This window comes from Embleya sp. NBC_00896, assembly GCF_045207785.1.
Lineage (GTDB): Bacteria > Actinomycetota > Actinomycetes > Streptomycetales > Streptomycetaceae > Embleya.
The window spans coordinates 6,585,787-6,643,457 of sequence record NZ_CP108776.1; the positions used below are offsets into that span (position 1 = coordinate 6,585,787).

Annotated in this window: 25 protein-coding genes (1 of these 25 running past the window's edge); 23 read left to right on the plus strand and 2 right to left on the minus strand. The window is 70.7% G+C overall.

From position 1 onward, the window contains the following. From OG928_RS29515 to OG928_RS29585, 15 genes are all read left to right on the plus strand, one after another. On the plus strand, nucleotides 1-7,271 hold the 3' portion of the coding sequence (locus tag OG928_RS29515; RefSeq protein WP_406289322.1) for an amino acid adenylation domain-containing protein. Its footprint begins 511 nt before the window's first position; only the last 7,271 of its 7,782 coding nucleotides appear in the window; its start codon lies beyond the left edge, outside the window; its stop codon occupies nucleotides 7,269-7,271. Beyond that, nucleotides 7,268-16,261 carry an amino acid adenylation domain-containing protein gene (locus tag OG928_RS29520; RefSeq protein ID WP_406289324.1) on the plus strand — a complete coding sequence of 2,998 codons (8,994 nt, stop codon included), beginning with the start codon at nucleotides 7,268-7,270 and terminating at the stop codon, nucleotides 16,259-16,261. Before OG928_RS29515 ends, OG928_RS29520 begins: the two co-directional genes overlap by 4 nt. A gap of 4 nt (nucleotides 16,262-16,265) precedes the next feature. Beyond that, nucleotides 16,266-20,081: a non-ribosomal peptide synthetase gene (locus tag OG928_RS29525; protein ID WP_406289326.1), complete on the plus strand. Its 3,816-nt coding sequence runs from the start codon at nucleotides 16,266-16,268 to the stop codon at nucleotides 20,079-20,081. A 64-nt stretch (nucleotides 20,082-20,145) separates the two neighbouring features. Next, complete coding sequence (locus OG928_RS29530; protein WP_406289329.1) at nucleotides 20,146-20,880, plus strand: thioesterase II family protein; 735 nt, start codon at nucleotides 20,146-20,148, stop codon at nucleotides 20,878-20,880. Nucleotides 20,881-20,997: 117 nt separating this feature from the next. Continuing rightward, complete coding sequence (locus tag OG928_RS29535; RefSeq protein WP_406289331.1) at nucleotides 20,998-21,936, plus strand: ATP-binding cassette domain-containing protein; 939 nt, start codon at nucleotides 20,998-21,000, stop codon at nucleotides 21,934-21,936. After that, on the plus strand, nucleotides 21,933-22,694 hold the full coding sequence (locus OG928_RS29540; protein WP_406289333.1) for an ABC transporter permease: 762 nt from the start codon (nucleotides 21,933-21,935) through the stop codon (nucleotides 22,692-22,694). The genes OG928_RS29535 and OG928_RS29540 overlap by 4 nt, the downstream gene beginning before the upstream one ends. Nucleotides 22,695-23,443: 749 nt before the next feature. After that, nucleotides 23,444-23,665, plus strand: coding sequence for a phosphopantetheine-binding protein (locus OG928_RS29545; protein ID WP_406289335.1), 222 nt, complete (start codon nucleotides 23,444-23,446; stop codon nucleotides 23,663-23,665). Next, nucleotides 23,662-24,915, plus strand: a complete 1,254-nt coding sequence (locus tag OG928_RS29550; protein ID WP_406289337.1) for a cytochrome P450 — start codon at nucleotides 23,662-23,664, stop codon at nucleotides 24,913-24,915. Before OG928_RS29545 ends, OG928_RS29550 begins: the two co-directional genes overlap by 4 nt. Further along, nucleotides 24,912-25,649, plus strand: a complete 738-nt coding sequence (locus tag OG928_RS29555) for a thioesterase II family protein (RefSeq protein ID WP_406289340.1) — start codon at nucleotides 24,912-24,914, stop codon at nucleotides 25,647-25,649. Before OG928_RS29550 ends, OG928_RS29555 begins: the two co-directional genes overlap by 4 nt. Before the next feature lie 52 nt (nucleotides 25,650-25,701). Continuing rightward, complete coding sequence (locus OG928_RS29560; protein ID WP_406289342.1) at nucleotides 25,702-28,821, plus strand: type I polyketide synthase; 3,120 nt, start codon at nucleotides 25,702-25,704, stop codon at nucleotides 28,819-28,821. Between the two features lie 40 nt (nucleotides 28,822-28,861). After that, on the plus strand, nucleotides 28,862-34,507 hold the full coding sequence (locus OG928_RS29565) for an SDR family NAD(P)-dependent oxidoreductase (protein WP_406289344.1): 5,646 nt from the start codon (nucleotides 28,862-28,864) through the stop codon (nucleotides 34,505-34,507). Between the two features lie 9 nt (nucleotides 34,508-34,516). Further along, entirely contained in the window at nucleotides 34,517-41,098 is a 6,582-nt protein-coding gene (locus tag OG928_RS29570; protein WP_406289346.1) for a type I polyketide synthase, read from the plus strand. A 2-nt stretch (nucleotides 41,099-41,100) separates the two neighbouring features. After that, nucleotides 41,101-44,223 carry a type I polyketide synthase gene (locus tag OG928_RS29575; protein ID WP_406289348.1) on the plus strand — a complete coding sequence of 1,041 codons (3,123 nt, stop codon included), beginning with the start codon at nucleotides 41,101-41,103 and terminating at the stop codon, nucleotides 44,221-44,223. Nucleotides 44,224-44,362: 139 nt separating this feature from the next. Beyond that, complete coding sequence (locus OG928_RS29580) at nucleotides 44,363-47,662, plus strand: non-ribosomal peptide synthetase (RefSeq protein ID WP_406289350.1); 3,300 nt, start codon at nucleotides 44,363-44,365, stop codon at nucleotides 47,660-47,662. A 37-nt stretch (nucleotides 47,663-47,699) separates the two neighbouring features. Then, nucleotides 47,700-48,470: a thioesterase II family protein gene (locus tag OG928_RS29585; RefSeq protein ID WP_406289353.1), complete on the plus strand. Its 771-nt coding sequence runs from the start codon at nucleotides 47,700-47,702 to the stop codon at nucleotides 48,468-48,470. A gap of 46 nt (nucleotides 48,471-48,516) precedes the next feature. On the opposite strand, the gene OG928_RS29590 is transcribed toward OG928_RS29585, so the two are convergent. Continuing rightward, nucleotides 48,517-49,089 carry an O-methyltransferase gene (locus tag OG928_RS29590; RefSeq protein WP_406289355.1) on the minus strand — a complete coding sequence of 191 codons (573 nt, stop codon included), beginning with the start codon at nucleotides 49,087-49,089 and terminating at the stop codon, nucleotides 48,517-48,519. A 212-nt stretch (nucleotides 49,090-49,301) separates the two neighbouring features. On the opposite strand from OG928_RS29590, the gene OG928_RS29595 reads away from it, so the two are divergent. Further along, complete coding sequence (locus OG928_RS29595) at nucleotides 49,302-50,147, plus strand: DUF4097 family beta strand repeat-containing protein (protein ID WP_406289357.1); 846 nt, start codon at nucleotides 49,302-49,304, stop codon at nucleotides 50,145-50,147. 81 nt (nucleotides 50,148-50,228) lie between these two features. On the opposite strand, the gene OG928_RS29600 is transcribed toward OG928_RS29595, so the two are convergent. Further along, nucleotides 50,229-50,741: a hypothetical protein gene (locus tag OG928_RS29600; protein ID WP_406289360.1), complete on the minus strand. Its 513-nt coding sequence runs from the start codon at nucleotides 50,739-50,741 to the stop codon at nucleotides 50,229-50,231. A 627-nt stretch (nucleotides 50,742-51,368) separates the two neighbouring features. Between OG928_RS29600 and OG928_RS29605 the strand changes: the two genes are divergently transcribed. The 7 genes from OG928_RS29605 to OG928_RS29635 all read left to right on the plus strand — a co-directional run bounded on the left by OG928_RS29605 (nucleotide 51,369) and on the right by OG928_RS29635 (nucleotide 57,148). Next, nucleotides 51,369-51,629: a hypothetical protein gene (locus OG928_RS29605; protein ID WP_406289364.1), complete on the plus strand. Its 261-nt coding sequence runs from the start codon at nucleotides 51,369-51,371 to the stop codon at nucleotides 51,627-51,629. Between the two features lie 647 nt (nucleotides 51,630-52,276). Further along, nucleotides 52,277-53,269 carry an ATP-binding cassette domain-containing protein gene (locus OG928_RS29610; protein WP_406289366.1) on the plus strand — a complete coding sequence of 331 codons (993 nt, stop codon included), beginning with the start codon at nucleotides 52,277-52,279 and terminating at the stop codon, nucleotides 53,267-53,269. Then, nucleotides 53,266-54,057: an ABC transporter permease gene (locus tag OG928_RS29615; RefSeq protein WP_406289367.1), complete on the plus strand. Its 792-nt coding sequence runs from the start codon at nucleotides 53,266-53,268 to the stop codon at nucleotides 54,055-54,057. Before OG928_RS29610 ends, OG928_RS29615 begins: the two co-directional genes overlap by 4 nt. 184 nt (nucleotides 54,058-54,241) lie before the next feature. Next, nucleotides 54,242-54,643, plus strand: coding sequence for a VOC family protein (locus OG928_RS29620; RefSeq protein WP_406289368.1), 402 nt, complete (start codon nucleotides 54,242-54,244; stop codon nucleotides 54,641-54,643). A gap of 451 nt (nucleotides 54,644-55,094) precedes the next feature. Then, a complete protein-coding gene (locus tag OG928_RS29625; protein WP_406289371.1) occupies nucleotides 55,095-55,856 on the plus strand; it encodes a hypothetical protein in 762 nt (253 codons plus the stop codon). Nucleotides 55,857-55,865: 9 nt separating this feature from the next. Continuing rightward, nucleotides 55,866-56,234, plus strand: coding sequence for an STAS domain-containing protein (locus tag OG928_RS29630; RefSeq protein WP_406289372.1), 369 nt, complete (start codon nucleotides 55,866-55,868; stop codon nucleotides 56,232-56,234). Continuing rightward, a complete protein-coding gene (locus tag OG928_RS29635; RefSeq protein ID WP_406289374.1) occupies nucleotides 56,231-57,148 on the plus strand; it encodes an anti-sigma factor RsbA family regulatory protein in 918 nt (305 codons plus the stop codon). Before OG928_RS29630 ends, OG928_RS29635 begins: the two co-directional genes overlap by 4 nt. The last annotated feature ends 523 nt before the right edge of the window (nucleotides 57,149-57,671 follow it).

Below are 57,671 nucleotides of genomic sequence, written 5' to 3' on the forward strand. Positions count from 1 at the left end.
ACTACACGCTGTGGCAGCGGGACGTGCTCGGTGACGAGTCCGATCCGGACAGCCTGGCAGCCAGGCAACTGGCGTACTGGCGCGAGACCTTGGCCGATCTGGCCCAGCCGCTGGCCATCCCCACCGATCGCCCGCGCCCGAAGGCGATGAGCCACTGCGGCGATCGGGTCCGGTTCTCGATCGACCCCGACCTGCTTCGGTCCGTGGAGAAGCTGGCGGCGCAAGCGGACACCACGGTCTCCATGGTCATGCACTCCGCGCTGTCGGTCCTCCTGCACCACCTCGGCTGCGGTGACGACGTGCCCATCGGCGCACCGATCGCGGGTCGCACCGACGAGGAACTGCGGGACCTCGTCGGGTTCTTCGTCAACACCTGGGTGCTGCGCGTCGACCTCTCCGGGAACCCGACCTTCCGCGGCCTGCTCCAGCGGGTGCGGGACCGGGCGCTCGCCGCGTACGACAACCAGGACATGCCGTTCGAGCGGTTGGTGGAGCTGCTGAACCCGGACCGGTCCACCGCCTACAACCCGTTCTTCCAGGTGATGCTCTCCTGGCAGCCGCCCGTGCCGGACATGAGACTCCCCGGCCTCGACGTCCGGGCCGAGCGGCTCGAGACCGGAACAGCCAAGTTCGACCTGTTCTTCGACATGCTCCCGAACGGCTCGGGCGGCGCGGACTGCCGTCTGGAGTACGTCACCGACCTGTTCGACCGGGACACGGTCGAGGGCATCGCGAACCGGTTCGTCCGCGTGCTGGGCCGGCTCGTGGCCGACTCGGAGCGCCGGATCGGCGGCATCGACGTGCTCGACGCAGCCGAGCGGGACCGGTTGCTCACCCGGTTCAACGACACCGCCACGGCGGTGTCCGAGCTGACGATCCCGGAGCTGTTCGAAAGCCAGGTGGCCAGGACGCCGGACGCCCCGGCGATCGTGTGCGACGACCGGACGCTGACCTACCGGGAGCTCGACGACCGGGCGAACAGCGTCGCGTGGCAGCTGGTCCGCCGTGGTGCCGGCCCGGAAGACCTGGTGGTGCTGGCCTTGCCGCGCACGGAGGACCTGGTCGTCGGCCTGCTCGGGATCCTCAAGTCCGGTGCCGGGTACCTGCCGATGGACCCGCAGTACCTCGGCGGACGAGCGGCGAGTGTGCTGTCCGAGGCGGCTCCGCGTTTCGCGGTCACCGACACCGAGACGTGGCGGGACCTGCCGAGGAACGACATCTCGACCGTCAACCTCGACCACCGCGCCGCATGGGACTCGCCCGAGGGGGCGCCGGACGACGCGGGCCGGATCTCGCCGTTGGGCCCGGACAACCTGGCGTACGTCATGTACACCTCCGGCTCCACGGGCACGCCGAAGGGTGCGGCGATCACCCACCGCAACGTCGTCAACGGGGTGCGGGAGCTGGTGCGCGTACTGGACGCGCCGCCCGGGTGGCGGATGCTGGCCGGCACCTCGGTGAACTTCGACGTCTCGGTCTTCGAGCTGCTGTCCACCCTGTCCACCGGCGGCACGGCCGAGGTGGTGCCGAACGCGCTGGCGCTCGGCGAGCGGGACACCTGGGACGGCCACGTGATCAGCGCGGTCCCCTCGGTGCTCGGGGAACTGGTCGGCCACCTGGAGAAGACGACCGGTGTGCGCACGGTCGTCTTCGCGGGTGACATGCTCCCGGCCCGACTGGTGCGGCAGGTGCGCGAGGCGCTGCCCGGCGTGCAGGTCGTGAACTCCTACGGGCAGAGCGAGAGCTTCTACGCCACCACGTTCTCCCTCGCGGCGTCCGAGGAATGGGCGGAGAGCGAGGTCGCGCCGATCGGTACCCCGCTGGGGAACATGCGCGCCTACGTGCTGGGCCCGGGACTCGCCCCGGTGCCGCAGGGCGTGATCGGTGAGCTGTACGTGGTCGGTACCTGCCTCGGCCGCGGCTACCACGGCCGCCCGGGCCTGACCGCCGAGCGGTTCGTGGCGAACCCGTTCGGCCCCGCGGGCGAGCGGATGTACCGCACGGGCGACCTGGCCCGCTGGAACGCGCGTGGTCGACTGGAGTGCGTCGGCAGGGCCGACGGCCAGGTGAAGGTGCGCGGCTTCCGCATCGAAACCGCCGAGGTCGAAGCGGCGTGCGCGCTGCACCCCGGGATCAGCCAGGCGGTGGTGATCAGCCGCGAGGTGCCCTCGGGCGGGCGGCGGCTCGTCGCGTACGTGGTGCACACCGGCGAGGGAGCCGTCGGCGACGACGGCGCCGGTGGGATCGGCGACGTGGACGTGCAGGCCGGTGCTTCGGCCGCCGAGCTGCGCAAGTTCGTCGCGGCACGGCTGCCCGACTACATGGTGCCGTCGGCCTTCGTGGTCCTCGGCCGGATGCCGCTCGGGCCGACCGGCAAGCTGGACCGCTCGGCGCTGCCCGAACCGGAGTTCCTGGGCGAGGCCTACCGGGAGCCGCGCACCGAGGCCGAGAAGATCATCACCGCGGCGTACGCGGACGTGCTCGGTGTGGAGCGGGTCGGTATCGACGACGACTTCTTCGCGGTGGGCGGGGACAGCCTGCGGTCGATCCAGGTGGTGGCCCGGGCCCGGACCCGGGGCCTGGAGGTCACCACACGGGAGATCTTCGAGTGCCGCACGGCGGCCCACCTCGCCGAGGTGGCCTCCACCCGCCGGGACCGGTTGCCCGCGCTCGCGGAGGACGAGGGCGGCGGCGTCGGCCCGATGCCGTTGCAGCCGGTGGCACGGCACGTGTTCGAGCACGGCGGCGGGATGAACCGCTTCGCCATGTCGATGGTGCTCGAACTGCCCGCGGGCATCGACGAGAGCGGGTTGGCCGCGACGCTGGACGCCGTGCTCGACCGGCACGATCTCCTGCGCGCGCAACTGGTGCGCGGCGACGAGTTCTCCCTCGTCGCGCATCCGCAGGGCTCCGTGCGGGCGGTGGACCTGATCCGCCGGGTTCCCTGCGACGGCCGGTGGGAGGAGCCGTCCTCGCTGAAGGCGGCGGCGACGGAGCTGGACGACGCGGTCGCACGACTCGACCCAGAGGCCGGGATCATGGCGGCCTTCGTCTGGTTCGCCGCGGAGGCGGGCGCGGGCCGGCTGCTGGTGGTGCTGCACCACCTGGTGGTGGACGGTGTCTCCTGGCGGATCCTCATGTCGGACCTCGCCGAGGCGTGGCAGCAGGTCCGGTCCGGCCGGACGCCCGAGTTGCCCGCGGTCGGGACGTCGGCCCGCCGCTGGGCGTCGGCGCTGCAGAGCGAGGCGCTCGCCCCCGAGCGGGAAGCGGAACTGGCGTACTGGCGGGACCTGCTCGCCGCGCCGAACCCACCGCTGGGCACGCGGGCGTTCGACCCGGCGGTGGATGTGATGTCCACGGTCGACAGTGTGCGGGTGCACCTGCCCGCCGAGGTCACCGAGGCGGTACTGACCACGCTTCCCGCGGCGTTCAAGGGCACCGGGACCGACGTGCTGCTCGCCGCGCTCGCCCTGGCGATCAACCGATGGCGCGGTGCGGACCGCTCGACCCTGGTCCGGTTGGAGGGGCACGGCCGGGAGGAGGACGTCGTCCCCGGGGCCGACCTCTCCCGGACCGTCGGGTGGTTCACCAGCATGCACCCGGCCCGGGTCGACGTGCGCGGGGTGGACCTGGCCGACGTGCTGGCCGGCGGCCCCGCGGCCGGGCAGGCGATCAAGCTGGTCAAGGAGCAGCTGCGCGGGATCCCGGACAAGGGCATGGGGTTCGGACTGCTGCGCTACCTGAACCCGGAGACCGCCGAGCAGCTCGCCGACCACCCGGTGCCGCAGGTCGGATTCAACTACCTCGGCCGGATCTCCGACGCCGACGTGCCCGAGCACCTGCGCTCGGACGGATGGGGACCGGCGCCCTGGTCCGCCGAGCTGATCCCGGCGCCCGACCCGGACCTGCCCGCGCTGTCCGCGCTGGAGGTCAACGCGGTCGCCACGGACACCGCCGACGGCACCCGGTTGCAGGCGGCCTTCATGTTCCCCACCGGGGTGCTGTCCCGCGAGCGGACCGCCGAACTGGCCGAGCTGTGGGTCGAGGTGCTGCGTGGCATGGCCGCGCACGCCGCACGCCCGGAGATCGGCGGGCTGACGCCCTCGGACACCCCGCTGGTCCCGGTGCGGCAGGACGAGATCGAGGCATGGGAGGCGCGCTACGGACGGCTGGCCGAGGTGTGGCCGATGCCCCCGGCGCAGTCCGGGATCCTGTTCCAGGCCGCGCTCGCCGACGGCTCCTTCGACGTCTACCACATGCAGTTCGTGCTGCACCTGTCCGGGCACGTGGATCCGGCGCGCATGCGGGCCGCCGGGCAGGCACTGCTGGAGCGGTACCCGAACCTGCGCTCGGCGTTCGTCACCGGAGCGGGCGGCGATCCGGTACAGGTCGTGGCGGAACACGTCGCCATGCCATGGCGGCACATCGATCTGACCGGTCACGGCGAAGCCGAGCAGGACGCGGCGCTCGACACATTCCTCGCCGAGGACCGGGCCGACCAACTCGATCCCACCCGGCCGCCGTTGATCCGCCTGGCTCTGCTCACCGTCGGGCCGCAGCGGGCGAAACTCGTCATCACGGCGCATCACGCCCTGTTCGACGGCTGGTCGTCGCCGTCGGTGATCACGGATCTGATCCGGCTGTACTCCGGGACCGGCGAGCTTGCCCCTGCCCGACGCTACGGTGACTATCTGGCCTGGCTGTCCGCGCAGGATCGAGAGGCGTCGGCCACCCGGTGGGCCGCCGAGCTCGCCGGATTCGACCAGCCCACCCTCGTGGCCCCGAGCACTCCCCTCAAGGAGGCGGCGTCCGCCCTCGGGCGCGTCGAGGTTCCGCTGTCGATCGACAAGGGACGTGAACTCGCCCGGCGCGCCGCGGAACTCGGGGTCACGCTGAACACGCTCCTGCAGGGCGCGTGGGCGATCCTGCTCTCGAAGCTGACCGGGCAGCAGGACGTGGTGTTCGGGGCCGCCGTCAACGGTCGCCCGCCGGACCTGCTCGGCTCGGACGAGATGGTCGGCCTGTTCATCAACACCCTGCCGATCAGGGTGTTCTGCCGACCGGACCACAGCGTGGCCGACGTCATCACCGCGCTGCAGCAGCGGCAGACCGCGCTGCTCGACCACAACTACTACGGGCTGGCCGACATCCAACGCGGCGTCGGGCTGCCCGCCCTGTTCGACACGATCGTCGTGTTCCAGTCCTACCCGATCGACCGCGAGGGCATGATCGACGCGAACACCTCGGCGGGGTTCACGATCGACGCCATCCGGCCGTTCGCGGGCTCGCACTACCCGCTCACCCTCAACGCCTCCGACCCCTACCTGCGGCTCTCCCTCGACTACCAGAACAACCTCTACGACCGCGACGCGGCGCAGGTGATCGCCGCCCGGCTCGTCCGGGTGCTGGAGCAGGTGCTCGACGACCCCACGGCGCCGGTCGGCACCTTCGAGGTGCTGTCGGCGCAGGAGCGGGACCGGTTGGTGCGAGGGGTGAACGACACCGGGCACCCGGTGGCCGCCGGCACCCTGCCCGACGCGTTCGAGGCGCAGGTGGAGCGCGACCCCGATCGTGTGGCACTGATCGGCGAGCAGGAGACGCTGACCTACCGGGAGTTCAACCGGCGTGCCAATCAGCTGGCGCATTGGCTGGTCCTCCAGGGTGCGGGCCCCGAACAGCCGGTCGCGGTGCGGATCCCGCGTTCCGTGGATCTGATGGTGGCGATCTACGCGGTGGTCAAGGCGGGCGCGGCGTATCTGCCGGTGGACACCGACCTGCCCGAGGATCGGGTGCGGCATGTGCTGGACAGTGCCGAGCCGCTGCTGGTGCTCGATGAGGCGCTTCCGGATGTGTCCGGGTACCCGGTGGTGAATCCGGAGCGGGCGCTGTCGCCGGACAACGCCGCGTACGTCATCTACACCTCCGGCTCCACCGGCGGTCCCAAGGGCGTGCAGGTGTCGCACCGGTCGATCATGAACCGGCTGGCCTGGGGCCTGGCGCACTTCGACGTCGGCGTCGAGGACCGGGTGCTGCTCAGCACGTCGGCGAGCTTCGACGTGTCGGTGCCGGAGCTGTTCGCGCCGCTGCAGGTCGGTGCGGCCGTGGTGATCGCGCGTCCGGACGGGCGCCGGGATCCGGCCTACCTGGCCGAGTCGATCCGCAGACACGGGGTGACCGGCGCGGACTTCGTGCCCTCCCTGCTGGAGGCGTTCGTCGCCGAGCCCTCGGCCAAGGAGTGCACGAGTCTGCGCTGGATCGAGGTCGCGGGCGAGGCGTTCCCGGCCGCGCTGGCCAACAAGGTCGTCGACCTGCTGCCCGACTGCGGGGTGCACAACCTCTACGGGCCCACCGAGGCGGCGGTGGAGGTCACCGCGTGGCAGCACGTACCGGGTGCGGACCGGGTGCCGATCGGCGCGCCGGTCTGGAACACCCAGGTGTACGTGCTGGACGCGACGCTGCGCCCGGTCGCGCCCGGGGTCGCCGGTGAGCTGTACCTGGCCGGCGCCGGGCTCGCCCGGGGCTATCTCGGGCAACCGGACCTGACCGCGCACCGATTTGTCGCCTGCCCCTACGGCGCACCGGGGACCCGGATGTACCGAACCGGGGACATGGTGCGGTGGAACCGGGACGGCCAGGTCGAATACATCGGCCGAACCGACTTCCAGGTCAAGGTCCGCGGCTTCCGCATCGAGCTGGGTGAGATCGAGTCGGCGCTGACCGCGCACCCGGATGTCGACGGCGCGGTGGTCGTGGTGCGCGAGGACCACGCCGACGACCAGCGGCTGGTCGCGTACGTGGTGCCGGGCGGCACGGCGGATACGACCGGGCCGGCCGTCGAGGCCCTGATGGATCTGGTGCGGGAGCGTCTGCCGGAGTACATGGTTCCTTCGGCGATCGTGCCGCTCGCCGAGTTCCCCACGACGCCGAGCGGGAAACTCGACCGCAACGCGCTCCCCGCGCCCGACCACGCCGAAGCCGCGGCCGGACGAGGGCCGCGCGACCACACCGAGGAAGTGCTCTGCCGGCTGTTCGCCGAGCTGCTCGGTGTGCAGGAGGTCGGCATCGACATCGGCTTCTTCGAGCACGGTGGGCATTCGCTGCTGGCCACCCGGCTGATCGGCCGCATCCGCAGCGAGCTCAACGTCGACGTGAAGGTCACGACGGTGTTCCGCAATCCGACCGTCGCTCAGCTGGCGGAGCAGATCGAGAAGCTGGCCACGTCGAAACGTCCTCAGCTGCGGCAGATGACCATAGAGGAGAAGCGTCGATGATCCCGTTGTCCTTTGCCCAGCGTCGGATGTGGTTTCTCCACCGCCTGGAAGGCCCGTCCGCGACCTACAACGTCCCGTTCGCGCTGCGCCTGGAAGGGCCGCTGGACACGGCGGCCATGGCCGCGGCGGTGACGGATGTGGCCACCCGGCACGAGAGCCTGCGCACCCTGGTCGGCGAGGACGCGGACGGCACGCCGGAGCAGCGGATCCTGCCTCCGGAGGCGGCGGCCCACCCCTTCCGGGTGGTCGACGTGGCCGCGGACGCGGTGGACGCCGCGCTGCACGAGGTCGCGTGCGAGACGTTCGACCTGGTCACGGAGCTTCCCCTGCGGACGACCGTGCTCCGGATCGCTCCGCGGGAACACGTCCTGGTGTTCGTGTTCCACCACATAGCCGCGGACGGGGCGTCGATCGCGCCGTTCCTGCGGGATCTGATGTCGGCGTATGCGGCTCGCCACCAGGGGAGGTCGCCGGAGTGGACGCCGCTCGCGGTGCAGTACAAGGACTACACGCTGTGGCAGCGGCAGCTGCTGGGCGACGAAGCCGACCCGGAGAGCGTCGCTGCGGCGCAACTCGCCTACTGGCGAGACGAGTTGGCTGCGGTGCCGCAGCCGCTGCAACTCCCGCTGGACAGGGCGCGGCCGACGGTGGCCGGCTACCGCGGCGGCGCCGTCTCCTTCGAGCTGGCACCCGAGCTGATGTCCGGGCTGCAGAAGCTGGCGGTGGACCGCGGCGCCACGGCACCGATGGTGGCCCAGGCCGCGCTGGCGGTGCTGCTGCACAAGCTGGGCGCGGGGGAGGACGTGACGATCGGCAGTCCGGTCGAGGGGCGCGCCGATGAGCAACTCGATGATCTGATCGGGTTCTTCGTCAATACCTGGGTGCTGCGCGCCGATCTGTCGCGGAACCCGTCGTTCGGCGATCTGCTGGAGCAGGTGCGGGACAAAGCCCTCGCCGCGTACGACAACCAGGACATACCGTTCGAGCGGCTGGTGGAGCTGCTCAACCCGGACCGCTCCACCGCGTACCAGCCGTTGTTCCAGACGGCGTTGGGCTGGCAGTTCGTGTGGCCGGAGATCGAGATGCCGGGCCTGCGGGTCACCTCCGTCCCGGCGGGCACCGGCACCGCGAAGTTCGACCTGTTCTTCAACGTCATCCCGAACGCGTCCGGGGGCGCGTACGGGCTGCTGGAGTACGCGACGGACCTGTTCGACCACACCACGGCCGTGCACATCGTCGACCGGTTCGTGCGCATCCTGGAGCAGGTGCTCGAGGACCCGACGGTGCCGGTCGGTGCCATCGAGGTGCTGTCGGCGCAGGAGCGGGACTGGTTGGTGCGGGGGGTCAACGACACGGCGGTGGCGGTGCCGGAGGGGACCGTCCACGCCCTCTTCGCCGAGCGGGCCGCGGCGACACCGGATGCGGTGGCGGTGGTGTGTGGGGATGTGGCGCTGACCTACCGGGAGGTGGAGGAGCGGGCGAATCGGCTGGCCCGGGTGTTGATCGAGCGGGGTGTGGCGCCGGAGTCGGTGGTGGCGGTCGCGGTGTCCCGCTCGGTGGAGTGGGTCGTGGCGATCCTGGCGGTGTTGAAGGCGGGCGGGGCGTATCTGCCGGTGGATCCAAGCTATCCGGCGGAGCGCGTGGCGTTCATGGTGGCGGATTCCGGGGCGGTGTCGGTGCTCGCGGACGCGGTCTCGGCGGGGCAGCTGCCGGAGCTGTCCGCGCCCGTGCTCCGCCTGGATGATCCGGACCTGGCCGCGGCGCGGGCCGACGCCGACCCGGGCCCCGTGACCGACGCCGACCGGCGCGGCCCGGTGGCGGTGGCGAATACGGCGTACGTGATCTACACCTCGGGTTCGACCGGGACGCCGAAGGGGGTGGCGGTCACCCACGTGGGGGTGGCCGCCATGGTCGCGTCGCAGGTGGAGCGGCTCGAAGTGACGCCGGCCAGCCGGGTGTTGCAGTTCGCCTCGCCGAGCTTCGACGCCTCGGTGTGGGAGTCGTGCATGGCGCTGTTGACCGGGGCGAGGCTGGTGCTGGCCGGCACGGACGAGCTGGCCGCGGGCGAGCCGCTCGCCGAGACGATCGCCGCGCATGGGGTGACGCATGCGACGTTGCCGCCGGCGGTGCTGCCGGCGATGCCGGCGGGGTCGTTGCCGAGCGTGGAGTCGTTGGTGGTCGCCGGTGAGGCCACCTCGCCCGAGTTGGTGGCGCAGTGGTCGGCCGGGCGGCGGATGATCAACGCCTACGGCCCGACCGAGACCACGGTGTGCGCCACCATGAGCACGGCCCTGGTGGGTGACGGCCGTACTCCGCCGATCGGGCGGCCGATCGCCAACGCCCAGGTGTACGTGCTGGACGCGGCGCTGCGCCCGGTCCCGCCCGGGGTCGCCGGCGAGCTGTACCTGGCCGGCGCCGGGCTCGCCCGGGGCTACCTCGGGCGGATGGGCCTGACCGCGAACCGGTTCGTCGCCTGCCCCCATGGCGCGCCGGGAACCCGGATGTACCGCACCGGGGACCTGGCGCGGTGGAACCGGGACGGCCAGGTCGAGTACCTCGGGCGAACCGACTTCCAGATCAAGATCCGGGGTTTCCGGATCGAGCTGGGTGAGATCGAGCACGCGCTGGCGGGGCATTCCGGTGTCGCGCAGGCGGCGGTCGTGGTGCGGGCGGATCAGCAGGGCGAAAAACGCCTTGTGGGGTATGTGGTGCCCAGGCCGGATGCCGCGGTGGCCGAGGCCGACGCTCAGGTGGACGAGTGGCGCCACCTCTACGACGACAGTTATGTCGCGCACGGCGACGAGGTGTTGGGCGAGGACTTCGAAGGCTGGAACTCCAGCTACACCGGTGAGCCGATCCCGCGTGAGCAGATGCTGGAGTGGCGGGACGCGGCGGTGGCGCAGGTGTTGCGGTTCGCGCCGCGGCGGGTGCTGGAGATCGGCGTGGGGTCCGGTCTGCTCCTGGCGAAGATCGTCGGCGAGGTCGAGGAGTACTGGGGCACCGACATCTCGGCCACGGTGGTGGACCGGGTCCGGGCGCAGGCCGAACAGGCCGGATACGGTGACCGGGTCCGGTTGAGCGCCCAAGCGGCCGACGACGTCTCCGGGCTCCCTCGTGGCCGGTTCGACACCGTGGTGCTCAACTCGGTGGCGCAGTACTTCCCGAGCGTCGAGTACCTGGACCAGGTGCTGCGCCAGGTGATGGAACTCCTCGTGCCGGACGGCCGGCTGATCCTCGGTGACGTGCGCAACGCCACCACGCTCCGGATCCTGCTCACCGCGGTGCAGCGCGCGGCGCACCCGCATGCGTCGCACGAGGAACTGCGGTCGCTCGTGGAGCGGGAACTGCTCGCCGAGCGGGAGTTGGCGGTCGCCCCGCAGTGGTTCACCGAGTGGGCGGCGGACCGCGCCGTCAGCGTCGACGTCCGGCTGAAGCCGGGGCGGGCGCACAACGAGCTGACCCGGCACCGCTACGAGGTGGTCCTGCACAAGGAGCCCACCGACGTGCTCGACCTCACCGACGTGCCGACGGTGTCGTGGGGTGGGCAGTTGTCCGACCCGGCCGACCTGAGCGGTCTCGACGACCGGGTGGGACACGACCCGGTGCGGGTGACCGGAATACCCAACGCGCGGCTGGTCAAGGAGGCTGCCGTCGCCGTTGCGGCGGGTCTTCTCGCCCCGACACCCCTGCCCGGCAAAGCGGTCGATCCGCAGGAACTGCTCGGGTGGGCGCGCGAGAACGGTCGGGACGCGGTCCTCACCTTGTCGGGCGAGGACGCGCGCTGCTTCGACGCGGTGCTGCTGCCCGAGCGGCGGACCCGGCAGCGGAACGTCGCGGGCTCGTTTGTTGCCGGCGGTGTGGGCGGGCGGGTCCTGGCGAACACCCCCGCGCTGGCCAGGTCGATCGGTGCGTTGCTCGTCGAGCTGCCCGAGTACCTGCGTGGGCGGCTACCCGACTACATGGTCCCTCCGGCGATCGTGCCGCTGTCGGAGCTGCCGCTGACTCCGAACGGGAAACTGAACCACCGGGCGCTGCCCGCGCCGGACTTCGCGCAGGCATCGACCGGTCGGGCACCGCGCAATCGGCACGAGGAGACCTTCAGCGCGCTGTTCGCCGAAGTGCTCGGCGTGGAGAGAGTCGGCATCGATACCGACTTTTTCGCCGGCGGCGGGGACAGCATTCGCTCCATCCAGGTCGTCGCGCGGGCCAGGACGCGTGGCATCGCGGTCAGCACCCGGGAGATCTTCGAGCACCGCACGGTCGCCCGGCTCGCGGAACTGGTCGAAGGACGCGAAGAGGAACGCCTCACCCTGGCGGAGCTGCCGGGTGGCGGCGTGGGCTGGGCTCCGCTGCTGCCGACGGCGGAGCACGTGCTCGCGCTCGGTGGCGGCATCGGCCGGCTCTGCATGTCCGGGATGCTGACCCTGCCCGAGGGCATCGACCGTGCGGGGCTGGTGGCGACGGTGCAGGCCGTGCTGGATCGGCACGATGTGTTGCGTTCCCGGCTCGATCGGGCGCAGCCGGGCTTGAGGATCGAGCCGCCCGGCAGCGTGGACGCCGGCACGCTGCTGCGGGAGGTGGCCGGCGGCGACACCGATCCGGACGCTGCCGTGGACCCGGTTCTCGCCGAGTTGGACGCGGCGGCGGGTCGGCTGGATCCGGACGCGGGTGTGATGGCGCAGTTCGTGTGGTTCACCCCGCACACGGATGCGGATGCGGATGCGGGCGCGGGCCGGTTGTTGATCGTGCTGCACCACCTGGTCGTCGACGGGGTGTCGTGGCGGATCCTGGTTCCGGACCTGGTCTCGGCCTGGCAGCGGGTCCGCGACGGCCGCCCCCGGGAACTCGCAGAGGCGGGTACCTCGTTGCGCCGGTGGGCGCACGCCCTGGTCGACGAGGCGGCCGACCCGGAGCGGGTGGCGGAACTGCCCGTGTGGCAGCAGATCCTGCGCGAGGACGAGCCGGTACTCGGAGCACGGGAGCTGGACCCGGCGCGGGATGTCGCCGCCACCGTGGACACGGTGCGCGTCCAGGTGCCGGCAGACGTCACCGAGACCGTGCTGACCACGCTGCCCGCCGTCTTCCGGGGCGGTGTCGACGACGGGCTGCTGGCCGCCCTGGCGCTGGCGCTGGCCCGTTGGCGGCAGACGCGGGGCGTGCCCGCCTCCTCGGCGCTGGTCCGGTTGGAAGGGCACGGCCGGGAAGAGCAGGTGGTGCCCGGCGCGGATCTGTCGCGCACGATCGGGTGGTTCACCGCGATGTTTCCGGTGCGGCTGGACCTGGCCGGGGTCGACGTGGCGGACGCGTTCGCCGGTGGTCCGGCCGCCGGCCGGGCGATCAAGGCGGTCAAGGAGCAGCTGCGGGCGGTTCCGGACAACGGCGTGGGCTACGGCCTGCTGCGCCATCTCAACCCGGAGACCGCCGCCGCGCTGGCCCGGGAGCGGGAACCGCAGATCGGGTTCAACTACCTCGGCCGGACTTCCGGCGCGGACATCCCCGAGGAGCTGCGTGGCCTGGGCTGGACACCGGACGCCACCCAGCGGGACCTGATCGCCGCGCCGGACGCGGACATGCCGGTGATGTCGGCGCTGGAGATCAACGCGGTGGCCGCCGGCACCCCCGGCGGTGACGAACTGACCGCCTGGTTCGCCTTCCCGACCGGTGTGCTCGCCCACCAGGAGGTGACCGAGCTGGCCGGGCTGTGGGTCGAGGCGCTGACCGCCCTGGCCCGGCACGCCGCGACACCCGACGCCGGCGGCATGACCCCGACGGACGCGCCCCTGGTCGACGTGGGCCAGGAGGAGATCGACGCCTGGGAGGCCCGGTTCGGCCGGCTGGCCGAGGTGTGGCCGGTGACCCCGGCGCAGTCCGGGATCCTCTTCCATTCGATGCTGGCCGATTCCTCGTTCGACCCCTACCTCGTGCAGCTGGCGTTCCACCTCTCCGGTGAGGTGGACCCGGAGCGGATGCGCCGGGCCGGACAGGCGCTGCTGGAGCGCCACGCGAGCCTCCGTGCGGCGTTCGTCAACCGGGCCGACGGCGACTTCGTGCAGGTGGTGCCGGCGGAGGGGGTGACCCTGCCGTGGCAGCACCTCGACCTGACCGGGCATGGCGAGGCGGAGCGAACCGAGACGTTCGAGCGGTTCCTCACCCAGGACCGGGCCGTCCGCTTCGACATGGACACCCCGCCACTGATGCGGCTGGCGCTCGTGGTTCCCGAGCCCGGTCGGGCCGAACTCGTGCTGACCGTCCACCACGTACTCGCCGACGGCTGGTCCACGCCCTTGCTGATGCGGGACCTGCTGCTGCTCTACGCATCCCACGGCGACGGGGCCGGTCTGGCCGGCACGCGGAGCTATGGTGAGTTCCTGGCCTGGCGGGCAAGGCAGGACCACGACGAGGCGGCACGGGCGTGGGCGGCCGAACTCGACGGGGTCGAGGAGCCGACCCTCCTGGCTCCGGGATCATCCGCGGGCGACGACGGCCTCGACCAGATCGAGGTCACCCTGCCGCTCGACGTGGCCGGCGAACTCAACCGGCGCGCATCCGAGTTGGGCGTCACCATCAACACCCTGGTCCAGGGCGCCTGGGCGCTGCTGCTCGGCCGGCTCACCGGCCGCCAGGACCTGGTGTTCGGCGCCACCGTATCCGGGCGCCCGCCCGAGGTGACGGGCGTCGAGTCGATGGTCGGGATGTTCATCAACACCCTGCCCGTACGCGTGGAGTACGCGCCCGGCGACACCCTCGCCGAGGTCGTCACCCGGCTTCAGCACCGCCAGACCGGCCTTCTGGAGCACCACCACCACAGCCTTACGCAGATCCAGCAGTCCGTCGGACTGCAGACCCTCTTCGACACGCTGGTCGTCTTCGAGTCCTACCCGGTCGACGAGGAGGGCATCGGCGCCGCCACCGAGGCCGCGGACGGAATCGCCTTCACCGGCCTGCGCCCGTCCAACGGCACCCACTACCCACTGGCGCTGATGGCGGCGGCCGAGCCGAACCTGGAGTTCCTCCTCCAGTACGCCCACGGTGTCTTCGACCGGGACACGGTGGAGGCGTACGCGGCCCGATTCGTGCGCGTCCTGGAACAGTTGGCGGCCACCCCCGAACTCAAGGTCGCGCAGCTCGATGTCCTGGAGCGGGCCGAACGCGACCGACTCCTCGTCGAGTTCAACGACACGGCCGTCCCGACCCCGGACGTCACGATCACCGGGCTCGTCGAGGCACAGGCGGCGCGGACCCCGGACGAGGTGGCCGTGGTCGCCGAGGGCGAGTCGCTCACGTACCGCGAGGTGAACGCCCGGGCCGACCGCCTGGCGCGCGAACTGGCCGGCCGTGGCGTGGGCCCGGAGTCGGTGGTCGCGGTGTCGCTGCCGCGGTCGGCGGACCTGGTGGTCGCACTGCTCGCGGTGCTGAAGGCGGGCGGCGCGTATCTGCCGGTCGACCCCAGGTACCCCAGCCACCGCCTCGAGGCCATCTTCGAGGAGGCGCGGCCGCGCCTGGTCCTGACGGACTCCGCGACGGTCGCGGTGCTGCCGGAGCACGACGCCCCGGATCTCTTCCTCGACGCGCTCGACCTGTCCGGCGACGATACCGGTTTTGAACTGCCGCTCCAGGCACAGCAGTTGGCGTACGTGATGTACACCTCCGGCTCCACGGGCAAGCCCAAGGGCGTCGCCATCACCCACGCGAACGTGGTCAACGGCGTGCTGCGGCTCGCCTCCCGCGTGGGCATGGAGTCGGGCAAGCGGCTCCTCGCGGGCACGTCGATCAACTTCGACGTCTCGGCGTTCGAGATCTTCACGACCCTCGCCACCGGCGGCGTCGTCGAAGTCGTCCAGGACGTCCTGGCCCTGGCCGACCGGAAGGGCTGGAGCGGCAGCGTCATCTCCACCGTGCCGTCCGCCTTCGCCGAACTCGTCGACGAGATCTCCGACCGCACCAGCGTGGAGACGGTCGTCTTCGCCGGCGAGGCCCTGCCCTCGTCCCTCGTCGACAAGACGCGGGACGCCTTCCCGGGGGTCCGGGTCGTCAACGCCTACGGGCAGAGCGAGTCCTTCTACGCCACCACCTTCACCGTCGACGGCGATACGCGGAGCCGGACGGGGAGCGCGCCCGTCGGTACCCCGCTCGGCAACATGCGGACCTACGTCCTGGGCCCCGACCTGACCCCGGTGCCGCCGGGCGCGGTCGGCGAGCTGTACGTCGGCGGGAACGTGGGCCGCGGCTACCACAGCCGCGCCGCACTGACCGCCGAGCGCTTCGTCGCCGACCCGTTCGGCCCGCCCGGCGCACGCGTGTACCGCACCGGTGACCTGGTCCGCGTCAACGGCGAGGGCCAACTGGAGTACGTGGGCCGCGGGGACACGCAGGTCAAGGTGCGCGGCTTCCGCATCGAGCCCGCCGAGGTCGAGGCCGCGCTCACCGCGCACCCCGACGTCGCGCAGGCCGCCGTCATCGCCCGCGACGCGCGCGGCGGCAGCACCGGCAGGCAACTGGTCGCGTATGTCGTGCCGGCCGCAACCGGCGACGGCACGACGACCGACGGTCCCTCCGGCCCGGAGACGAAGGAGCTGCACGCTTTCGTCTCGGCGCGGCTGCCGGACTTCATGGTGCCGTCCGCCTTCGTGGTCCTCGACCGGCTGCCACTTGCCCCGAACGGCAAGCTGGACCGGGCCGCGCTGCCCGAGCCGGAGTACACCGGCGCCGCCTACCGGGCCCCCCGCACCGCCCGCGAGGAGACCCTGGCCAAGCTGTTCGCCGAGGTGCTCGGCGTGGACCGGGTCGGCATCGACGACGGCTTCTTCGAGCTCGGCGGGCACTCGCTGCTCGCCACCCGGCTGATCGGCCGCGCTCGCGCCGAGATGGGGATAGAGATACCCATCCGCAAGATCTTCGACCTGCCGACAGTGGCCGCGCTCGCCGCATGGGCGGAGAAATCGGCTGCTCCGCGTCGCCCCAGTCTGCGCCGGATGACCGTAGAGGAGTGAGACTGTGATTCCGCTGTCATTTGCACAACGTCGTATGTGGTTTCTGCACCAGTTGGGGGGTGGGTCGGATACCTGGAACATTCCGGGGTCGTTCCGGCTGACAGGCCCCCTCGACCAGGCCGCCCTCGTCGCGGCGATCCGCGACGTGGTCGACCGGCACGAGATCCTGCGCACCACGTACATGACGGACGATGACGGTGAGCTCTACTCGCGGATCCTGCCGATGACGGAGGCGTTGCTGCAGGTGCCGGTGGTCGAGGTGGCGCCCGAAGACGTGTCCGGCGCAATCGACGAGGCCGTCGCGTACCGGTTCGATCTGGCGGCTGAAATCCCCTTGCGGGCGACCCTGTTGCGCTGCTCGGCCCAGGAACACGTCCTGGTCCTGGTCACCCACCACATCGCCACGGACGGCAGCTCGGGCGCGCCGCTGATACGGGACCTGATCGACGCCTACACCGCCCGCCGGGACGGCCGGGCTCCGCAGTGGGAGCCGCTGCCCGTGCAGTACAAGGACTACACGCTGTGGCAGCGCGAGGTGCTCGGCGACGTGGACGACCCGGACAGTCTCGCCGCGGCGCAGGTCGAGTACTGGCGCGAGGAACTGGCCGGGGTACCGCAGCCGCTGAACCTGCCGCTCGACCGGCCGCGGTCCGTGGAAGCGAGTTCGCGCGGCGACACGGTCGGCTTCGTTGTGGAACCGGAGGTGGCGGCCGGGCTGGAGAAGCTGGCCGCCGAGAGCGGAACGACCATGTCGATGGTCATGCACGCCGCGGTGGCGGTGCTGCTGCGCAAGCTCGGCAGTGGGGACGATGTGACGATCGGTACCCCGATCGCCGGGCGGACCGACGAAGCGCTGGCCGATCTGATCGGGCTCTTCGCCAACACCCTGGTGGTGCGCGTGGACCTCTCCGGCGACCCGTCGTTCACCGACGTGCTCAGGCAGGTGCGGAACAAGGCGCTGGCGGCCTACGAGCACCAGGACGTGCCGTTCGAGCTGCTGGTCGAGTTGATCAACCCCGACCGCTCCACGGCTTACCAGCCGCTGTTCCAGATGTTGTCCGCCTGGCAGAACTTCGAGAGGCAGACCCTCGAGCTGCCCGGGCTCGAGGTGGAGTTCCAGCAGGCGCTCACCTCGACCACCCAGGTCGACCTGTACTTCAGCATGATCACGGACGGCTCGGGGACGGTGCAGGGCGACATCCAGTACGCGACCCACCTGTTCGACCGGGACACGATCGAGGCCATGGCCGTTCGGTTCGCGAGCGTTCTGGAGCAGCTGGTCGCCGATCCGGGTGTGTGCGTCGGGGATGTCGACGTGCTGAGGGCGGGGGAGCGGGAGCGGCTGGTCGGGGAGGTGAACGACACTGTCGAGCCGACCCTGGAGCCGGGGCTGGAGGAGGCGCTGCGCAGGCAGGTGCAGGCGACACCGGAGGCACTCGCCCTCATCGGCGAGGAGGAGTCGCTCACCTACCAGGAGTTGGACGCGCGGTCGAACCGGCTGGCGCACTGGCTCGTCGACCGCGGTGTGCGGGCGGAGTCGCTGGTCGCCGTGTGCCTGCCCCGCTCCGTGGAGCTGGTGGTGGCGCTGCTGGCGGTACTGAAGGCCGGCGGGGCCTACGTTCCGGTTGATCCGGACTATCCGCGTTCCCGGATCGACTATGTCCTCGAGCATTCGGACCCGGTGCTGGTGCTCGACGCCGATGTGCTGGCCGGCGCGGACTGTTCGGGGTATCCGGGTTCGGCACCGGAGGTGGTCGTCCGGCCTGAGAATGCCGCGTACGTGATCTACACGTCGGGGTCGACGGGGACCCCGAAGGGGGTGGCGGTCCCGCGCGGCGCGTTGGCGAACTACCTGGCCACGACGCAGCGGCGGCTCCGGTTGTCGTCCGCGGATCGGATGCTGTTCAACACGACGGTGTCGTTCGACATCGCGGGCACCGAGTTGTACCTGCCGCTGATCTCCGGAGCGGCCATGGTCGTGGCGGGGAAGGACACCGTCACCGATCCGTCGGCTGTGGCGGCGTTGATGCGCCGCCACGAGGTCACCGTGGTGCAGGCCACGCCTGCGTTCTGGCAGATGCTGCTGACGAGCCGGCCGAACGCCGCGGAGGGCCTGCGGATCATGGTCGGCGGGGAGGCTCTGCCGGTACGGCTGGCCGAGATGCTGGCGGATCAGGCCGCCGAAGTGAGCAACTGGTACGGCCCGACCGAGACGACGATCTGGTCGACCATGGCGCCGGTGAAGGCTGGGGCGGGTGTGCCGGTGATCGGGACGCCGATCGGCAACACCCAGGTGTACGTGCTCGACTCGCGGTTGTGCCCGGTTCCGCGCGGGGTGCAGGGCGAGCTGTACATCGCCGGTGACGGGGTGGCCCGCGGGTACCAGAGCCGGCCGGAGCTGACCGCGGAGCGGTTCGTGGCGTGCCCGTTCGGCCCTGCCGGTGCGCGGATGTACCGCACCGGGGACTTGGTGCGGTGGGACAGGAACGGTCGGCTGGAGTACATCGCGCGAAGCGACTTCCAGGTGAAGATCCGGGGTTTCCGGATCGAGCTGGGCGAGATCGAGCATGCGCTGGCCGAGCATCCCGGTGTGGCACAGGCGGTGGTCGTGGTGCGCGAAGACCAGGAGGGCGAGAAGCGCATCCTGGGTTATGTGGTGCCTGCGGCCGATGCCGCGGTGGCCGACGAGTCGACCGGTCCGCTGCTCGCCGAGCTTTCCGAGTACCTGCGTGGGCGTCTCCCGGACTACATGGTGCCTTCCGCGGTGATACCGCTTTCGGAGATTCCGCTGACCCCGAACGGGAAGCTCGACCGACGAGCGCTGCCATCGGAGCACAGGAACACCGTGGGCAGCCGAGAGCCGCGCAACTCCCACGAAGAGAAGCTGTGTTCCCTCTTCGGCAAGTTGCTCGGCCTGGAGAGGGTCGGTATCGACGACAACTTCTTCGAACTCGGCGGGCACTCGCTCATGGCCACCCGGCTCAGCGCCGCCATCCGCAAGCAGTTCGACGTCGGGATGCCCATGACCACGATCATCAAGTACCCCACGGTGGCCGAACTGGCCGCGCTGGTACTCATCGGCGGCATTCCCGACGACGACGCCACCGACTCGTACGCGGTGGTGCTGCCGTTGCACAGCGATCCCGGTACGGGGAAGCCGCCGATGTGGTTCTTCCACGGCGGCGGCGGGCTGGGCTGGTCGTACTTCAGCTTCGCCCCCTACGTGCGTGACCGCCCGGCCTACGCCCTGCAGTCCCGCGGCTCCGACGGCACGGGTGCGCTGGCGGCGTCGGTGGAGGAGATGGTCGACGACTACGTCACCCAGATGCTCGAGATCCAGCCGGAAGGGCCCTTCCACCTGATCGGCTGGTCCTACGGCGGCCCGGTCGCACACGCCGTCGCGGCGGCGCTCGACGGGCGTGGGCACGAGGTCGACCTTGTGGCGATCCTGGACGGCCAACCGGGGAGCGGGTTCAAGCAACTGGCCGGCTGGAAGCAGGAGGCATACCGGGCGGAGGTCGAGGAACTCTTCGGCCAGTACCTGAACACCCGCAACATGGACCACTTCCTGGACAACATGTCGAGGGTGGGGGCCAACAACATGTGCGTCATGGCGGAGTTCGAATCGCCGGTCTACCGCGGTGATGTGCTGTTCTTCAACGCTGCGTTGGACGAGGACGAGTCGTGGGCGCCCCTGTGGCAGCCGCACGTCCTCGGTGCCATCGAGACGTACGACGTGCGCGCCACGCACAACGACTTCCACATGCCCGCACCCGTGGCCGAAATCTTTGAGGTCATCAACCGCAAGCTGGCGCAATGACCGGACATCGATTTCCCGGAGCCGGCTCAACGAACCGTCGATTGGATGATTGGGGTTGGTCGGGGTGACAGAACCCGGCATATCCGCAGAACACGGGGACCAGACCACGCTGCTGTGTGTGCCGTTCGCGGGAGCGGGTCCTTCGTTCTTCCACCCGTGGCGGGAGCTGTCCGCCGGTCGGTGGCGACTGGCCTCGGTCGAACTGCCCGGCAGGGAGCGGCGGATCCTGGAGACGCCGTACCGGAACGTGGTCGAAGCGGCCAAGAACGAGGTCGACGACATTGTCGCCGAGCTCGGAGCAGGAGCGCGGACCGTGCTGTTCGGGCACAGCCTGGGCGCGGTGCTCGCGTACGAGCTGGTGCATCTGCTGAGCACGCGCGATGTGCACGTCGAGCTGCTGGTCGTCAGTGGTTCGCCGGGGCCGTGGACACAACGGGAGAGGCGGGCGACGGGGCTCCCGGACGAGGAATTCCTGGCCCGGGTCGAGGAGTTCGCGGGGTTCAGGCACGAGGCCCTCGATCACCCGGAGATGCGTGAACTGATTCTCCCCGTACTGCAGGCCGACTGCGAGATGCACGAGAACTACGTTCCGAGCACCGACGAACCGGTGTCGGTGCCGATCTGCTCGCTGCGGGGCAGCTCCGACGGCCTGGTCACCGCGGAAGAGGCTCGGCAGTGGCGGGACGCGACCACGAGTGAATTCAGCTATGCGGAGTTCCCGGGCGATCACATGTACCTGGTCGATCTCGGCCGGGAGGTGCTGGACGCGATCGAGGCGGAAACCGCCGGCGGTCGCTAGCGCGGTGGCGGGCGGTCGCCCGCGCGCCGTGCGGCGCTCCGGCCGCGAGCGACGCGCCGGAACGCCGTGTCAGAGATGCGACAGACGGGTGACAGGCCCGGTGGAGACGGTGGGGGCATGAAGAGTTCGGCGATCGAAGTTTCAGGGCTGCGCAAGTCATATGGCGACAAGGTCGTGCTCGACGGCATCGACTTCGATGTTGCCGCGGGATCGGTTTTCTCCATGCTCGGCCCCAACGGCGCGGGCAAGACGACGACGGTGAACGTCCTGGCGACGTTGCTGAAAGCCGACGCCGGGACGGTGCGCGTCGCCGGGCACGACGTGGCGACCGCGACCAAAGCGGTGCGCGCGGCCATCGGCGTGACCGGTCAGTTCGCCGCGGTGGACGAACTGCTGTCGGGCCGGGAGAACCTGCAGCTGATGGCGGACCTGAAGCGTGTGCGCTCGGGTGACCGGGTGGTCACGCAGTTGCTGGAGCGGTTCGACCTGGTGGAGTCGGCGGACAAGAGGGCATCGACCTACTCCGGCGGTATGAGCCGGAAGCTGGACCTGGCGATGACGCTGGTCGGCAACCCGCGGATCATCTTCCTGGACGAGCCGACGACGGGCCTCGACCCGCGCAGCAGGCGCACGATGTGGGGAATCGTCCGCGAGTTGGTGGCCGACGGCACCACCATCTTCCTCACCACCCAATACCTCGAGGAGGCCGACCAACTCGCCGACCGGATCGTGGTGCTCGACCAGGGCCACCTGGTTGCCCAGGGCACCCCCGAGGAGCTCAAGCGCCAGGCCCCCGGTACCCACGTCCGGCTCCGGTTCGCCGACCTCGACGAACTCGACGCGGCGGCGCGGGTCCTGCCCGGGGCCACGAGGGACGACCAGGAGCTGACCCTGCGGGTGCCCAGCGACGGCGAGTCGAAGTCGCTGCGGGCCCTGTTGGACCGGCTCGACGAACACACGATCAGCGCCAGGGAGTTCTCCGTGCACACACCGGACCTCGACGACGTCTTCCTCGCCCTGACCGGGCGCACGAGCGCGGAGGCGATCGCACAGTGAGCAGTGTCTCGACGGCGTTGGCCGACTCGGCGATCATGTTGCGCCGCAACCTGAAGCACACCCTGCGGAACCCGCTCGTGCTGTTCAACGCGATCCTGTTCCCGATTGTGCTCCTGCTCATGTTCGTCAAGGTGCTCGGTGGCGGCTTCAGTGTCGGGGAGAACTACATCGACTACGCGACGCCGGGCATGCTCGTGATGGCCGTCAGCTACGGGTTGGGGTCCACCGCGACGGCCGTGAACGACGACATGACGAAGGGCATCATCAACCGGTTCAAGGCCATGGACATTTCCCGCGGCGCCGTGCTGACCGGGCAGGTCGTCGTCACCACGGCGCGCTGCCTGGTGGCCTGCACGGCCGTCATCGGGGTGGCCTTCGCGATGGGGTTCGACCCGGACGCGAGCCCCCTCGACTGGCTCGGCGTGCTGGGTCTCGTCGTGCTGCTCACCTTCGGGGCCAGTTGGCTCACCGTCGCCCTGGGGTTGGCCGCGAAAACCGCGGAGTCGGCGGGCTTGGCCACCGTGCCGCTGATCATGCTGCCGTTCCTGAGCAGCGCGATCGTGCCCGCGGACACGATGGGGGCCGGCATGCGGCAGTTCGCGGAGTACCAGCCCTTCACCCCGATCATCGAGACGCTGCGCGGGTTGCTGGCCGGCGACCCGTCGGGCGGCGACGCGCTCGCGGCCGTCGCCTGGTGCCTCGGGCTCGCCCTCCTCGGGTACGTGTGGGCGGTCTCCACGTTCAAAAAGCGAGCGTGACCGCGTCCAGCCGGTGAGGGCCAACGGCCGGTTTTGCCAGGACGGCAGGGCGCGCGCGGCGTGAAAGGGGAAATCCTGCCGGGGGCCAAGAGTTTCGCAGGCCGGTCGCACGTTTCGGGGAATACAGAGAGCGCAGGCATCCGCATTACTGTCCTGTCGGCAGGACAGTCGGTGCCTGGCATGGTCTCCGCACTGTCATCTCTTGCACTGGGTTTCCCCGGCCATTTACCGTGGCGTCGCGATGGCCCAGCTCCTGGGTGCACTGTCAGGCAGCCCGCCTTCGGCTGACAGCGCAATATGCCGCCGTCGACGACCACGCAGGTGTCCTTCCCGTACCTGGAGTGGTTGGCCTTCCGCCGGTTGTGGGCGGGACACGGCTGCTTTCCACCTCGGGATCGATGACACCGCGGCACGAGCCGACCGCCGGACGACAAGCACAGAGCGCTTGCGGGTGGCGTCGGCATGCAGACTCGCCGGCTCGCTCTCAACGCCGCCCGGCCGGCGAGTGCCGGACACCGCCGGCACGGTGTGAGCAGAAAAGAATCACGAGACACTCGTTCCGCCATTCAAAAAAGGATTTGTCTCGCCGGCGGGACAGCGGAAAGGGCTTCAGTGGCCGTGATGGCGGTGACGGTCCGGGAATGGGGCCGGCAATGGCGTGGGCGGGCATTCCCGTTCGGCGGAGAAAGGGAAGGCTGGCGATGGAGTCAGAATCACAAACCGCGCCTACGGGTGCGCCGGAGTCACTCGTGCAGGAGATCTCCGCGGTGTGGGGGGAATACCTGAACGGTCGCGAAGTCGGGCCGGACGACGACTTCTTCGCGATCGGTGGCAATTCGCTGATCGGGATCAAGATCATCGACCGGGTGACCCAGGACTACGGCGTCGAGCTGTCCGTGCGCGCCTTCTACCTGGCGCAGACCCCGGCCCGGGTCGCCGAGCTGATCGAGCAGGGGAGGGCACGGTCGTGAGGTTGACGCCGGGTGCCGGGCGCGACCTCGACCTCGACCTCGACCGCGTCGACCTGTTCGACTTGGACCTCTACACCTCGGGCGATCCGCACACCATCTGGGACGTGATGCGGGCGAAGGCGCCCCTGCACCACCAAGTGCTGCCGGACGGGCGGGAGTTCTGGTCGGTGACCCGCTACGACGACGTCTGCCGCGTGCTCGGCGACCACCGGGAATTCACCTCGGAGCGCGGCACGGTGGTCACCCATCTCGGGGAGGACGACGTCGCTGCGGGCAAGCTGATGACGTCCACCGACCCGCCGCGGCACACCCAGGTCCGCAGAGCGATCGGCGCCAAGCTCACCGCGCGGGCGGTGGCGTCCTGGCAGGACCGGATCCGGCAGTCGATCGTGCGCTTCCTCGAACCGGCGCTCGACGGCGGCACCTTCGACCTGGCCGAGAAGGCGCACCGCCTCCCGATGATCGTCGCCGGCCCGCTGCTTGGGATCCCGGAGCGGGACTGGGACGAACTCGTGCAGCTGACCGCGATGGTGACGGCCCCCTCGGATCCGCACTTCCAACACGGCAGCCAAGCCGCGACGCTGGCCATCTCCCACCACGAACTCGTCACCTACGTCACCGACTGGGTCAAACGGCGGCGGTCGGCCGGCGGCGAGGACGGGAGCCTGCTCGACCACCTGATGAGCGTCCACGCGGGAGACGCGCCGCTGACCGACGAGGAGATCGCCCTCGACGGCTACAGCATCCTGCTGGGTGCCAACGTGACGACGCCGCACACCGTCTCGGGCACCGTGCTCGCGCTCATCGAGCGGCCCGAGCAGTTCGCGAAGGCGCAGGCCGACCCGTCGCTGATCCCGTCCCTGGTCGAGGAGGGGCTGCGCTGGACATCGGCCGCGTGCAACTTCATGCGGTACGCGGTGCGCGACACCGAGATCGGCGGGGGCACGGTTCCGGCCGGCGGCGCGGTCGTCGCGTGGATCGGGTCGGCCAACCGGGACGAGTCCCGGTTCACCGATCCCCACGAGTTCGACATCACGCGGCGCGAGAACCGCCAGGTCGCGTTCGGCTTCGGGCCGCACTACTGCATCGGGGCACCGCTGGCCCGGATGACCCTGCGCATCTTCTTCGAAGAACTGCTCCAGCGGTTCGCATCGATCGAGCTCGACGGCGAACCGCAGCACCTGCGGTCGTACTTCATCGCCGGGATGACCCACCTCCCCATCGTCGCCCAGAAACGAATGACGCCATGACATCCGGCTCCACCACCGCCACGTCGCCATGGTTCGTCCGGCCGCAGTCCACCGACCACCCCGCCCGGATCTTCTGCTTCCCCTACTCCGGGACCGGGGCGTCGGCCTTCAGCGCCTGGCCGGCCGCGATCGACGACGTCGAGGTCTGCCCGCTGCAGTTCCCCGGCCGCGAGAACCGGTTGGCCGAACCCCACTACGGCACCTACGAGAACCTCGCCGCCGGCCTGATCGAACCACTCGTGCCGCGACTCGATCGGCCGTTCGCCTTCTTCGGGCACTGCGCGGGCGCGCTGCCCGCGTTCGAGACCGTGGTACGGCTCGCCGAACGGGGTCTGCCCGGGCCGGACTGCTTCTTCGTGTCCGGCCAGCCGGCACCGCACGACGCCTCGCGTGACCGGATGCTCACCATGACCGAGTCCGAACTGCGCGCCGAGGTGGAGTCGTTCGTCCGCGGCCGGGGGATCGAGCCGCGGCCGGACATGATCGACATGGGCTTGGCCGTGCTGCTCCAGGACCACGGCGCCGCGCGCGAGTATCGACGGGCGGAGCCGGTCACGGTCCGATGCCCCATCGTCGTACTGCACTGGCGGGACGACCCCGACGTGAGCCTCGACCAGCTCGAAGGGTGGCGTCGGTACTCGGATTCGGTCGACATCCGCGTTGTCGACGGCGGCCACTACGACTTCATGCACGCGCCGGACGAGCTGCGGAAGTTGTTGACCTCTTGGCGGTGAAGGCAGGGCAGCCCGCGAGAGCCGTACGCCGAGGGAACCGGAAGGGATTCGTATGAGTGGCGCAGCCACCGGTATTGCCGTCATCGGGATGTCGTGCCGCTTTCCCGGCGTGCACAACCCGGGGGAGTTCTGGCGCCTGCTGGTCGACGGCGAGTCGACCGTCGGAACGTTTCCCGAGCAGCGGGCGGTCGCCTCGAAGCACCCGCCCCACCCGGACGCCGCCACCCTGAACTCGGGTTCGTTCTTCGACTCCATCGAGGGGTTCGACGCGCGGTTCTTCGGTACGGGTTCCGCGGAGGCGGCCGCCATGGACCCCGTGCAGCGGCTGGGATTGGAACTCGCCTGGGAAGCCGTCGAAGACGCCCGTGTCCCGGCGACCGCGCTCGCGGGCCGCGAGATCGATGTCCTGGTCGGCGCCGCGCCCTCCGGGTACGAGCTGCTGCGCAGGCTGTCCGGCAGCGACCGGGACGACCACTACGCCGCGCTCGGGTCGAGCGGTGCGTTGATCGCGAACCGGATCTCGAACCTGTTCGACGTCCGCGGCATGAGTTTCTGCGCGGACTCGGGCCAATCCTCCTCCCTCGTGTCGTTGGCGCTGGCGTGCGACCGAATACGCGGCGGCGCGGTCGACATGTCGATCGTGGGCGGCGTGAACCTGATCGCCGACCCGGAAGCGGGACTCGGCCTGGCGAATCTGGGCGCCTTGTCGCCCGACGGCCGCTGCTTCACCTTCGACGAACGGGCCGGCGGATTCGTCCGGGGAGAGGGCGGGGCGTTCGTCCTGCTGAAGCGGCTCGACCTCGCCGTCGCCGATGGCGATCACATCTATGCGGTGGTGCGCGGCTGGGGCGTCGGCAGCGGTGGCGCGTCCTCCCGGATGCCCGATCCCAGCCCCGGTGCGCAGGCGGCAGCCGTGCTGTCCGCCCTCGAACGCTCGGGTGTCGCGTTCGACGCTGTCGACTACGTCGAGGCCCACGGCACCGGTACCCGAGTCGGCGATCCGGCCGAGATATCCGGTCTGCGCGAGGTGTTCCGGGAGACCGGGCGGAGCCGCCCCCTGGTGATCGGCTCGGTGAAGACGAATGTCGGGCACCTGGAGCCGGCCGCGGGAATCGTCGGCTTCGTGAAGGCGGCGTTGTGCGTGGATCGTGCTCACCTGGTTCCGCACCTGAACTTCCGATCTCCGAACCCCGCCATCCCGGACTTCCGGAAGGACTTCGACGTCCTCCGGACCGCGCGGCCCTGGCCGAGCGCGCCCGGTCGGCCGCGGCGGGCCGGGGTGTCGGCGTTCGGCCTGGGCGGCACGAACGCGCATGTGATCCTCGAACAGGCACCCGAGGAGCAGACGGAACCCCACGCCGCGGGTGAGGACTCGGCCGCCGCCGGCGTTTCCGGGGTGGTGCCGTGGGTGCTGTCGGCGCGGACGGAGCCGGCACTGCGGGAGCAGGCAGCGCGGTTGCGGGATCTCGTGGCCGCGGACGCGTCGCTGTCGGCGGCCGACGTGGGGCATTCGCTGGTGTCGACGCGGTCGTCGTTCGAGCACCGGGCGGTGGTGCTGAGCGCCGGCCGCGAGGAGGCGCTGGCCGGTCTCGACCTGGTGGCGGCGGGCGGTGATTCGGCGCGGGCGGTTCGCGGGGTGGCCGCGGGACCGGTGGGCCCGGTCGTCTTCGTGTTTCCCGGCCAGGGGTCGCAGTGGCCGGCCATGGGGCGGCGGCTGTACGCGGAGTCGGAGGTCTTCGCGCGCGGGATCGACGAGTGCGCGCGCGCCCTGGCGCCGTGGCTGGACTGGTCACTGGTGGACGTGGTGACCGGTGCGGAGTCGGCGGCGTCGCTGGAGCGCGGGGACGACGTGGTTCAGCCGGCGTTGTTCGCGATGATGGTGTCCCTGGCGCGGGTGTGGCGGTCGCTGGGAGTGGTCCCCGAGGCGGTGGTGGGGCACTCGCAGGGAGAGATCGCCGCGGCGTGCGTGTCGGGTGCGCTCTCCCTCGAGGACGCGGCGCGGGTTGTCGCCCTGCGCAGCAGGGCATTGACCGATCTGGCCGCCCTGGGCGGGATGAACGCGGTGTCCGCGCCGCTCGCATGGGTCGAGGATCGGTTGCGGCAGTGGTCCGGGCGGCTCTCCGTGGCTGCGGTCAACGGGCCGGCTTCCGTGGTGATCTCCGGGGACCTCGAGGCATTGGACCGGTTCGCCGCGATGGCGGCCGGTGACGGTGTCCGGGTGCGCCGGGTCAAAATCGACTACGCGTCGCACTCCCACCAGGTCGAACGCATCCGTGATCGGGTACTGGAGGCCGCCGCGGGTGTCTCGCCGAGGGAATCGGCGGTGGCGTTCCACTCCACGGTCACCGGGGGGTTGCTCGACACGCGCCTGCTGGACAGCTCGTACTGGTACGACAACCTGCGCTCGATGGTGCGCTTCGGCGAGGTCGTCGAACACCTGATGCGTGGCCGCGGTGGTGTGTTCGTGGAAGTCAGCCCGCATCCGGTGCTCGCGGTGGCGATGGCGGAGACCGCCGACGCGCTGACCGCCTCGCCGGTGGTGGTGGGCACCCTGCACAAGGACGACGGGAGTGCGAGCAAGGTCCTGGCGTCGCTGGCCGAGCTGCACGTGCGCGGTGTGCCGGTGAACTGGGAAGCGGTGTTCGCCGCCGACCGGCCGCGCCGGATCGGCCTGCCGACCTACGCGTTCCAGCGGCAGCGGTACTGGCTGACCGCGCCCGACGACACCGACACCACGAACACGGGTTCCCCCGCGCATGCGAGCGGACCGGGCACGAGCGGCAGGGCGGCGGACCTGGGTTCGGAACGGTCGGTCCTCAATCTCGTATGCGCCGAAACGGCAGCGGTGTTGAGCGCCAAGGACGCGGATGCGACGGGCGTCGATCTCGCGGCAAGGTCGACCGAGACCTTCAAGGACCTGGGCTTCGACTCCTCGATGGCCGTGCGGCTGCGCAACCGGCTCACCGCGGCGGCCGGTGTGCGGCTGTCGGCCACCGTCGCGTTCACCTACCCCACTCCGCGATCCCTCGGTCGCCACATCCTCTCCCTCCTCCAGCCGGAGGCGCCCCATGCTCCGGAGACGGTGGAGGCTGCGGAAACGGTGGAAAAAGGGAGTTCGGAAAGCCGCAGTGATGACGAATTGTACGAATTGATCGAGCGCGGCTACGCGTAGCACCGCCTGTTCGTCCAAGTAACTGTTGGGGGAGGCCCTGGTGGAGGATGTCGACAAGCTCCGGTCCTACCTGCGACGCGCCGTCGGCGATGCGCAGGCCCTGCGCGAGCGGGTGCGCGAACTGGAGGAGTCCGCTCGCGAGCCCATCGCGGTCGTGGGTGTGGGGTGTCGCTTCCCGGGTGGGGTGATCTCCCCCGAAGGGCTGTGGGACGTGGTGTCCGGCGGCGTGGACGCGATGGGCGACTTCCCGCCGGATCGCGGGTGGGACGTGGAGGCCCTGTACGACCCGGACCCCGAGGCGCGCGGGAAGACGTACACGCGCTCGGGTGGATTCCTGCCCGATCTCGCGGAGTTCGACGCGTCGTTCTTCGGAATCAGCCCGCGCGAGGCGCTGGCGATGGATCCCCAGCAGCGGTTGATGCTGGAGACGTCGTGGGAAGCGCTGGAACGGGCGGGTATCGACCCGACCGGGCTGCGGGGTTCGGCGACCGGGGTGTTCACCGGGATCTACGGGGTCGACTACGGCCCGCGGATGGGCGGCGGGGCAGCCGCCGACGTGGAGGGTTTCGCGATCGCGGGGACGTACACCAGCGTGGCCTCGGGCCGGGTGGCGTACGTGCTGGGTCTGGAAGGTCCCGCGGTGTCGCTGGACACCGCGTGCTCGGCGTCGCTGGTCGCCGTCCACCAGGCCGTGCGGTCCCTGCGTTCCGGGGAGTGCACGTTGGCGTTGGCCGGTGGGGTGTCGGCGCTGCCGACCCCGGGGATGTTCGTGGAGGTCGCCCGGCAGCGGGGTCTGTCGGCCGACGGGCGGTGCAAGTCGTTCTCGGAGGCGGCCGACGGAACCGGCTGGGGCGAGGGCGCGGGCGTGCTGGTCCTGGAGCGGTTGTCGGACGCGCGGCGCAACGGGCGCCGGATCCTGGCGGTGATCCGGGGCTCGGCGATCAACCAGGACGGGGCGTCCAACGGGTTGACCGCGCCGAGCGAACTGGCGCAGCAGAAGGTCATTCGAGCAGCCGTGGCCGATGCCGGGCTGTCGCTCGGCGAGGTGGACGCGGTGGAGGCGCACGGGACCGGCACGAAGCTGGGCGACCCCATCGAGGCGGAGGCGCTGCTGGCCACCTACGGGCAGGACCGGGACCCCGGCAGCCCGCTGTGGCTGGGCTCGCTGAAGTCGAACATCGGCCACACGCAGGCGGCCGCGGGCGTCGGCGGGATGATCAAGATGATCATGGCGATGCGCCACGGGGTGCTGCCCAAGACGTTGCACGTGGACCGCCCGACCCCGCACGTCGACTGGTCGGCCGGGGCGGTGGAGCTGCTGACCGAGGCCCGGGAGTGGGCCGGCGCGCCGGGGCGGCCCCGGCGCGCGGGCGTGTCGTCCTTCGGGGTCAGCGGCACGAACGCGCACCTCATCCTCGAGGAGGCACCCGAGGCACCCGAGGCACCCGAGGCACCCGAAGCGTCCGAGGCACCCGAGACGGCGGAGGCCGCGGCCCGTCCGGCCGCGGACTCCGCCACCGGTCGGGTGTCCACCGGTGTCTCCGGGGCGGTGCCGTGGGTGCTGTCGGGGCGGTCGGCGGAGGCGCTGCGGGAGCAGGCGCTGCGGCTGCGGGACAGCGTGGCCGCGGACCCGGACCTGCCGGTCGCGGGGGTGGGGTATTCGCTGGTGGCGACGCGATCGCTGTTCGAGCACCGCCGGGTGGTGATCGGTGCGGACCGGGACGAGCTGCTCGCCGGTCTGGCCACCGTGGCCGAGGGGGCCAGGAGCCCCGCCGGTGTGGTTTCCGGCGTCGCGAAGCCGGTGGGCCGGACGGTGTTCGTGTTCCCGGGCCAGGGGTCGCAATGGGTGGGGATGGGGCGGGAGTTGTGGGAGTCGAGCCCGGTCTTCGCCGAGCAGATGCGCGCATGCGCGGAAGCGCTGGAACCGTGGGTGTCCTGGTCGTTGATCGACACCGTGCGCGGGGGGCCGGAGGCGGCGGACCTGGATCGGATCGACGTCGTCCAGCCGGTGCTGTTCGCGGTGATGGTGTCGCTGGCGCGGGTGTGGCGTTCGCTGGGGGTGACACCCGACGCGGTGATCGGTCACTCCCAGGGTGAGATCGCCGCGGCCTGCGCCGCGGGCGCCCTGACACTGGCGGACGCGGCCAAGATCGTGGCCGTGCGGTCCCGAATGCTGGCCACGACCACCCAGAACGGCGGCATGGCCGGGATCGTGGCGCCCCAGGAGCGGGTGCGGAAGCTGCTGGAGCCGTGGGAGTCCCGGGTCGCGATCGCCGCGATCAACGGACCGTACTCGACGACCGTCTCGGGCGAGGCCTCGGCGGTCAGGGAACTGGTCGCGATCTGCGAATCCGAGGGCATTCGCGCGCGCTGGATCCCGGCGAGCGTTCCCGGGCACTCGCCGCTGATGGACCAGTTCGAGGACCGGCTCCGGGACGAGCTGGGCCGGATCACCCCCGTGTCCTCGCCGGTGGCGTTCCACTCGACGGTGACCGGTGGGCTGATCGACACCGCGGAACTGGACGCGGCCTACTGGTTCCGCAACATGCGGGAACCGGTCCGGTTCGAAGCCGCCATGAGGAGCCTGCTCGAACGGGAGCACGGCGCGTTCATCGAGGTCAGCGCGCACCCGCTGCTCACGATCAACATCCGGGACATGCTCGACAGCACCCCCGGTGCCGGCGGGGTGGTGGTGGGTTCGCTGCGCCGCGGCGACGGCAGTCCGGCGCGGTTGTACCGGTCGGCGGCCGAGGCCTTCGTGGCGGGCGTCCCGGTGTCGTGGGAGGCGGCGTTCCCGGGATGGGACGGCCGATGGGTCGAGTTGCCCACGTATGCCTTCCAGCGGCAGCGCTACTGGCTGAACACACCCAACGAGAGCACCACCGAGAGCACGTCGGACCACCCGCTCCTCGACGCCGTGATCGATCTGCCCGATGACGGAGAGCACGGTGGAGTGGTGGGCAGCGGGCGTTTGTCGCTGCGGCGCCACCCGTGGCTCGCCGACCACGTGGTCCACGGCGCCGTGCTGGTGCCGGGAACGGTGTTGGTGGAGCTGGCGGTGTGGGCGGCGCGCAAGGCGGGGTGCGACGTCGTCGACGAACTCACCCTGGAGACACCGTTGGTGCTGTCCCGTACGGCCGATCGCGAGATCCGCGTCGTGATCGACGGCAAGCGGGTGATCAGCGTGCACTCACGGAGTGAGGGCGAACCCGAGTGGACACGCAACGCCGTCGGGGTCGTCGGCTCCGACACCGGAGGAACCCGTCGGGAGGACGGCCTCGTCCCGTGGCCTCCCGCGGGCGCGGTCCGCGTGCCCTTCGAGGACGAGTACGCCAGGTTGTCCGCCCTCGGGTTCGGCCTCGGGCCCCTGTTCCGCGGTCTGAAGGAGGTGTGGCGCCGTGACGACGCCCTCTTCGCGGAGGTGGAGCTGCCCGCGCCCGACGGCGCGGAGCCGGGCCGGTTCCGGATCCATCCGGCGTTGCTCCACGCCGCGTTGCTCCCGATCGGCCTGGGGCGGATCGTCGACAACTCCCGGCCCGAGGGCTGGCTGCCGTTCCGCTGGACGGGGATCCGGCTGAACTCCGCCGAGCCGACCGTGCTGCGCGTCCGCCTCGCGCCCGCAGGGGAGAACACGCTGTCCGTGGCCATCGCGGATCACAACGGAGCACCTGTCGGCGGCGTCGATTCGCTGAGCCTGCGGCCCGCGGACATCGGGAAGCTCACCGAGCTGAGCTTCGACCACCAGGACTCGCTGTTCCGGGTGGACTGGGTTCCCCTCTCGGTCCCATCCGGGGAAGCCGCAGGTCGCTACGCGGTGCTGGGAGCGCCCGACGCGGTCACCGCATCCCCGGGACAGGGCGAAGCGGTCTACACCGACCTCGAAGAACTCGCTGCCTCCGGTCGGGCGATACCCCCTGTCGTCATCGCCGGCATCGATCGGGCGGGCGCGGACGTCGGCGACACCCCCGCCGTCGTCGAGCGGAACCTCCACCGTGTGCTGCGGTGGACACAGAGCTGGCTCTCCGACGACCGGTTCGCCGACTCACGCCTGGTCATCGTGACGCGGGAGGCGATGCTCGACGACCAGGTTCCCCACCCCGACCCCGCGGCGGCGGCGATCTGGGGATTCGTGCGCACCGCGCAGACCGAGAACCCGGGCCGGTTCACGCTCGTGGACACGGACGGCCGGCCCGCTTCGTGGGCGGGCATCCCGGCGGCGGCCGCAACCGGAGAACCCCAGCTCAAGATCCGCGCCGGCATCGTGACCACCCCGCAACTGGCCCACGCCCCCGGCGCGTCCGCCAATCGCGGGCCCCTCGGCGGGGCGGAGGACGGTCCCGGTCTCGGGTCCGGGACGGTGCTGATCACGGGCGGTACCAGCGGCCTGGGGGCGATGCTGGCCCGGCACCTCGTGGAGCGGCACGGGGTGCGTCGGTTGGTGCTGGCCGGCAGGCGCGGGCCGGCGGCTCCGGCGGCGGCAGGGCTGCGGGAGGAGTTGACCGCGGCGGGGGCGCAGGTCGAGGTCGTGGCCTGCGACGTCACCAGCCGCGCGTCCGTCGCCGAGCTGATCGCCGCGGTGCCGGACGAACACCCGCTGACGGCGGTGATCCACTGCGCGGCCGTGCTGGACGACGGGGTCGTCGAGGCGTTGACCGAGGACCGCGTGGACGCGGTACTGGCGCCGAAGGCGCACGGCGCCTGGCACTTGCACGAGCTGACCAAGCACCTGAATCTGTCCGCGTTCGTGTTGTTCTCCTCGATCGCGAGCGTGCTCGGGACCGCCGGGCAGGCCAACTACGCGGCGGCCAACGCGTTCCTCAACGGGCTGGCGGAAGCCCGTCGGGCCGCGGGGCTGGCCGCCGGCTCGCTGTGCTGGGGTTACTGGGCGGAACGCACCGAGGGCGGCGCCGACCTCGGCGAGGCGGACATCGTGCGCCTGCAACGGCAGGGCGTGCAGCCGATGTCGTCGCACGAGGGGCTCGCGCTCTTCGACGCGGCGATCTCGCGGGACGAGCCGGTGCTGGTGCCCGCGCGGCTGCATCTCCCGGCACCGGGCGCGCCCAGTGCCGGCCGGGTGGTCTCGCCGCTCCTGCGCGGTCTGATCGGGACACCTGCCGGACCCGGCGGCTCGGCGAGCCGGGAGGTCACCGACGTCGGAATCGCGCAGCAGGTGCGGTCGCTGCCGCGGGCCGACGCGGAGGTGCTGTTGCTCGACGCCGTTCGGGCGCAGACCGCGATCGTCCTCGGCCACGCCGACACCGGGAGAGTCGGTCCCGCCGTGGCCTTCCGGGACCTGGGGATCGATTCGCTCATGGCGCTGGAGCTGCGGAACAAGCTGGCGGCGCTGACCGGCTTGAAGTTGTCCGCCACGCTCGCGTTCGACCACCCGAACCCGAGCGCCCTCGCGCGGTTCCTGAACGCGGGTGTCAACCCCGACTCCGCCGCCGACCCGCAATCCCCGGCCGATCGCCTGACCAAGGAGATCGAAGGACTGGGCGCCCGGCTGGAGGACGCGTTCCTCGAACTCGCGGACCGGGACAAGGCCACCATTTCCACGCTGCTCGGCGAACTGCAGGGCCGCGTCCGTTCGATGGTGAGCGATGGATCACCGGTCGGCATCGTCGACCGGATCAGTTCGGCATCAGCCGGCGAGCTTCTCTCGCTGCTGGACAAAGAGCTCGGCTAGGGGAGCGCGATGACAAACGACAACAACGCCGATGTTCTCGACTACCTCAAGCGGACGTCGATCGAGCTGATCGAAACACGCCGGCGCCTGAACGAGCTGACGGAGGCCGCTGCCGAGCCCATCGCGATCGTGGGTCTCGCCTGCCGTTTCCCGGGTGGGGTGGCGTCCCCGGAGGCGTTGTGGGAGCTGTTGCGGGCGGGCGGGGACGCGGTGTCGGACTTCCCGGACGACCGCCACTGGGACCTGGAGGCCCTGTACGACCCGGACCCGGATCGGCCGGGTACCTGTAACACGCGCTCCGGTGGGTTCCTGCACGACGCGGGTGACTTCGACGCCGAGTTCTTCGGGATCAACCCGCGCGAGGCGCTGGCCGCCGACCCGCAACACCGGTTGCTGCTCGAAACCTCGTGGGAGTCCCTGGAACGGGCCGGTATCGACCCGCATACCCTGCGCGGCAGCGACACCGGCGTCTTCGCCGGTCTGGCGTACTTCGGGTACGGGAACCACTTCGTCACCCCCGAGACCATCTCGGGCTATGGGCAGACCGGTTCCCTGTTGAGTGTGGCGTCCGGTCGCGTGGCGTACGCGCTGGGCCTGGAGGGCCCGGCGGTGTCGACCGACACCGCGTGCTCGTCGTCGTTGGTGGCGGTGCACCAGGCGGTGCAGTCGCTGCGCCAGGGCGAATGCGCGCTGACCCTGGCCGGGGGCGTCACCGTCATGGGGACGACGCAGGTGTTCCGGGAGATGTCGCGGCAGCGGGGTCTGGCGGTGGACGGCCGATGCAAGGCGTTCGCCGACGCGGCGGACGGCACCGGCTTCGCCGAGGGCGTCGGGGTCCTGGTCCTCGAACGGTTGTCGGACGCGCGGCGCAACGGGCGTCGGATCTGGGCGGTGATCCGGGGCTCGGCGATCAACCAGGACGGGGCGTCCAACGGGATGACCGCGCCGAGCGGGCCGGCCCAGCAGCGGGTGATCCGGGCGGCGTTGGCGAACTCCCGGGTACAGGCGAGCGATGTGGACGTGATGGAGGCCCACGGGACCGGTACGACGCTGGGCGATCCGATCGAGGCGCAGGCGGTGCTGGCCACCTACGGGCAGGACCGGGACCCCGGTCGGCCGCTGTGGCTCGGGTCGTTGAAGTCGAACATCAGCCACGCGCAGGCCGCCGCGGGCGTCGGCGGGATGATCAAGATGATCATGGCGATGCGGCACGGAGTGATGCCCAAGACATTGCACGTGGACCGCCCGTCGACGCACGTGGACTGGTCGGCGGGGGCGGTGGAGCTGCTGACCGAGGCGAGGGAGTGGCCCGGCGCACCGGGACGGCCCCGGCGGGCGGGCGTGTCCGCCTTCGGGGCCAGCGGCACCAACGCGCACGTGATCCTGGAGGAGGCGCCCGAGGAAGAGACGGTGCCCGACGCCACCGATCAAGTGCCCGGCGGTGCCGGCGGGTTGGTGCCGTGGGTCGTGTCGGCGCGGTCGGCGGCGGCGCTGCGGGCGCAGGCGCAGAAGCTGCGCGATTTCGCCGCCGCCGACGCGGACCTGGATGTCGCCGACGTCGGGTGGTCGTTGGTGTCGAGCCGGTCGCGGTTCGAGCATCGTGCGGTGGTGCTGGGCCGTGACCGGGACGAGTTGCTGAGCGGCCTGGCGTCGCTGAGCGACGGCGCGGAGTCCGCCGGGCTCGTGCGTGGTGTCGCCGGGGAACTCGGCGGTGTCGTCTTCATGTTCCCGGGGCAGGGCTCGCAATGGGCCGGTGTGGCAAGGCAGTTGTACGACACCTTCCCCGTCTTCGCGCAGAGCCTCGACGAGACCTGTGCACGCTTCGACGCACACCTCCCCTTCGCCCTGAAGCCCCTGCTCCTCTCCGACGAGCCCGCGGCACGCCGAGCCGATCGCACGGACATCGCGCAGCCGGCGTTGTTCGCCCTACAGGTCGGCCTGTACCGGATCATGACGCGGTACCACCGGCAGCCGAACCACCTGATCGGTCACTCGGTCGGCGAGATCGCCGCCGCTCACGTGTCCGGAGTCCTCGACCTGGACAGCGCGACGCGGCTCGTGGCCGCTCGCGGACGGGTCATGCAGACGGTCGGCGAGCAGGGCGCCATGCTGGCGGTACGCGCCTCGGAAGAAGAAGTGAGCGCGCTGCTCGACCGGTACGACCGCGTCGGTATCGCCGCTGTCAACGGGCCGGAATCGGTGGTGGTCTCGGGCAGCCGCGACGAGGTACACGAACTCCGGGACCGGCTCGTCGCCGGCGGCACGTCGGCGAAACTGCTCGAAGTCGACCACGCGTTCCACTCCCCGCTCATGGAACCGATCCTGGACGAGTTCGCGGGATCGATCGGTGAGCTCCCCGCGGGCCGCATGTCGATCCCGGTCGTCTCGACCAGGTCGGGCCGCGAGGCCACGCCCGAGGAGTTGACGTCCGTCGCGCACTGGGTGAACCACGTCCGCGAACCCGTTCGCTTCTTCGACGCGGTGGAGTGCGCCCGTGCGGCCGGGGCGAACGTCTTCCTCGAAGTGGGGCCGGGAGCGACTCTCGCGAGCATCACCAAGGAGGCGTTCGCCGGCGAGGGCGTGGACGACGCGCTGGTCCTGTCGTCGTCGCGGCGAGGTCGCGGGGCGGTGGAGGCGCTGATCGGCTCGCTGGCCCAACTGCACGTCCGGGGCGGGATCGTGGACTGGGGTGCCCTGTTCGGGGCGCGGCGGCGGGTGGATCTGCCGACGTACGCGTTCCAGCGGCAGCGGTACTGGCTGGACTTCCTGGCCGGGATGGGGTCGGCGGACGTGGCCTCCGCCGGGCTTTCGGCTCCGGAACACCCGTTGCTGGGCGCCGTGGTGGACCACCCCGGCACCGACGAGGTGGTGTTCACCGACCTGTGGTCCCTGCGGACCCACGACTGGCTGGCCGACCACGCCGTGTTCGGCGCGGTGGTCGTACCGGCGACGGCCTACCTGGACCTGGCCCTGTCGGTGGGCGACTTCGTCGGCTGCGCCGCGATCGAGGAACTCTCCTTGGAGGTTCCGCTGATTCTTCCCGGCTCGGGCGACGTGCAGGTGCGGGTCGTCGTCGGTGCGGCGGACGAGACGGGACACCGCTCCCTGGACGTGTACTCGCGCCCCGGCGCAGACGGCCGAACGGTGGGCGGCTGGACCCGTCACGCGACGGGGAGTCTGGCACCGAGCGCACCGAGCGCACCGCGGACGACCGCGGAGACCGATGACGCGCCATCACTTGCCGTGTGGCCACCGGTCGGGGCGCGGCGGCTCGATGTCGACGGTCTCTACGACTCCTTCGCGGACGCGGGTTTCGTCTACGGTCCGACCTTCCGCGGGCTGCGGGAAGTGTGGCAGCGCGGTGACGACCTCTTCGCGCTGGCCACGCTGCCGGTGACCGCCGAGGGCTCGGCCGCCGGCGGGTTCGCACTGCACCCGGCGCTGATCGACTGCGCGCTGCACGCGGTGGTGGCCGGCGGGGTCATCGACGTGGCCGGCGGCCAGGGTTGGATGCCCTTCTCGTGGTCCGGGGTGAACCAGGTCGGGGAGTGCGGCCCGAGCGTGAAGGTCCGCATCTCCCCGGCCGGCGACGGCGTCGTGTCCGTGGCGATCGCCGACGAGCACGGCCGCGAGATCGCTCACGTCGAGGCGTTGACGTTCCGACCGGCGAGTGCCGAGCAACTGCGCTCGGTGCGCGGCGGGCACGAGCAGTCGTTGTTCGAACTGGAATGGCGACCGGTCCGGCAGAACAAGCGGGAAACCCACCGCGGGCCGTGGGGCGTGCTCGGTGCGAAGAACGGCCTGGCCTCTCGACTCTCCGAAGTGGGTGACGAGAGTGCCGTGTTCCACGAGTCCATGGACGAGGTCCTCGCGGGGGAGGCACCCCGACACATCGTCCTGTGCCTGGACGACTTCGTCGCCGCCGACCCCGATCTGTTCGCCGTGGTCGGCGGCGCGGACGCGCGCGTGCTGGACTGGATCCAGCGGTTCCTCGCCGAGGAGCGGCTCGCCGGATCCACGCTGGTGGTACTCACCCGCCTGGCCCTCGACACCGGTGGCGGGGAGAGCGTCGAAAGCCTCGCCGGCGCGTCCGTGTGGGGTCTGATCCGGTCCGCCCAGACAGAGCACCCCGGCAGGTTCCGGCTGGTGGACGTCGACGACGAGGAAACATCCTGGGCACGCTTCCCGGACGCGCTCGCCATCGGTGAAGCCCAACTGGCACTGCGCGGCGGCGCGTACCTCGCCCCCCGCATGACGCCGACCCCACCGGCGAACAACCGGATCGAGCCACCGGCGATCGGCGCGCACCGGCTGGGCATCCCGACCAAGGGGACGCTGGAGAACCTGACCTGGGTTCCCTGCCCCGAGGTGGAAGAGCCCCTCACGAGCGGGCAGGTTCGTATCTCCGTGCTCGCCGCGGGGCTCAACTTCCGCGACGTCACGATCGCCCTGGGACTGGTGGACAGAACAGCCATCGACGACGGCATCGGCAGCGAGGGCGCCGGAACCGTGCTGGAGGTGGCGGACGACGTGACAGGTCTTTCGCCGGGCGACCGGGTGACGGGCATCTTCACCGGCGCCTTCGGCCGCGTGGCCGTGGCGGATCACCGCATGCTCATGCCCATCCCCGACGGGTGGAGCTACGCCGAGGCGGCGTCCGTGCCGGGCGCCTACCTCACCGCCTACTACGCGCTCTTCCACCTGAGGAAGCTCGAGAAGGGGCAACGGATTCTCATCCACGCCGCGGCGGGCGGGGTCGGGATGGCCGCCGTTCAACTGGCGAAACACGTCGGCGCCGAGATATACGGCACCGCGAGCCCGGCCAAGTGGCCCACCCTGCGCGGTCTGGGACTGGACGACGAGCACCTGGCGTCGTCGCGCGATCTGGAGTTCGCGGAGAAGTTCCTGGACTCCTCGGGCGGTCGCGGCATGGATGTCGTGCTGAACTCCCTCGCGCACACCTTCGTCGACGCCTCGCTGACGCTGCTCCCCGAGGGCGGGAGCTTCATCGAGATGGGGAAGACGGACATCCGCGATCCCCGGCAGGTGGCGGCCGATCATCCCGGAGTCGACTACCAGGCCTTCGACCTCTACGAGGCAGGTCCGGACCTGATCAACGAGATGCTCCGGGCCGTCATGGAGCTGTTCGCCGACGGGCGGGTGCGCCCGAACCCGATCTCCGTTCGGAACATCCGCGACGCGCGCAAGGCATTCCGCGAGATGAGCCAGGGCCGGCACATCGGGAAGCTGGTCCTCGAGCTGGGCGACGGCTTCGGCGGTGGGACCGTGCTGGTCACCGGCGGGACCGGGGGAGTGGGTTCGCTGGTGGCTCGGCACCTCGTCGCCGAACACGGTGTGCGGAGTCTGGTGCTGGCGAGCCGTCGGGGAATGGCGGCCGACGGGGCCGCCGAACTGCTTTCGGATCTGGCGGGGGCAGGCGCGGTTGTCAGAGTCGTGGAGTGCGATGTCGCGGACCGGGCCGCCGTGGCGGACTTGATCGCGGACATGCCCCCCGAGTACCCGCTGACGGCGGTCGTGCACGCGGCGGGTGGGCTCGCGGACGGCACGGTCGAGTCGCTGACCGCGGACAGCCTCGACCACGTGTTGCGCGCCAAGGTCGGCGGTGCGGTCAACCTGCACGAGCTGACCAGGGAACACACCCTGACGGCGTTCATCCTGTTCTCCGCCCTCGCGGGCACGCTCGGCACCGGAGGACAGGCCAACTACGCCGCGGCGAACGGGTTCCTGGACGGCTTGGCGGCGCAGCGCAGGGCGTCCGGCCTGGTCGGCACCTCGCTGTGCTGGGGCTGGTGGGAGCAGCGCAGCGGCATGACCGAGGACCTGGACCAGGTCGACCTCTCCCGGATCCGGCGGATGGGCATCGCCGAGATGCCGACCCCCGAGGCACTGGCCCTGTTCGACTCGGCGTGCGCGATCGACAAGCCGGTCCTCATCCCGGCTCGGGTGGACGTCTCCGCGCTGCGGAACAAGACCGGTGACGAGCTGCCGCTCCTCCTGCGCGGCCTCGTCGACGGCGGTCGTCCACTGCGGAACAGGGCGAGCACGACCGGGGACGGCGGCCCCCTCGGCCTGCCCGCCCGGCTGGTCACCCTGTCGGAGGGCGAGGCGGAGGCGGCCGTGCTGGACTGGGTCCGCGACCAGGTCGCCATCGTGCTCGGACACCCGGCCGGCGCGGCCGTCGACGCCGACCAGGCGTTCACCCACCTCGGATTCGACTCGCTGACCTCGGTCGAACTCTGCAACCGCCTGGCTTCCTCGACCGGACTGCGCCTGCCGTCCACCCTGGTCTTCAGCTACCCGACACCGCGCGAGCTGGGTCGGCACGTATGCGGCCTGCTGCGTCCGGCGGCGCGGACAGGCTCGGCCGAGGACGCGGAGATCCGCGAAGTGCTGCGGAACGTCCCGATCGACAGGCTGCGGAGCGCGGGCATCTTGGAGCTCGTGCTGGCGTGCGCCGACCCGTCTCGGTCGGACGCCGACGGGCAGCCGCCGGACGCGGACGCGGGCGAACTGGCGGTCATGGACTTGGAAGCACTCGTCGACCTGGCTCTGCATGAGAGGGGCAAGTGACCATGGACAACTCCGCGGATCGCACAGCGGATGGCGCGGGCCGGGTCGAGCGGGCGCTCCGCACGCTGTTGGAGGAGCGCGACCGCCTCCGGCAGGAGAACGACGCCCTGAAGGCCGGCCGCGGCGAGCCGATCGCCGTGGTGGCCATGTCGTGCCGCTACCCGGGAGGAGTGTCCTCGCCCGAGGAGCTGTGGGACATGATCCGCGGCGGCGTGGACGCGGTGAACGAGTTCCCGGGAGACCGCGGGTGGCGGGATCTGTACGACCCGGACCCCGACACGGCCGGCAGCTCGTACGTGCGGCACGCGGGATTCCTGACGGACGTGGCCGATTTCGACGCGGATTTCTTCGGCATCAGTCCGCGTGAGGCGTTGGCGATCGATCCGCAGCAGCGCCTGTTGCTGCAGACGTCGTGGGAGGTCTTCGAGCGGGCAGGCATCGTTCCCGCCGATGTGCGCGGGGCCGACGTCGCCGTCTTCACCGGGGTGAGCTCGTCCGAGTACGGGTCGCGCTTCTTCGAGGGGAGCAAGCACGAACTGGAGGGCTACCTGATGCACGGGAGCGCGCTGAGCGTCGCGTCCGGCCGGGTGGCGTACGAACTGGGGTTGACCGGGCCGGCGGTGACCGTGGACACGGCGTGTTCGTCGTCGCTGGTGGCCCTGCACCTGGCGATGCAGTCACTGCGTTCGGGGGAATGCTCGCTCGCGCTGGCGGGCGGGGTGTCGGTGCTGTCGACGCCCGCGATCTTCGTGGAGTTCTCCCGGCAGCGCGGTCTGTCGGCCGATGGCCGGTGCAAGTCCTTCGCGGACGACGCGGACGGGACCGGCTGGGCCGAGGGGGTGGGTGTGCTGCTGCTGGAGCGGTTGTCCGACGCCCGCCGCAACGGCCACCCGGTGCTGGCCGTCGTTCGCGGTACCGCGGTGAACCAGGACGGGGCCAGCAACGGGTTGACCGCTCCCAACGGCCGAGCCCAGGAGAAGGTGATCCGGCAGGCACTGGCGAACGCGGGGGTCGTGGCCGCCGAGGTGGACGCGGTCGAAGCCCACGGCACCGGAACCGTGCTGGGGGACCCCATCGAGGCAGGTGCTCTGCTGGCGACCTACGGGCGGGACCGGGCCCAGGACAGGCCGCTTTGGCTGGGGTCCATGAAGTCGAACATCGGTCACGCCCAGGCCGCCGCCGGCGTCGCCGGGGTGATCAAGATGGTGATGGCCATGCGTCACGGCTTCCTGCCGAAGACCCTGCACGTGGATACGCCCTCACGGCACGTGGACTGGTCCTCCGGTGCGCTCGAACTGCTGGTGGAGGGGCGTGAGTGGACCCGGGCGGACGGTCCGCGGCGGGCCGGGGTGTCGTCGTTCGGAGTCAGCGGCACCAACGCGCACGTGATCCTGGAAGAGGAACCGCCGCCGCCGGCGCGGACGGACGAGCGCGGTCCGGACTCGGGCGTCGTCGGCGGGCTGGTGCCGTGGGTGGTGTCGGGCAAGAGCGCGGCGGCCGTGCGGCGGCAGGCGGGCAGGCTGCGCGATTTCGCCGCTGCCGAGCCGGACGCGGATGTCGCCGACATCGGTTGGTCGTTGCTGTCGAGCCGGTCGCGGTTCGAGCATCGTGCGGTGGTGCTGGGTCGCGGTCGGGACGAGTTGCTGAGCGGTTTGGCGTCGCTGAGCGACGGCGCGGAGTCCGCCGGGGTGGTGCGTGGTGTCGCCGGGAACCTTGGTGGTGTCGTGTTCATGTTCCCGGGGCAGGGGTCGCAGTGGGTCGGTATGGGCCGGCAACTGTACGACACCTTCCCGGTCTTCGCGCAGACCCTCGACGAGTGCGCGGCCGCTTTGGCCGAGTGGGTCGACTGGTCGCTGCTCGACGTGGTGCGCGGCGTGGAGGGGGCGCCGACGCCGGACCGGGTGGATGTGGTTCAGCCGGCGTTGTTCTCGGTGATGGTGTCCATGGCCGCCCTGTGGCGGTCCTGGGGTGTGGAACCGGCCGCGGTGGTGGGGCACAGCCAGGGCGAGATAGCCGCCGCCTACGTATGCGGTGCGTTGTCGTTGCGCGACGCCGCCAAAATCGTGGCGCTCCGCAGCAAGGCTCTGGTGGGGTTGATCGGTCACGGCGGGATGGCGTCGGTCACGGAGTCCGCGGATCTCGTGGCGGCACGTCTGACTCCGTGGAACGACCGGGTGAGCGTCGCCGTTGTCAACGGACCCCGCTCGGTGGTGGTGTCCGGGGAGCCGGACGCACTCGACGAATTCGTCGAGAAGATGACGGCCGAAGGCGTTCAGGCGCGGAGAATCTCGGTTGATTACGCCTCGCATTCACACCAGGTGACCCGGGTCCGCGACCAGGTGATCGGATCGTTGTCCGACGTGAGCCCGAAAACCTCGACACTTCCCTTCTACTCGACCCTGTACGGCGAAACAATCGATACCGCAGAGCTGAACGGCGATTACTGGTACAACAATCTGCGCGAGAAAGTTCTCTTCGAATCTTCCGTCCGGCGGTTGGTCGACGACGGTTTCCGGGCGTTCATCGAGATGAGCCCGCACCCCGTTCTGACCGTCCCGGTGCAGGAGATGGTCGAGGACGTGGACGACGCGCTGGTCCTGTCGTCGTCGCGGCGGGATCGGGGAGAGGTCGAGGCCGTGGTCGGCTCGCTGGCCCGGCTGCACGTCCACGGCGGGGCCGTGGACTGGGGTGCCCTGTTCGGGTCGCGGCGGCGGGTGGATCTGCCGACGTACGCGTTCCGGCGGCAGCGGTACTGGCTGAACTCCTCGCACGCCGCGGCGGCGGCGGAGGCGCCCTCGACGGAACCGCCCGCAGACGACGACCACGCCGTTCCCCTGTCGGACATGCTCGCCACCCTCCCCGACAGTGACGCGAAGGCACTCGTGCTGGACCACGTCCTCAAGAGGGTCGCCGTCGTGCTCGGACACCCCTCCACTGAGACGATCGACCCCGATCAGGAGTTCAAGGAGATCGGATTCGACTCGCTGCTGTCGGTGGAGCTGAGCAAACGCCTGGCCGCGATGACCGGACTCAAGCTGAGGGCGAACCTGGCGCTGCGGCACCCGACACCGAGACTGATCGCCGGGCACATCATGTCCGCCATGGCCGGCCGCGATCCGCAGTGATCCCACCGTGTTCCGGACGCTTCTTCGCCCCGCGGGACCGTCCCGTCGGCGGGACACCGCCAGTGCCGCGCCAGGCACTGGTTCGACAGCGGCGTGGCCCGTCCCGGCACCCGTTGTCTTGACCGGCTGATCCACTTCCGTGAATGTGGAGGTGATCCGCGAATTCCTGAGGGTCCCGGGCCTGTTTGCTGAGGGGATGTTCCCTGTGCGTTCGTTCGGTGCGTCGTCGGCGCATAAAGGATTGTGGCTGGCGCAGAAAATGTCTCCCGACACGCTGAACCATGCGCTGTCCATGTGGGACGTGGACGGTGAACTGGACGCGGCGGTCATGGAATCCGCATTCCGGCACGTGCTGGACGAGGCGGAAGTGCTGCGCGTCAACTTCGTCGACGACGGCAGCGGACTGCGGCTGGTGCCCCGGGAACTGGGGGACTGGCGACCGTTCTTCCTGGATCTCGGCGCCGAGGCCGATCCCGAGCAGGCGGCGCGCGAAGCGCTGGCCGACATGGTGAAGCAGCCGTTCGACCTGGAGCGCGATCTGCTGTTCCGGCTGGGTGTGGTCAAACTCGCGGCGGCCCGTTCGCTCGTGGTGATCGCCTACCACCACCTCATATCGGACGGGTACGGCGCGGGCGGCCTGCTCTCGCGCCGCCTCGCCGAGGTGTACACGGCGCTGGTGCGGGGGTCGAAGGTACCGGAGCTGCCGCACCCGTGGGATGCCGAGTCGTTCGCAACCGAGGCAGCGGAGTACGGTGCCTCCGCCAAGTTCACCGAGGACACGGAGTTCTGGCGCGACTACCTGACGGATGCGCCCGCGCCCGCGCAGGTTCCGCGCGTCGCCCTGTCCGACGCGACGCGGTCCGCGCTCGCCGAACCGATGGGCAGCGTCGACCGCTGGGGGCAGTTGGCCGACTCCATCGGCATGGTGAGCCGAACGCTGACCGTTCCGCGCGCCGAGGCGGACACGTGGATCGAGACCGCGAAGTCCATGGGTGTGTGGATGTCGTCGATGCTGACCGCGGCCGCGGCGGTGTTCTTCCGGCACCGCTGCGATCGTCCGGAGTTCCTGCTCTCGCTGGCCGTGGCCAATCGGGTCGGGGCGGCGAGCAGGACGCCCGGTCTGGCGGTGAACGTGGTGCCGGTGCGGGTGAGGATTCCGCTCGGCGCGACCTTCACCGAGATCGCCGACGCGGTGGTGGACGAGACGTACGAGATCTTCGGACAGACCACCTGCCACTACTCGGAGATCCAGCGCGCGAGCGGAACGGTCCTGAGCGGTCGCGGCAGTTTCGGTGCCGTCATGAACGTCGTCGAGTTCGCGGAGCAACTCCACTTCGCCGACCACCCGGCGAGCTACCTCGGCGGGACGACCGGGGCCTTCGACGAACTGGCGATCGGCGTCTACACCGACGGGAGCGCCGACAGCGACCTGTACGTCCGACTCGACGCCCCCGCGGGCCTGTACTCCGGCGCGGAGCTGCGCTTCATCGGCGCGGAGCTGATCGCGTACATCCGGGCCGTGATGGCCGCCGATCCGCAACTGCCGGTCGGTGCACTGGACGTGGTGAGCGGTGCCGAGCGGGACCGGGTGCTGCCGGCACCTCACGACACGGATGCGCCGGTGCCGGGGCTGACGGTTCCGGAGCTGTTCGCCCGCCAGGTGGAGCGGGCGCCCGATGCCGTCGCGGTGGTGTCCGGGGACTCGGCCGTCTCGTACCGGGAGCTGGACGAGCGGTCGAGCCGCCTGGCCGAGGCGTTGCGACGTCGACACGTCGGACCCGAGGCGGTCGTCGCGGTGGCGCTGCCTCGATCGGTGGACCTGGTCGTCGCCCTGCTGGGAGTGGTGAAGGCGGGCGGAGCCTACCTGCCGATCGACCCGACGTTCCCGGTGGAGCGGATCAGGTCGGTGGTGAGCGATTCCTCGGTGCGCGTACTGCTCACCGATGCGGCGACAGCCGAAGTACTCTCCGCCGATCTGGAGGTGCCGGCGATTGTGTTCGACGACATCCGGTCGGACACCGCCGACGATGCCGGCAACGGTGCGCGGGAGGTCCCGATCGCGTCGCATCCGGACAACCTGCTGGCCGTGATGTACGGCTCCGGATCGACCGGTGCGGCCACGGGAGTCGCTGTGACGCACCGGAACATGCAGCGGTTCGTCATGGATCGCCACTGGCGGGAAGGCGGTCACGGCACCGTGCTGTGGCATTCGCCGCACACCTCCGATGCGCTCCCCCTCGAATTGTGGGTGCCTCTGCTGAACGGCGGCCGGGTGGTGGTGGCTCCACAGGGGAAGCCGGCCGTCGATGCGCTCACCGAGTTGCGAGCGGCGCACCGGATCTCCACGGTGTGGCTGCCCGCGGGCCTGTTCTCGGCGATCGCGGCGGAACGCCCCGAGTGCATGGCCGGGTTGCGCGAGGTGTGGACCGGTGGTGACCGCGTACCCGCGGCCGCGGTGCGCCGGGTGCGGGAGGCCTGCCCCGAGCTGACGATCGTCAACGCTCACGGTCCGACGGAAACGACCGGGTTCGCCGCATGCCACCGCCTGACGGCGGACGAACCGGTGCCCCACGCAGGCGCGATCGGCCGCCCGATGGACGACACCGCCCTCTTTGTGTTGGGGCCGGGGCTGGCGCCGGTCCCCGCCGGCGTGACCGGAGAGCTGTACGTGGCCGGGCCCGGCGTGGCGCGTGGTTGGTCCGGGCGACCCGGGCAGACCGCGGAGCGGTTCGTGCCCTGTCCGTTCGGTCCGGCCGGCGGGCTCATGTACCGGACCGGAGACCGGGTGCGGTGGGGTACCGACGGCCGGCTCGAGTACGTGGGCCGGGCCGACGTCCAGGCCGAGGTACGGGGTCTCCGGGTCGAGCCGGCCGAGGCCGAAGAGGCGTTGTCCGAGCACCCCGGGCTCGCGCGGTCGGTGGTGGCCGTCAGGAAGGACGCCTCCGGGCAGCAGCGGCTGGTGGCCTACGTGGTCCCGGCGGGCGGCGGGGTCGACCTCTCGGGTGAGGAACTGCGCCGGTTCGCCGCGGGGCGGTTGCCGGAGTTTCTGGTGCCGTCGGTGTTCGTGGTGCTGGAACGCCTGCCGGTGACGGCGGGCGGGAGGGTGGACCGGGCGTCGCTACCGGAGCCCGAGTTCGGTGACGGGTCGTACCGCGCACCGCGCAACCGCACCGAGCGGGTGCTGGCCGAGGCGTTCGCCGACGTGCTCGAGCTGGACCGGGTGGTGGGCATCGACGAGGACTTCTTCGACCTCGGTGGGAACTCGCTGCGGGCGATCAGGCTGGTCGGCCTGATCCGGGCGGAGTTGAACCTCGAGGTGTCCATTCGCACGTTGTTCGCGGCGCGCACCATCATCGGTTTGTCGGACATGTCGGGGAACCTCGCCCGGTCGAGCAGGCCCGCTCTGCGCAAGAGGACCAAGGACGGCGAAGCCCTCTGAGCAACGTGTCTCGGGCGTGCGGAAGAGGGATCCTTGAATGAGAAGTCCGGTGGAAGAGCGGTGGGTACGCCGCTTCCGTGACGACGACGAGTGCGGGACGAAGCTCATCTGCTTCCCCCACGCCGGCGGCTGGGCGAGCGCATACCGCACCTGGCCTCTGGGGCTGCCTTCGGACGTCGGCGTGCTCGCTGTCCGGTACCCGGGCCGGGAGGACCGGCTCGGCGATCCGTTCCCGTCCGGGCTGGAAGCCCTCGCGGACGACATAGCCGATGCGCTCGGCGAGCTGACGCGGTATCGGCTGGTGCTGTTCGGCCACAGCATGGGGGCATCGGTGGCGCATGAGGTGGCGCTGCGCCTCCGGGAACGGGGGTGTTCGCCGGCCGCGTTGTGTGTGTCCGGCAGACGTCCGCCGCATGCGCTGGACGGACAGCGGCAGTTCTTCGGCACGGACGAGGAGATCATCGCGGACGTCGTGCGCTTCGACGAGAGCCGTGCCCCGGTCTTCGCGGACCCTGGCCTGCGGGAGGTGTTGCTCCCCGCGGTCCGCGCGGACTACCGATTGGTGGACGACTATCCCGGTGGCCACCGGCCTCCGCTCGACTGCCCGGTGTACGGCTACACCGGTGACAACGATTCCGAAGTGACCCCGGAGCAGATGCGTGGCTGGGCGGACACGACGAACGACGCCTTCCGGCTCCGGGTGCTGCCCGGTGGGCACTTCTACCTCAGAGCCGAGGAGGAGGCGCTGCTGGCGGACATGAGGGACGTACTGGGCCACATCAAGTACCGTACGGACGCCGCCTCATGACGCATGAATGCCAACGCCCGCCACCCGGACTCGCCGCATCACGGCACTAGAGACGGCGGGCCGCAACAACCGTTGAACTGACTGGTGTTGTGAGTATTTCGGTGGCGTCCAGGGCTGGATGGGTGAGGTAGAACAGGCGGAGCTCATCCACTTCGCCGCCGAAACGAGGCGGCCAATGAGGCGAGGGGGTGAAGTCGTCCAGGATGAGAAGGCCACCGGGAGCAAGCAACTCGACGACCCCCTCGGGGTCGTCACGCTTGCCTCCACCGTCGCAGAAGAAGACGTCGAAGGGGGCGTGCTGCTCAAGCAGCCGCCAGTCCCCGGTGAGAATGTTGACACGGTCGTCGTCCGCGAAGACACCGGCCGCTCGACGCGCCAGCTCCTCGTCACGCTCCACCGTAACCAGGCGGGCACCGGCGCCGAGGCCACTGTGCAGCCAGGCAGTGCCCACTCCTGAGCCGGTGCCGCTCTCCGCGATGACCCCGTGAGGCTTCGCGGCAGCGGCCACGCCGAGCAGCCTGCCCACTTCCGGGACACAACTCTTCTCGAATCCCGCCTCGACAGCGACACGCTCCGCGGCTACCACGCGGGGCGGAACCGCACGTTCTGTCATGGTCACGAATCCCCCTTCACCGTGAACATGACGCTATCCGCCGGCAGTGGCGTCCGCACGGAGTTCCGCCTGCCCGGCCCCGGCGAACCCGCGCCACAGTGACTTGAGATGGCGCATTCTATGCGCCATAATGGCGCCATGGATGTGAGTCCGTTCGGCAAACGAGGCCGGCAGCGCTCCACCGCCTGAGTATGTTGAACCAACCAGAAGGGACAGCCATGCCTGTTTTCGATACTCCCAAGCCGATCTCCGTCACGCTCGACATCTATGTCGGCGGCGTGCAGATCACCGCCGAGGACCGGACCGACACCGTTGTCGAGGTACGGCCGACCGACGAGACCGACGCCTCGGACGTGAAGGCGGCCGAGCAGACGAGCGTCGAATACGTCGACGGCGTACTGGTGGTCAAGTCCCCGAGGCCGAAGCTCCCGGCAATGGCCTTCTCCCGAAGCACCCGTTCGGTGGATGTGTCGATCGCGCTGCCTGTCGGCTCGCACGTGCGTGGGGAAGCGGCACTGGGAGACCTGTACTGCTCCGGCCGCCTCGGGGAGTTCACGTTCAAGACATCCGCCGCGAACGTTCGACTCGACCATGTCGGTCCGTTGAACCTGCACACGGCAGGCCACATCACCGTGGGTCGAGTCGACGGCGACGCCGAGGTCGGCACCGCCACCGGGCGGATCCGTATCGGAGAGATCGACGGTGCGGTCGGGGTCAAGAACTCCAACGGCAACACTGAAATCGGCAGGGTCACCGGCGACGTCCGTGCCCGCGCCTCCAACGGCGACATCTCCGTCGACCACGCCCTGGGTCTCATGACCGACGCCAAAACCTCCAACGGCAGCATCCGGGTCGGGGAAGTGACCCGCGGCGCGGTCGTGCTCAAGACCGCGTGCGGTGACCTGGAGATCGGCATCGGCGCGGACCGCCCGGCGAAGCTGGAACTGGCCACTGGATACGGGCGCGTGCACAACACGCTGGAGCAGGCCGCCAAGTCGTCCGAGGAATCGATCGAGGTGCGGGCGCACTCCTCCTACGGAGACATCACGATCCACCGCGCCTGACGAGGCTCTGTTCAAGTGGGATGCCGGAGGCGTGGCGAGGGTCGGCCGTTTCGGGACCCTCGTCGTGCTCGGTCGCGACGGCTACTGCACCCAGCCGTTGAACTGCTGCTTGCCCCGATGGGCTCGCCTGCTGTTGGCCAGCGCTGCGGCGGAGGCTCGGACCATCCACGTGTTGACCGAGATGCCCTGCCTGGACGCCGCCTTCTCGATCTCTTCCTTCATCTCCTGCGGGGGCCGGAAGTTGATCCGGGCCGTGGCGCCGCTCCGGGCGCCACCGGGTGCTCCGGCAAGCCAGTCGCTCGCAGCGTCGCCGGGTTCATCCGTGGCGTCCTCGGTGGGGCCGCCGTCGCCCGAGGGCGGAGTCACCACAAAACTGGGTTCCATCCCCCGCAGGCGCAGGTCCACCGAGCCGGGTGCCAGGTCCCGGGTGATCTCGTCGGCCGCGGCCGACAGAACCTTGAGCAACGTGAGCCGGACGGCCGACTCCAGCGGGGCGACGAGTCGCTCGGCAATCGCGCGGGTCTCGGCGTCTCCTGCTGCAGAGGCTGTCACCAGCTCGTCGCGCAGCGCCTCGACGTACTCCCGTAGTTCCATGGAATTATGATGGCACACTGATTGCGCCGCACGGCGCCTACCTGGCCCAACATTTATAGGTGACCTCTTTGTCCAGGTGAACGCGGGTTGTTTCGATAGGCCGGCTGTAGCTATTCGCATTTCGGCGGGCCGCTGGACACAGGTGAGTTCGAGTGGCCTTCGCCATGGAGGATCGGTACGGCGCCATAATGACGCCATAGCGTGTGCACACGCGAAGCGCAGCCGGTGAACAGCACCGCAGCGTACGTGAACTCCATGCGCGGGCCGGTCCGGACAGGCGTACCGCTCCGGGAATCCGTGTGGGGTGTCGGAATCCGGCCCGACAGGCAGGTTCGTGGGGATCCGGGCTCGCTCCGGGCTCGCTCCGGGCTCGCTCCGGGCTCACGATTGGCCCGGATGGCGGCTGGGCCGTGGTCACTTTCGGTAGAACGAGTCGGCCGCTCGCTCAGGCCGCCGCTGACAGCGCCCCTGACCGCGAGCTGCTCGAACTCGCAGCTCTGGCCGCCCTCGCCGGCGAACCGACCGACTCCGCCCGGCATAGGCCGGGGCCGGGGCACACCCGCAGCGCGGATGCTCGGCGGAATCGAGTGGCCGGCGGAATCGGGCGGGCCGTCCCACACTCGGATCATGGAGATCCACCAGGCCCACGGACACGTCACGATCCCCGGTCGCGACGACGCCAAGGTCACACTCGACCTGTTCGACTGGCCCGTCGACGGCGACACCCTCCCTCGCACTTGGAGCGCGATCATCGACAGCGGCCCGGTCCTGGAGGCCGGCACCGAGGGCGTCCTGCACCTCGACACCGAACCCACCACCCTGGGACACCCCTTCGTCGTCATCGCCGGCGGAAACCACGTTTCGCAGATCAGGGGGCACGAGAGGTGACGAGAAGGACCGCTTTCGGCTCCTGACCGTCGAGCGCCCGCGTGTCGTGTGTTGCAACCGGATCCATCCAGAGGGCGGATTCGGGTCGGCGCGTTTGATCACGACCTCACACATGCCCTGGCCGGGTGGGGCGGGCCCGATCATGCCGCCTCGGGTGGGCTCGGCCCAGCGGCAGACCGCGAGGCGGGGGCAGGCCACCCCTTGCGACATCGCGTGGCATTACATGACGTCGGGTGGCACGGCTTGGCGCCACCCGATGCGGCCCGTGTCGCCCGGTGTCGCCGGGTGTTGCCCGGCGCCATGCAACGCCCCCAAAGCACATGAGCACGCATGGCGCACCATCGCTCACCTAGGCGCCAGTGCGTTTCCGCAGGTCAGAGTGGTTGCGCCAGATATTGACCCAGAGATGTCACCGCACGGCTTGCGTATGGAGCCGTTATGGCGCCATGATGGCGTCATGCCCTTCCGGGCAGGTGCGCAACACGCTCGCCGCGTCCGAGACCCGGAGAAGACCGAGGACAGCATCGAGGTCTGCGCCCACACCCGGCGGCAATATCGACGCCCGCCGCGCCAAGGCCTGACCCCGTAAGAGCCGGCCTCGACTCACCCAGTCCCCCAGCCACTTCAGCCTTCGAACGGGAGGGCCCATGCCTTCTTCTGTCGTGCCCACATCCAGGCAGGGCGACGGTCACCCGTCGCCGGCCGCCGTCTCCGCCGTCGGTCTGCGCAAGTCGTACGGCGACAAGACCGTCCTCGACGGCATCGATCTGCACATCCCGGCCGGGTCCGTGTTCGCGCTGCTCGGGCCGAACGGCGCCGGCAAGACCACCGCCGTGAAGATCCTGTCCACGCTCATCGCCGCCGACGGCGGGCAGGCCCAGGTCGCGGGCCACGACGTCGCCACGTCGCCGGACGGGGTGCGTGCCGCGATCGGCGTCACGGGGCAGTTCTCCGCCGTCGACGGGCTGATCACCGGCGAGGAGAACATGCTCCTCATGGCGGACCTGCACCACCTGTCCAAGCGCGAGGGCCGCCGGGTCACGGCCGAGCTGCTGGAGCGGTTCGACCTCGTCGAGGCCGCCAAGAAGCCCGCGCAGGGCTACTCCGGCGGCATGAAGCGGCGCCTGGACATCGCCATGACCCTGGTGGGCAACCCGCGGATCATCTTCCTGGACGAGCCGACCACCGGTCTTGACCCGCGCAGCCGCCACAACATGTGGGGGGTCATCCGCGAGCTCGTCTCCGACGGCGTCACCGTCTTCCTCACCACCCAGTACCTCGACGAGGCCGACGAACTCGCGGATCGCATCGCCGTGCTCAACGACGGCAGGATCGCCGCCGAGGGGACCGCCGAAGAGCTGAAGCGGCTCATCCCCGGCGGACACGTGCGACTGCGCTTCTCCGACCCGTCCGCGTACCGGTCCGCCGCCTCCGCGCTGCGAGACGTCGGCCGGGACGACGAGGCGCTGGCGCTGCAGATCCCCAGCGACGGCAGCCAGCGCGAGCTGCGCTCCATCCTCGACCGGCTGGACTCGGCCGGCATCGAGGCGGACGAGCTGACCGTGCACACCCCCGACCTCGACGACGTGTTCTTCGCCCTGACCAGCAGCACCACCCAGGCCAAGGAGGCCGTCCGATGAGTTCCCTCTCCCTCGCTGTGCGCGACTCGTCCACGATGCTGCGGCGCAACCTGCTGCACGCGCGGCGCTACCCGTCCCTGACGCTGAATTTGCTGCTCACGCCGGTCATGCTGCTGCTGCTCTTCGTCTACATCTTCGGCGACGTGATGAGCGCCGGCATCGGGGACGGCGGGGCGGACCGGTCCGAGTACATCGCGTATCTCGTCCCGGGCATCCTGATGATGACCATCGGCGGCACCACGATCGGCAGCGCGGTGTCCGTCGCCACGGATATGAACGAGGGCATCATCGCCCGCTTCCGTACGATGTCGATCCACCGCGGGTCGGTGCTCATCGGGCACGTCCTCGGCAGCGTGCTGCAGTGCGTGATGAGCGTGGTCCTCGTCGGGGCCGTCGCGGTGGCCATCGGCTTCCGATCCACCGATGCCACGGTCCTGGAGTGGATCGCGGCGTTCGGGCTGCTCGCGCTGTTCGCCCTGGCGCTCACCTGGATCGCGGTCGGGATGGGCTTGGTCAGCCCGAACGCCGAGGCGGCCAGCAACAACGCGATGCCGCTGATCTTCCTGCCGCTCATCTCCACCACCTTCGTCCCGGTCGACGCGATGCCGGGGTGGTTCCAGCCGATCGCCGAGTACCAGCCGTTCACGCCGGCCATCGAGACCCTGCGCGGGCTGCTGCTCGGCACCGAGATCGGCCACAACGGGTGGCTCGTGATCGTCTGGTGCCTGGCGCTGACCGTGCTGGGCTACTTCTGGTCGAAGGCGTCGTTCAACCGCGACCCGGAGTAGGCGACGTGAGCGCGCGGGCTGCTCCCGCCGCTCGTCCCGTCCCAGGGCGACGTACTCCGAGGTCGCGGCGCTCCTGCACCCGGCGGCCGGGCCCTGGCCGACGGCATCCGGACGGCGGCCGCGCTGGTCCCGGCCGTCATGAAATGCCGGCCCGGAACGCGTTCGGCGCCGAAGAATGGGCCCCATGATCGGACATCTGGGCATCAACGTTCCCGACCTGCGCAGGGCCGTCGCGTACTACGACCGGATCCTGCCGCTACTGGGCTTCGAGACGTACCTCGACGACGCGACGCAGCACGCCTACCGGCCGACCGACGGCAAGCGCGGCACCTACCTGTTCCTGTACGAGACCGCGGACCCGTCGGGCGGGTACTCGCACCACCGCACCGGTCTGCAGCACATCGCCTTCATGGCCCCGACCCGGACCCGCGTCCGGGAGGTCGCCGCGGAGGCGGTCGCCCTGGGCGGCGAACTCGTCCACGCCCCCGGCGAATTCCCCCGATACCCACCGCCGTACTACGCGACCTTTTGGACCGACCCGCACGGATTCCTGCTCGAGGCCGTGTGCCATCACGACAGGGAATGACCGGGTACGACTACGTGATCGTCGGCGCCGGATCGGCCGGCTGTGTCCTGGCGAACCGGCTCGGTCGCGACCCGGCCGACCGGGCGGTGCCGAGACCGGGCGACCGCCCTGCCGCACCTGTCGCAACCGCCGCCACCGAGCGGAGGGAGCTCCCTCTGACCAGGCATCAGCTGGTTGAGATGCTTGCTGCGGACGGCAGAGAAGCCGCGGCATGGACGACCGCCAAGGAAGTGGCCCTGATGCCCCTGTTGAATGCCATCAGGCGGTGCCGGAGCCGGGCCCGGGCCGAGCGGCAAGCGAAGTTCGCCCGGCAGATCGCGAACCGCCCCGCCAGCCTCCATGGCTCGGCCGACGCGTACCGGGTCCCGTCGCGGCGGCGGCGCAGCCGGTCCGAAAGCGCGGACTCCGGTGGGGGAGCCCGCGGCAGCTCCGGCGAGGGGGGTGGGGGTACGTGAACAACGATCTTGCGCTGCTGGTGCCGGCGGGGTTGGTGGCGGGTTACTTCGTGCTGGGGTCGTTGTCCAAGCGGCCTGCTTCACCCGCGGAGTTCGCCGCGGCGAAGGCGGCTGCGGCGCTGCCGATCAACCTCTACCAGGCCGCGGAGTACGCGGTTCCCAAGGTGTCGCCGCGCGAGCTCGCCGTCGGCAGGCTCCACGAGGCGGGTCTGGTCTTCGTCTCGCGGCGACGCGTCGTCCGGGCCCTGGACCGGCACCGCAAGCCGACCGACGATCCGGTGCAAGTCGCGCTCTACGCGCTGCTTCTCGAAGACTTCCACGAGGGGCTCACCTTCGAGGAGATCGACCGCAGCGAAGCGTTCAAGGCCGCGCTGCACGAGCACGCGCCACCGCTGCTGGTCCGTCTCCCGCCGACGCACGGCGGCCGGCACAAGCGGATGCTGCGGCTCGCCATCACGTCCGCGGCGCTGCTGCCCGGACTGACGGCCTGGGCGGTCGCGGTGGCCTGCGGGCTCGGCGGCTGGCTGCCGTGGGCCATGGCGGGGATCCTCACGGTGGCCGTGTGGCCGCTGCCTCTCGCCGTTGCCGGGTTGGCCATTGGGAGCTTCCCCAAGCCCCGGACCGATCCCGACGCGGTCGCGCCGCTCGTCGCCCGGTGCAGCGCCATCGTCCAGGCCGCACTCGAACATCCCGAAGCGCCCGCGGATTCCGAACCCGAAGTCGCCTCGTCGGAAGGTGCGCACGGGTGCCTGGGCTAATGTGTGGCCGTGCAACCACCGGCGCGAGGGGACGGCATCAGCGTCGACTACGCGGACGATGTGCTCCGGGTGGAGCGGACCTCGCCGCTGCCGGGGGTTCGGTTGGCGGGTGAGGTCGATCTCGACAATTGCGCGCACGTGCGGTCTGCGTTGATCGCGCAGAGCGGTGTCGGCGGCGGCGATCTGCGGGTGGACGTGTCGTCGTTGTGCTTCATCGACGTCGCGGGAATGCGGACCCTGGTCGAGACGGCTCTGATGTTGGACGCCGGACGGCGTCTGGTGTTGAGCAGCGCCTCCGAGGATTTGTGCACGCTGGTGGAACTCGCCGGGTGGGACCGGGTCCCGGGCCTGGTTCTGGAAACGGTGACGACCCGATGACGACGACCACGACGTTCCGGCACGATGCCCTGCTCTACGCGGGGCCGGCGGACTTCGTCGAGCGCACCGCGGCGTTCGTGCGCGCGGGCCTGGCCGCCGACGAGGCCGTCGCGGTGGCGGTGATCGAACCGCGTGCGGGCGCGCTGCGCGAGGAACTCGCCGCGGACGCCGGGCACGTCACCTGGATCGACATGGAACGTGTCGGCCGCAACCCGGCGCGGATCATCCCCGCCTGGCAGCAGTGGACCCGCGAACAGGGCACGCGCGCCTTCCGCGGTATCGGCGAACCGATCTGGGCCGGCCGCAGCGACGCCGAACTCGTCGAGTGCCGTCACCACGAATCGCTGCTCAATCTCGCCTTCGACGGCATCCCGTGGCAGCTCCTGTGCCCGTACGACACCACCGCGCTCGCGCCCGAGGTGATCGACGCCGTCCACGCCTCCCACCCACGCGTCCTGGACGGGCCCACCGAGATCCCCGGCGCCCAACCACACACCCACGACTACGCCGCGACCCTGCTGGGACCGGCCCTGTCCCAGGCGCCCGCCCGGGCCGCACGCCTCGCGTTCCGCGCCGGGAAACTCGCCGGGGTCCGCGAGTTCGTCCGCCGCCACCTTCCCGCCACCACGCGTGCCCGGGGCAACGCCGCGGTCCTGGCCATCGGCGAGATCGCCGGCAACAGCATCGTCCACGGCGGTGGCCACGGCACGATCCTCCTGTGGACCGAAGACGAACACCTCGTCTGCGAGATCCACGACACAGGCCACATCGTCGACCCCCTCGCCGGCCGACACCGACCCACCCCCGACCAGCACGGCGCCCGGGGCTTGTGGATCGCGAACCAAGTCTGCGATCTCGCCCAGATCCGATCGACACCGGCGGGGACCACCGTGCGCCTGCACCTCACCCTCTAGCCGCGTGGCCGCGGCAACGTTCGGGCGACACAGGGCATGTGACCGGACGCCCCTCGTCTCGGGGCTCCGGACAGGAAGCGCCTGGCCCCGGAACCTCCCGATGCCCCGGTGGGAGTCGGCCAGGCGTACGGCGCGGGCGGTGGCAGCCGAGTCACGCTCTCGCCGAACCGAACATCCACACGCGCGCCAACGACCGGCTCGAACTCACCTGCGGCGGCGCCGTCTTCGACCTGGCGGGCGCCAACGGCCCGAGCGGGGAAGGCCGAGCACGACGGCCCCGACTTCATCACCAGAGGCGCCGGCTTCTGGGGCCATCGGTACGCGTCGGCGCGCCCCCGGAGGTCACGGTGGTCGAACTCCGCACCCGCTGACGCACCTTCGACGCGCCGCCGTGCCGCGATGCCGGAACCCGGCCGTCCACACGGCGCTGGTGATCGGCGTCTTCGTCGTCTCCGCCGGAGCACAGCCGAAAGCATGTGAGCGCCCCGCCCGGCGACACGAAGGAATGTGCGGGGCTGCCACC

Excerpts from the sequence above, each read along its gene's own strand:
- OG928_RS29610 (WP_406289366.1), top strand. The coding sequence starts at position 52,277 with ATGCCTTCTTCTGTCGTGCCCACATCCAGGCAGGGCGACGGTCACCCG.
- OG928_RS29635 (WP_406289374.1), top strand. The coding sequence starts at position 56,231 with ATGACGACGACCACGACGTTCCGGCACGATGCCCTGCTCTACGCGGGG.
- OG928_RS29535 (WP_406289331.1), top strand. The coding sequence starts at position 20,998 with ATGAAGAGTTCGGCGATCGAAGTTTCAGGGCTGCGCAAGTCATATGGC.
- OG928_RS29595 (WP_406289357.1), top strand. The coding sequence starts at position 49,302 with ATGCCTGTTTTCGATACTCCCAAGCCGATCTCCGTCACGCTCGACATC.
- OG928_RS29615 (WP_406289367.1), top strand. The coding sequence starts at position 53,266 with ATGAGTTCCCTCTCCCTCGCTGTGCGCGACTCGTCCACGATGCTGCGG.
- OG928_RS29520 (WP_406289324.1), top strand. The coding sequence starts at position 7,268 with ATGATCCCGTTGTCCTTTGCCCAGCGTCGGATGTGGTTTCTCCACCGC.
- OG928_RS29555 (WP_406289340.1), top strand. The coding sequence starts at position 24,912 with ATGACATCCGGCTCCACCACCGCCACGTCGCCATGGTTCGTCCGGCCG.
- OG928_RS29600 (WP_406289360.1), bottom strand. The coding sequence starts at position 50,741 with ATGGAACTACGGGAGTACGTCGAGGCGCTGCGCGACGAGCTGGTGACA.
- OG928_RS29570 (WP_406289346.1), top strand. The coding sequence starts at position 34,517 with ATGACAAACGACAACAACGCCGATGTTCTCGACTACCTCAAGCGGACG.
- OG928_RS29585 (WP_406289353.1), top strand. The coding sequence starts at position 47,700 with ATGAGAAGTCCGGTGGAAGAGCGGTGGGTACGCCGCTTCCGTGACGAC.
- OG928_RS29560 (WP_406289342.1), top strand. The coding sequence starts at position 25,702 with ATGAGTGGCGCAGCCACCGGTATTGCCGTCATCGGGATGTCGTGCCGC.
- OG928_RS29605 (WP_406289364.1), top strand. The coding sequence starts at position 51,369 with ATGGAGATCCACCAGGCCCACGGACACGTCACGATCCCCGGTCGCGAC.
- OG928_RS29575 (WP_406289348.1), top strand. The coding sequence starts at position 41,101 with ATGGACAACTCCGCGGATCGCACAGCGGATGGCGCGGGCCGGGTCGAG.
- OG928_RS29620 (WP_406289368.1), top strand. The coding sequence starts at position 54,242 with ATGATCGGACATCTGGGCATCAACGTTCCCGACCTGCGCAGGGCCGTC.